The following is a 56,907-nucleotide window of genomic DNA, read 5'->3' on the forward strand; positions in this document are numbered from 1 at the left end:
TTGCGCAGGCTGGTGGCGCGCATCTGGCCGCCCTGCAGGGTCAGCCCGGCGATTTCCTGGGAGACGATGCTGGCGCCACTGTAGGTCGGCGGCAGCAGGCGGATGTCGGAGAAGGTCAGCACCGGCAGGTTGGGCTGCAGCTCGCCGATCTTCAGCTCGGTCTTGGAGACCCTGACCTTGAGCGCCGCCCCGGCACGGCTGTAGTCGTCGGGCGCCTCGTCACCGAATGCCCCCGGCAGCAGGCCGGTACCGGCGCGATCCGCGCTGCTGTCCAGCTTGATGCCGAGCAGGCCGATGGCGTCGACGCCGAAGCCGACCGGGCCCGGGGTGTAGCCGGACTTGAAGTTGAGGATGAAGCCCTGGGCCCACTCTTCCTGCTTGGACTGGGCCGTCGCGGGAACGTCGCGGAAGTCGCGGCTGAAGTAGTAGTTGCGCGCGGTCAGGGTCGCCGTGGCGTCCTGGAAGAAGCCACTGTCGGCGACTTCGGCCTGGGCACAGGTCGCCACCAGTACGGAGCAGGCGACGAGGGAAAGTCCGCTGCGGGCAGCGAGACGACGGGTAATTGTCATTGTTATAACCCTGGTTTTTTCGATGTTCGAAAGCCCCCGGGCGGGCCGCAAACCCAGTCCCGGGGACTCTGCCGGCGGGGTTGCCGAGGGCTCCGCCAGGCCAGCGGAGCCCTCGGCTGCACCGTTACCTAGCTCCGTTCAGGCAGTTGTCGATGTTCCAGCCGTACAGCCACTGCATGGCGTCGTAGAACTGCTCCTGGCTGCGGCCCTGCCAGAGCTGGTTGCGCACCTGCCGCTCGACGCCCTTGGCGTGGTAGAGGCGGCCCATCTCGCGGGCCGACCAGACCACCCGGGCGGTACGCGGGATGCGCACCGACTCGTACAGGCGGAAGGCGGCCTGCAGGTCGTTGCCGCAGGTCTTGATCGCCTGGCCGAGGGTCACCGCATCCTCCAGAGCCATGCAGGCACCCTGGGCCAGGTACTGGGTCATCGGGTGGGCGGCATCGCCGAGGATGGTCGCGCAGCCCTGGCCCCACTGCTCCACCGGCTCGCGGTCGGCGGTGGCCCAGCGCCGCCAGGAGGTCGGACGGTCGAGCATCCGCCGCGGGCGCTCGTGGATGCCCTCGAAGTAGGACAGCACTTCCTCCTTGCTGCCGTCGGTTACCCCCCACTCTTCCTGGTTGCGGCTGTGGAAGGTCACCACCAGGTTGTACTGCTTACCGCCGCGCAGCGGGTAGTGCACCAGGTGGCAGCGCGGGCCGGCCCACAGCACCGGGGCGTTGATGCGCAGGTCCTCGGGCATGTCCTCGACGTCGACCACGGCGCGGTAGACCACGTGGCCGGTGACGCGTGGCGGATCGCCGATCAGCTGCTGACGCACCACCGAGCGCACGCCGTCGGCGCCGATCACCGCATCAGCCTCGTAGGAGTTGCCGTTGCTGTCGGTCAGTACCACGCCGTTGTCGTGCAGCTCCATCTTCTCGATGCGCGTCGAGGTCTTGAAGCTGACTAGCGGGTTCTTTTCCACCGCCTCGAGGATCGACAGGTGGATGTCGGCGCGGTGGATCACACCGTAGGGGTTGCCGAAGCGCTGGCGGAAGGCCTCGCCCACCTCGATGCGGCCGACCTGGCTGCCGTCGACAGCGTCCATCATGGTCAGGTGGTCGGTGAACACCGAGCGGTTGCGCGCAGCCTCGCCGGCGCCGAGGGCGTCAAGCGCCGAGTAGGCATTCGGGCCGAGCTGGATGCCGGCGCCGATCTCGCCGATCTCCGCGGCCTGCTCCAGCAGCAGCACGCGGATGCCCTGCTGGGTCAGCGCCTGGGCAGCGGCCAGACCGCCGATGCCGCCACCGATGATGATCACCGATTGTTGTTTTTGTTGTGCACTCATGACTGCCTGTTCTCCATCGTGGGAAATACGCCGCCCCGAACGGGTACGGGCGTGGCAAGGTCGCTTCACCGGCGCGAAGGCACCGGCGGCTTCAAGCAATGAAGTCGGGTTGCTGCGCCGGGGCGGCGGCCTGGAAGGCCGGCTGCGCCAGGCAGTGGCGGTACACCGCCATGACCCGCGGATAGGGCGCCAGATCGCAGCCCATGCGCTGGGCATTGGCCACCTGCGGCACCAGGCAGCAGTCGGCCAGGCTCGGTTGCGCGCCGAAGCAGTAGGGAGCACTGCCATGGCGTTGCAGCAGTTCCTCGACTGCAGCCAGGCCCTCGGCCACCCAGTGGCCGTACCAGGCGTCCTTCTGCGCGGCGCTCACGTCCAGTTCGCGCTGCAGGTAGTTGAGCACCCGCACGTTGTTGACCGGGTGGATGTCGCAGGCGATCAGGTTGGCGATCTCCAGCACGCGCATCCGCACCAGTGGCTCGGCCGGCAGCAGACGAGGCGCCGGCTGCACGGCGTCGAGGTAGTCGATGATCGCCAGCGACTGGCTGAGCAGCTCGCCGTCGTCGGTCACCAGCACCGGCACGCCGGCTGCCGGATTCAGCTCGCGGTGCGCGGCCGAGCGCTGCTCGCCGCTGCGCAGGTTGACCCCCTGACAGGCGTAATCGAGACCCTTGAGGGCCAGGGCGATGCGCACCCGGTAGGAGGTCGAACTGTTGAAGAAACTGTAGAGCTGCACGAAATGCACTCCTGCTTGCAAAGGCCCACCTCGGCCACCATGGTAAAACCGCCGCGCCAGCCACGCGCTGCCAGCGTTTCGCTGGCGCAGCCTCCCCCTTGGGCGAGCGCAAGGCGGTCGCCCGGAAGAAAAGTGTTGGTCCCGTGGGTGGTGCCTGAACGCTTAGATGACGCGCGCCTGGATCTCGCCCAGCCCGTCGACGCCGCCGACCATCAGGTCGCCCTTGACCACCGGGCCGACGCCTTCGGGGGTGCCGGTCATGATCAGGTCGCCCGGCTGCAGCTCGAAGAAGCGCGACAGGTAGGCGATGGTTTCCGGCACCGACCAGATCAGCTTGTCGATGTCGCTGCGCTGCTTGTCGCTGCCATTGACCTGCAGCCAGATGCCGGCCTGCTGGGGGTGGCCGACGTCGCTCGCCGGATACAGCGGGCCGATCGGCGCCGAGCGGTCGAAGGCCTTGCCCAGCTCCCACGGACGGCCCATCTCGCGCATCTGCATCTGGCGGTCGCGGCGGGTCATGTCCAGACCCACCGCGTAGCCCCAGACGTGCTCGTTGGCCTGCTCCTGGGGGATGTCGCGGCCGCCCTTGCCGATGGCCACCACCAGCTCGATCTCGTAGTGGTAGTTGCTGGTTTCCACCGGATAGTCCAGTTCCAGTACCTGGCCCTTGGCCACCGGCACCACGGCGTCGGCCGGCTTGCAGAAGAAGAACGGCGGCTCGCGGTCCGGATCGAAGCCCATCTCGCGGGCATGGGCGGCATAGTTGCGGCCCACGCAGTAGACGCGGCGTACCGGGAACTGCTGGTCGCTGCCGGCGACCGGCAGGCTGGCCTGTGCCGGCGGTTGGATCACATAGGTCATCGTCGACTCCAAAAGTCAGTGGTTTTCGCGCGATTCGCGCAGGATGCCGAGCGCTTCCTGAACCGGACGGTCGGAGTAGCTGAACAGCACGCAATCCTCGTCCGCCTGGAAGCTCACCGGCGCCCAGGTCGGCACGACAAAGATGTCCTTGGCCTCGAATTCGAAGCGCTGCTCGCCCACCTGCACGCTGCCCTTGCCCTCCACCACGGAGAACACGCTGGCGTCGGTGCTGCGGTAGGTCTGGCCGCGGAAGCCCTTGGGCAGCAGCTGCATGAAGGTGGCGATGGTCGGCATCGGCCAGCCGCCGGTGACCGGGTTGACGTAGCGCAACTTGACGCCGTCCCAGGCATCCACCTCGTCCTGGCGCAGCAGGGTTTCCAGCGCCTCGCGGGTGCGCGCATAGGGGTAGCTGAAGATCGGCGAGGTCAGCCCCTTGGGCTGGTGACGCAGCGGCAGCATGTTGTTGCCGAAGCGGGCGAAGCTGTTGCCCTCCGGGCGGGTCAGCGGCTGCTCGGCCTGCGGGTAGTTCTCGGCGAAGGTGGCGCCGAAGAAACGCACCATCGGGATGTCCAGGCCATCCAGCCAGACCACCGGCTCGCCGCCTTCGGCCTCGACCGGGTTGCCGTGGTCGTGCCAGGTCCAGGACGGGGTGATGATGAAGTCACCCGGCGCCATGGTGGCGCGCTCGCCGTCCACCGCGGTGTAGGCGCCGCGGCCCTCGACCACGAAGCGCAGGGCCGACTGGCTGTGGCGGTGGCTGGGGGCGATCTCGCCCGGCATGATCAGCTGCAGGCCGGCGTACAGGGTGTTGGTAATGGCGGCCTGGCCGCGGATCGCCGGGTTCTCCAGCACCAGCACGCGGCGGATGGCCTCCTCGGCGGTGATCAGCTCGCCAGCTTCCATCAGGCTCGGGCGCAGGGCTTTGTAGGACCAGTGCGCCGGTACGCAGCCGCCGGTCGGCTCCAGCGGAACCAGGTTGTGCAACTGCTCCCACAGCGGGAACAGGTCCTGGGTGTCGATGCGGCGGTAGAAGTCCGCCCGGGCTGCGCTGATATTGTCTTTGTTATGCATTCCCTATCACCTTGGGCAAATCGAAGAACGCGCTTCGGGTCACGCCGCGAAGCAGCACCTGCCGAGAAACCGGGCGACTGTTGTGCCGGCCTCGTCCATGGCCTGATTATTCGCCGCCAAGCCATACTGGAATAATGATATTTTGAGATGCCCCCATACACTTAAAGGTATACGTCAGTGATCGACTGGAGCCGCCGCCTGCGCCTGCGTCACCTGCATCTGCTGGTCAGCCTGGCCGAAACCGGCAGCCTCAGCGACACCGCGCGCATCGCCCACACCACCCAGCCGGGGCTGTCGAAATGGCTCAAGGAGCTGGAGGAGGATGTCGGCGCCGCGCTGTTCGAGCGCCACGCCCGCGGCCTGAAGCCCACCGCCCACGGCCAGCTGCTGCTTGGCCACGCCCGGCGCATCCTCAGCGAGATGGCCCGCGCCCAGCACAACCTGGAGGTGCTGCAGGAGGGCGACTCGCGCAGCGTGGCGCTGGGAACCTCGCCAGCCGCCGCGCCCAGCCTGGTTCCGGATGCCATCACCTACTTCCTGCGCCGCCATCCGCGGGCGCGGGTGCAGCTGCAGGAAAGCACCATGAACCCCCTGCTCGACAAGCTCGAGCAGGGCCAGCTGGACGTGGTGGTCGGCCGCCTGGACAACTACCAGCCACGCGCCAGCCTGTGCAGCGAGCGGCTGCACAGCGAGCCGATGCGCGTGGTGGCCCGCCCCGGCCACCCGCTGAGCGGCCGCCGCGAGCTGGACTGGGAGGACCTGTACGCCCACGACTGGCTGATCTGGCCGGAAGGCACGCCGATCCGTTCGCGCCTGGACACCGCGCTGGCCAATGCCGGCCTCAAACCCCTGCCCTGCCGGGTCGAGTCGTCCTCGCTGATGGCCAACCTGTGGCTGCTGCAGAACAGCGACATGCTCTCGGTCGCCTCCGGACGGGTCGCCGAACACTTCATCGCCCGCGGCCTGCTTGCGCCGCTGAACTTCGAACTGGACGCCGAAGGTTCGATCGGCATGTGCTGGCGCGACGAGCCGCTGCAGGACAGCTCCACCCTGGAACTGCTCGATTGCCTGCGCCTGGCGGCGAGCACACCGATCCGCGAGTTGCAGGCGGTGCGGCCTCTAGACTGAGGGCACGGCGGGGAGTACGCGCCAGCCCGGCAGCAGCCACAGAAAGACCGAACAAGGCATTCCGCTCGTCCAGCCAGTCGAAGGCGCTTGGCGATACTCCGTACGGACAAACCGGACCGACTGCAACAATCCGACGAACAGCGGCCGGCATGATATCGCTGTGTGGCGCGGCTCGCAGGCAGCCGCTGACGAATAAGGCTAAGCTGTTGCCTGTACACGATAAAAACCTATTTCATGGACAGAACCGCCATGGGTGCCCCCGAGCAGTCTTCATCCGTCGTCGAAGCGGTGGTTTCTCCCGAGCGATACAAGTCTACGACGGCAAGCAAACGCCGCATCTGGTGGGTCCGTGGGGGCTTTTCCCTGGCGCTGCTGGCCGCGGCGGTGGCTGTCGGCATGCTGGCCGCCCGCGAGGCGCAGACCTCCGAATGGCAGTCGCGTCTGCTCAGCGACTGGTCGGCCAAGCTGAAATTTCGCATCGAGCCCGGCCCCAGCGATGCCATCCGCTATCCGCAGCACGGACCGTTCGACCAGCGCCTGGGCTATGTCGGCCTCCCGGAGTTCATCGACAAGCTCAAGGCCCAGGGCTTCGAGGTCGAACGCCAGGTACGCTTTTCCCCGCCGTTGCTCGAGTACACCGGTTACGGCCTGAATCCGCCCTACCGGGAAAAAACCCTCGCCGGCCTGGATATCAGCGACTGCCGTGGCACCTCGATGTTCAACTTCCGCCACCCGCAGCGCCATTACGGCACCTTCGCCGAGATTCCACCGCTGATGGTGGCGAGCCTGCTGTTCATTGAGAACCGTCATCTGCTCGACACCGAGCAGGTGACGCAGAACCCGGCCGTGGACTGGCCGCGCTTCCTCGTAGCCGCCTGGACCCAGTTGGCCAGCAAGCTGAACGCCGATACCGACTCGGCCGGTGGCAGCACCCTGGCCACCCAGATCGAGAAGTTCCGCCACTCGCTGGAGGGGCGCACGATCAACGCGCCTGAGAAGCTGCGGCAAATGCTCTCGGCCAGCATCCGCGCCTACCACGAGGGCCGCGCGACCCTGCCCCTGCGCCAGAAGATCGTCCACGACTACATCAACAGCGTGCCGCTGTCCGCCGCCCCCGGCTACGGCGAGGTGCATGGCGTCGGTGACGGCCTGTGGGTATGGTTCGGCGCCGATTTCGCGCGGAGCAACCGGGCGCTGGCCGGCGGAGAGGGAATCAGCCTGGCCGAGCAGGGCCTGGCCTTGCGCCAGGTGCTGGCGCTGATGATCGCCCAGCGCCGCCCCTCCTGGTACCTGACCGGTGGCCGCGCCGAGCTGGCCGAACTGACCGACAGCCACCTGCGCGTGCTGGCCAGCGCCGGAGTGATCAGCGAGCCGCTGCGCGATGCCGCGCTGGCCCAGCAGCTGGCGTTCCGCAATCCGGCCACAGACCCGGCGCTGCCGCCGGTGGCCAGCGACAAGGGCATCAATGCCATCCGCACGCGCCTGGTGCGGCATCTGGGCATGCCGCTATACGACCTCGACCGCCTGGATCTGTCGGTCGATGCCACCCTCAACCAGCCCCTGCAGCAGGCGGTCAGCGACTATCTGGCCAAGCTGGCCGACCCGGCGTTCGCCGAGCAGGTCGGCCTGTTCGGCGAGCGCCTGCTCAGCCCGCAACTGACCGGCGACGTGCGCTACAGCTTCACCCTGTTCGAGCGCGGCGCCAACGGCAACCGCGTGCGCGTGCAGACCGACACCACCGGCCAGCCGTTCGACATCAACGAGGGCAGCAAGCTGGAGCTGGGCTCCACCGCCAAGCTGCGGGTGCTGGCCACCTATCTGGAGATGGTCGCCGAGCTGCACCAGCGCCATGCCGGCAAGACCGTGGCCGAACTGCGCGCGCTGTATCACGCCACCAACGAGCGCGACAACCTCAGTCGCTGGGCGCTCGACTACCTGCGGGTGATACCGCAGGCCAGTCTGGAGCAGATGCTCGACGCGGCCCTGGAGCGCAAGTATTCGGCCAGTCCCGGCGAGACCTTCTTCACCGGCGGCGGCGCACACACCTTCAACAACTTCCGCAAGGAAGACAACGGCCGCCGGGCGACCGTGCGCGAGTCGCTGCGCGAATCTCTCAACCTGCCGTTCGTGCGCATCCTGCGCGACGTGGTGCGCTACAGCACCTACCAGATGCCCAACAGCGTGCAGATGCTCACCGACGACAAGGACCCGCGCCGTCTCGAGTACCTGACCCGCTTCGCCGACAAGGAAGGCACGGTGTTCCTCCAGCGCTTCTGGCGCAAGTACCGCGACAAGGCTCCGCAGGAGATGTTCGACAGCCTGCTCGAAGGCCTGCGCCTGAGTCAGTCGCGCCTGGCCGCCATCCATCGCTACCTCTACCCGGAGGCCAGCCTGGAGGAGTTCCGTCAGGTCATGGAAGCGCGCCTGGGCAAGAAACTGTTGCCGACGCCGAAGAAGCTCGAGGACTACTACTACCGTTACGGCCCGAACGCCTTCAACCTGCCGGACCAGGGCTACATCGCCCGCGTGCACCCGCTGGAGCTGTGGCTGATCAGCTACCGCATGCAGAACCCGCAGGCCAAGTTCAGCGAGATGGTCGAGGCCAGCCGCGACGAGCGCCAGGAGGTCTACGGCTGGCTGTTCAAGAGCCGTCACCGCAGCGCCCGCGACAGCCGCATGCGCACCATGATCGAGGTCGAGGCCTTCACCGACCTGCACCAGCGCTGGGCGCGCCTGGGCTTCCCCTTCGAGCACATGGTGCCGTCGCTGGCCAGCGCACTGGGCAGTTCGGGCGATCGCCCGGCGGCGCTGGCCGAACTGATGGGGATCATCATCAACAACGGCGTGCGCCTGCCCACCGTGCGCATCGACAACCTGCACTTCGCCCTCGGCACCCCCTACGAAACCCGCCTGCAGCGCGAGCGGACCCGCGGAGAGCGAGTGATGTTGCCCGAGGTCGCCACCGCCCTGCGCAGTGCGGTCGCCGACGTGGTGGAAAACGGCACCGCACGCCGGCTCAAGGGCGTACTGAAGCAGGCCGACGGTCAGCCACTGGTGGTCGGCGGCAAGACCGGCACCGGCGACAACCGCATCGAAACGGTGACCCGCAGCGGCTGGGTGTCCAGCTCGACGGCACGCAACCGTACCGCCACCTTCGTGTTCTTCCTCGGCCCACGGCATTTCGGCACCCTCACCGCCTATGTCGCCGGCGAGCAGTCGGAGCGCTTCAGCTTCACCTCGGCGTTGCCGGTGCAGACGCTCAAGGGCATGATGCCGCTGCTGCAGCCCTACCTGCTGGCCGAGGCCACCGCCTGCCAGCCGCCCGCGAAAGGAGCCCAGGCAGAGGCGCAGATGCATGCCTCGCTGAATCCGCACAAGGAATAAGCCGTGATCCCGCGCCACCCCCGGCTGCTGCGCTGTGCGCTCGGCCTGAGCGTCACCCTGCTGCTCACTGCCTGCACCCGCGACCGTGAACCGACCCTGGAGATCCGCCCGATCCAGCCGGAAGCCGCCAGCGGCTACCAGGCCAAGCCCGGCTGGCAGTTGCAGCGCTACGCAGTGGCCGCCGCCAACCCGCTGGCCGCCGAGGCAGGCCGGCAGATCCTGCAGGCCGGCGGCAGCGCCGTGGATGCGGCGATTGCCGTGCAGATGGTGCTCGGTCTGGTCGAACCGCAGTCCAGCGGGATCGGCGGCGGCGCCTTCCTGCTGCACTGGGACGGCCGACAGCTGGATGCCTGGGACGGCCGCGAAACCGCGCCCGCCGATGCCGACGAGGCGATGTTCCTCAACAGCGACGGCCAGCCGATGGCGTTCATGGACGCGGTGGCCGGTGGCCGCGCGGTGGGCGTACCCGGCGTGGTGAAGATGCTCGAGGCCGCGCACCGCCGCCACGGCAGGCTGCCGTGGGCGGTGCTGTTCGTGCCGGCCATCGAGCTGGCCGAGCAGGGCTTTGCGGTCAGTCCGCGCCTGCACCAGCTGCTCGCCGCCGACGCACCGCTGCGCCGCGACCCGGCAGCGGCCAGCTTCTACTACCGCGCCGACGGCTCGGCTCTGCCGATCGGCCATCGGCTGCGCAACCCGGCACTGGCCCAGGTGCTGCGGGGCATCGCCCGCCACGGCAGCGCCGCCTTCTACGCCGGCCCGGTGGCGCAGGCCATGGTCAGCAAGGTGCGCCAGCATCCGGACAATCCCGGCCGCCTGCAGCTGGCCGACCTGCAGCGCTACCAGCCGCTTCGCCGCGAGGCGCTGTGCCAGCTGTGGCTGGCCCAGTACCGGGTGTGCGGCTTCCCGCCACCCTCCTCCGGGCAGCTGACGCAGATGCAGATCCTCGGCCTGCTGGAGCAACTGCCGGCGCTGGAGCAGCCGCTGCAGGACGGTCGTCCCTCGAGCGAATTCCTCCACCGCTACAGCGAGGCCGCCAAGCTGGCGTTCGCCGATCGCGCCCAGTACATCGCCGACCCCGCCTTCGTCGCGCCGCCAGCCGGCGACTGGCGCAGCCTGCTCGCCCCCGCCTACCTCAAGCAGCGCGCCACGCTGATCGGCGAGCAAAGCATGGGTACGGCCCGCCACGGCGTGCCCGGCGGCACGCCGCTGGCGTGGGCGCCGCAGGCGGATCAGGAGGAGTACGGCACCAGCCACATCAGCATCGTCGACGCCGAGGGCAATGCGCTGGCGATGACCAGCAGCGTCGAGCAGGCCTTTGGCGCACGCCTGCTGACCGACGGCGGCAGCGGCCTGCCCGGTGGCTTCCTGCTCAACAACCAGCTCACCGACTTCGCCCTGGCGCCACGCGATGGCGAAGGCCGGCCGGTGGCCAACCGCGTCGAGCCGGGCAAGCGCCCGCGCTCGAGCATGAGCCCGACCCTGGTGTTCGCTGCCGGCAACGGCGGCCTGCTGGCCAGCCTGGGCTCGCCGGGCGGCGCGGGGATCATCCACTTCAACGCCAAGACCCTGCTCGGTCTCTACCAGTGGCAGCTCGACGCCCAGCGCGCCATCGACCTGCCCAACTTCACCAACTTCAACGGCCCGACCGTACTGGAAAAGGACCGCTTCCCCGCCAGCACGCTCGAGGCCCTGCGCCAGCGCGGCCACGAAGTCGGCGAAGGCGAGCTGCCCAGCGGCCTGCAAGCCATCCAGCGCACGTCCGAAGGACTGCTGGGCGGCTCCGACCCACGGCGCGAAGGGGTGGTGCTGGGCGAGTAGCGGCTGCCGGTCTGCCGCAGGTTAGCCATGCGCCACTCCAGCTCTGGTGTGTGGCCGCTTGCGGGTCAAAAAAGCGTGGCCAACAACACAGCGCCTTGCACAAGGTCAGGGCCCGAAACCGGGTCACAAGCACTTTTCGCTGCAATAATTTCCGCAGCCCGAATTACCGAGTCAGCGCTTTCAAATTCAAAGACTTGCGCGTTCTCGATGAAAACAAACCCGTCAAATAACCGCATTATTCAAGCCCTTGAAAAGAGCGCCGAACAAATAAAGCTATACATTCCCGAGAAACCGCGTACATTGATCCCACTGCTTTGCAATTGTCACTTCGATACTTGGCTTGATGCTTCTTCGCTTCATCTCCTTGGTTCGTTCTGCTTTTAGCTTCTCAGTCTCGGCCTGAATATTTCAGCGTCGCAGTCTTATTACACCCTGGAGATACATCATGTCTGGTCGTCAAAACGGCACCGTAAAATGGTTCAACGATGAAAAAGGTTTCGGCTTCATTACCCCGACCGACGGCAGTGCCGACCTTTTCGTCCACTACCGCTCAATCGAGAGCGCAGGCTTCAAAAGCCTGAGCGAAGGCCAAGCTGTCTCCTTCCTGCCCGCCAAAGGCCAGAAAGGAATGCAGGCTGATCAGGTTCAAGTCATCTAAGACGCCTGATCCAAAAAAGCCCCGCTTTGCGGGGCTTTTTTTCGTCTGCAACAATTCAAATAATCCATCCGCCATTCATCCCAAAACTGCCTGCCCTGAAGTTGTTCAACAATACTCGTTAATTATCCAGCAATACCCATGAGCACTGTCGAAACCCAGGCGCTTGGATATCGAAAGGCCGCCCCCCCAACAACTCGAATCGCCCCAATCGAAACCAACTACTCGCCCCTCTGCGTCAGAACAGCATCAGCACGGCCGCGCCCGCCAGCAACAGGGCTCCGCCGGCGATCAGGCCGATATGCAGCGGGCTCAGGCTGCCGGCGGGCGCAACTGCAGCCGGCTGGGCCGCAGCCCGCAGCGGATTGGCGGTAGCTCGGGAGCTGCCGGCCTTCGGCTTGTCCAGTTTGGGTAGGTCGAGGGCGCGGACGAACTGGGTGGCGTCGGCGTCATCCTCCGTCTCGGCCTCGACAGCGGTGTCGATCCGCGGACCGATCACCAGCAGGCTGACCGAGCCCATGCGCACCTCGTCGCCGGGCTTGAGCGCCGCGGTGCCGACCTTGCGCTGGTTGACGTAAACGCCGTTGGCCGAAGCCAGGTCCTTGACCTCCAGCACATCGTCCTTGAGGAAGAACTCGCAGTGGCGACGCGACAGTTCCGGGTCGCTGAAGCACAGCTCGCTCTTCGGCGAACGGCCGAAACTCATGCTCCCCGGCTGGACGTGAAACTTCTTGCCGATCTGCTCGCCGCTGGCCACCTGCAGGAACCAGCGCACCGTGGCATCGGGGCGGATCGGCGCCTTGTTCGGCTCGAGCAGCAGCAGCTCGACGCTGCCGAAGCGCACCCGGTCATCGGCACGCAACTGGAAGGCCGTGGTGATGCGGGCGTCATTGACGAAGGTACCGGTCGCGCTGTCGCAATCACTGAGGAAGTAGTGGCCGTCCTGCTGGCGGATCTCGGCGTGGAAGTCGCTGACTCCGGGATCGCCGAGTACCAACTGGTTGCGCCGATCCTGGCCGATGGTGAAGCGCTCCTCGACCAGCCAGACGGGCGCCTGGCGGCCGTCCTTGAAGTGCAGTTTGAGCATATGTGCCTTGAAACCTGTCCTGTGTGCGCCGCAGTGATACCCGCGGCTCCCTGTCAGTTGCCGAATAGATTGTTCCACACCCGCTTGATCGGGTTGGCGGTATTGTCCGCCGTGCTGGGCGCGGCGACCGGCGCCTCCTGGCGGGGCGCCGGGCGGCTGACTGCAGTACGCCGGGACGCGCGGGCCGACGCCACCAGGGCCTGATGCTCCGCATGCATCGCCTGCAGCTGTGCATCGTCCGGCTGGACCTGCAGGCCGCGCTCGATCATCGCTAGGGCAGTGGGGAAGTCGCCGCGCCGATAGGCCGTACTGGCCATCTCGCGGTACAACCCGGCGATCCGCTGCAGCCCGGCCAGCGCCTGCTCGTTGTCCGGCGCCCAGTCGAGGATCTGCCGGTAGTAGTGCACCGCGCTGTCGTTCTCGGGGAGCAGCAGGCGCTGCCCGGCAATGCTCTGCTCGGCACGCTCCAGCTGTTCGGCAATCCGCGCAGCCAGCACCCGGCGCAGGCCATCGAGTGCGCCAGCATGCCCGCTGTCCAGGCCCAGGGCCTGGTGGAAGTAGTGCTCGGCACTGTCATCGGCCGGCTCCACCAGCTGCCCCGCCGCCAGGCGTTGCTCGGCCAGTTCGAGGAAGCCCGCGATACGCCGAACCTTGACCTGCTGGAGGCCGACCTGGGCCTCTTGGCTGCGCGGGTCGAGCTCCAGCACCCGGCGGAAGTAGTGTTCGGCGCTGTCCTGCGCCGGCTCGACCAGTTGCCCGGCCGCCAGACGCTGCTCGGCCTGGGTCAGCAGATCGGTGATCTGCAGTTGCTGGCGCCAGTAGAGGCCACCAGCGGTCAGGCTCACCACCAGGGCCACGGCGGTGAACAGCAGCGGCAGCCACGCCTTGCGCGGTTTGGCTGGCTTGCCCGCCGGAGCAGGTTTGGCCAGCGCCGACTGCGGCGCAGCGCTCACCGCCACGGCCGGGCCGATGCGGGTGGCATCCGGATCGCTGAGATCGACTTCATCCAGCGCCGCCAGCAGCTCGCGGCAGTCGTAGAAACGCTGCGTCGGTTGCTTGGCCAGCATGCGGTCCAGCAGACCCTGGCAGCCGGCCAGGGCCGGCGGCAGCGGCGGCGGCACCAGCTGCACGTGGTTCATCACCGTCTGCGTGTAGTTGCCGGCGCGGAACGGATTGCTGCCGGTGAGCATCTCCAGGAGGATCACGCCGAGGCTGTAGATGTCGCTGCGTGCATCCAGCGGCTGGCACTGCGCCTGCTCCGGACTGCTGTAGGCGGGACTGCCGACGGCGATGCCGAACTGGGTCAGTTCGCTGTCGAGGTCGAGATCCTTGGCTACGCCGAAGTCGGTAAGCACCGCCGTGCCGTCGTCACGGAACAGGATGTTGGCCGGCTTGACGTCGCGGTGCACCAGGCCCTGGTCATGCACCACGGTCAGGCCGCTGGCGATCTGGCGGACGATGGCCAGGGCACGCTGCGGCGCAAACAACTCGCCCTTGTGGCGAGCCAGGTCGCCGCCGGGCAGGAACTCCATGGCCAGATAGTGACGGCCATCGGCCAGCTGATCGATGTCGTAGATGGTGATGATCGAGGGGTGATGCAGAGAGGCAACCAGGTGGCCTTCCTTGATGAAGCGCTGGATGTACTCCTGATTCTCGGACTTGCCGAGGATCTTGATCGCCACCTTGCGCTGCAGCGACTGCTGGGTAGCCAGGTGGACCTCGGCCATGCCGCCCTTGCCCAACGGGCCATGCAGGGTGTAGCCGGGAATGTGCAGTGCGCTGTCGCTCATGGGATGGCAGCCAGATCAGGATTTTGCGGGTTTCAACAGTTTTTCGAAGAAGCCGCGCGGCCGCTCTTCGACGGGCGCAGCTGCCGGCCCGCTCAGGCCGAGCACGATGCAGCTGATGTTGTCCTTGCCGCCCTCGCGGTTGGCCGCCTCGACCAGCTCGCTGACCATGACCTCGAGGGTGCCGGCGCTGGCGCAGATCTGCTGGATCTGCGCATCGCTGAGTTCGCCGGTCAGGCCGTCGCTGCACAGCAGCAGCAGCTCGCCATTGCCCAGGCGCCCCTGCAGCTGATCGACCTGGAGTTCCTGATCGGCCTGACCGAGACACTGGGTGACGATATTGCGCCGCGCATGGCTGCGGGCCTGCTCGGGCGTCATCTGCCCGGCATCGACCATCGCCTGCACCCAGCTGTGGTCTCGGCTCAGCTGCTCGATGCCTGTGGCACCGAGCCGATAGGCCCGGCTGTCGCCGACCCAGGCCAGCTGGAAGTCGGCGCCATTGAAGCGCACCGCCACCAGGGTGGTGCCCATGCCACGGCTACCCTGATCCTGCTCGGCCTCGGCGAGAATCGCGGCATGCGCGCCCCGGATGGCCGCAGGCAGATCCTCCCCGCGCTGAGTCAGGCTGCGCAGTGTCTTCAGCGCCAAGGTACTGGCGACCTCGCCGCGCTCATGACCGCCCATGCCGTCGGCCACCGCCCACAGGCTCAGCGGCGGGCAACACAGCAGGGCATCCTCGTTGTGCTCGCGCACGCGGCCTACAGCCGTCAGCGCCGCGTATTCCGGCCGTGAGTCAGCAAGCGTCATGAACATGCTCGGGAGAGTATCTCGTCGAAAGCGGGGGTGGGCCAAAAGCGGAAATGGGCTGGATGGCCAGTAGCCACAGGATACTCGGGAGGTCACCCGTCAAGTTGTCGATTGCTTGGCACAACGCATGTGAAGTGCCCCGCCTGCCCTCAGCCTCGCCCCTGACGCAGGCGCACGTAGAGCGCCTCGACCTTCTCCCGCGCCCAGGGCGTCTTGCGCAGGAAGGTCAGGCTCGACTTGATGCTGGGATCGCTCTTGAAGCAGCGAATGTCGACGCGCTGGGCCAGGCCGTCCCAGCCGTAATGCGCTACCAGCTCGGTGAGCAGGGCTTCGAGGGTGACACCGTGCAGCGGATTCTTCGGGGATTCGGTCATGGGCGGCCTGCGCAGGGGAGAAAACAGCCACGCAGCATAGCGCAGGCGCCTGGCAGTCGATAAAAAAACGGCCCGCGTTTGCCATAACGTGGGCCGTAAAACACGGACTGCTCCGTGCCTGGTTGACAGTGCCGGTCGCGCGGTTGAACCCGCGACCGGGTTGATCGGTAAAGATCAGAGGTGAGCGTCGCGGTATTCCTTCTCGGCCTCGTCGAAGCGCTTGAGCATAGCCAGCGACGGCGCGTTACCGATGCGGCTGAAGATCAGGATGCCCAGGGTGCAGAGAATGAAGCCCGGAATGATCTCGTAGAGGCCGGTCCAGCCGAAGAAGTTCTTCCACAGGATCACGGTGACCGCGCCGAGCAGCATGCCGGCCAGGGCGCCGTTGCGGGTCATGCCCTTCCACAGCAGGGAGAAGATCACCACCGGGCCGAAGGCGGCGCCGAAGCCGGCCCAGGCGTAGGACACCAGGCCGAGCACCTTGCTGTCCGGGTTGGAGGCGATGGCGATGGCGATCACGGCCACCAGCAGCACCATGGCGCGGCCGACCCACACCAGCTCGACCTGGGAGGCCCCCTTGCGGAAGAAGGCCTTGTAGAAGTCTTCGGTCAGGGCGCTGGAGCACACCAGCAGCTGGCAGCTCAGGGTGCTCATCACCGCGGCGAGGATGGCGGACAGCAGCACGCCGGCGACCCACGGGTTGAACAGGATCTTGGCCAGTTCGATGAACACGCGCTCGGGATTGGCCTCGACCGCCACGCCCAGCTCAGGGTGAGCGGAGAAGTAGGCGATGCCGAAGAAGCCCACGGCGACCGCGCCGGCCAGGCAGAAGATCATCCAGGCCATGGAGATGCGGCGGGCGTTGGGAATCGACTTCACCGAATCGGCAGCCATGAAGCGGGCGAGGATGTGCGGCTGCCCAAAGTAGCCCAGGCCCCAGGCCATCAGCGAGATCACGCCGACGAAGCTGGCGCCCTTGAGCATGTCGAAATTGCTGGCGTCCTTCAGCTCGATGGCGGCGAAGGTCGGGTCCATGCCGCCGGTGGCGACCATCACTATGATCGGGGTGAGGATCAGGGCGAAGATCATCAGGCTGGCCTGCACGGTGTCGGTCCAGCTCACCGCGAGGAAGCCGCCGACGAAGGTGTAGGCGATGGTGGCGGCAGCGCCGGCCCACAGCGCGGTCTCGTAGGAGATGCCGAAGGTGCTCTCGAACAGGCGCGCACCGGCGACCACGCCGGAAGCGCAGTAGATGGTGAAGAACACCAGGATCACCAGCGCGGAGAAGATGCGCAGGACGCGGCTGTTGTCCTCGAAGCGGTTGGTGAAGTAGTCCGGCAGGGTCAGGGCGTTGCCGTTGTGCTCGGTCTGCACGCGCAGGCGGCCGGCGACGAACAGCCAGTTGAGGTAGGCACCGATGATCAGGCCGATGGCGATCCAGCTCTCGGAAAGGCCGGACAGGTAGACCGCGCCGGGCAGGCCCATCAGCAGCCAGCCACTCATGTCGGAGGCACCGGCGGACAGCGCGGTGACGAAGCTGCCCAGGCTGCGTCCGCCGAGGATGTAGTCGGAAAGGTTGTTGGTGGAGCGATAGGCAATGAAGCCGATCAGCACCATGGCCGCAATGTAGATCACGAAGGTGATCAGCGTCGGGTTGGTCATGTTCATGAGGGGGATCCCATGCGGTTGTTATTGATCTGGATCTGTTTCGTCTGTCGCCCCCGGACCACCCGGTTGCACCTTCGACGCCATTAATCTAGGCAAACCCGAACACAAGGTGCAACCAATTTCCGGCAAAAGGTTTCACTTTTTTGCCGTATTCAAGGATAAAAACCCAAAATGCTCCTTTTTGTAGCATTTTTGACCCTTGCCGCACTTTGGCAGTGCAGAAAAGTAACAACATCAATCACGTCACCACCACGTTTGTCGCCTTGCCAAAAATTAATGGTTGCACCTGGTTGCACCATTCGATTGTTCGTGTCTAATCTTCAGGTACGTTGCAGCGCTCCATCCCAATAATAGGACACCCCATGGCCACCACCACTCTCGGCGTGAAACTCGACGACGCCACCCGCGAACGCCTCAAGCAGGCCGCCCAGTCGATCGACCGCACCCCCCATTGGCTGATCAAGCAGGCGATCTTCAACTACCTCGAGCAGATCGAAGGCGGCATGACCCCGGCCGAGCACAACGGCCTGGCCGTGGCCGCCGGCGAGGAGCCGCTGGAGTCGCTGACCGAGCAGGGTCTGCAGGTCTTCCTCGACTTCGCCGAGAGCATCCTTCCGCAGTCCGTGCTGCGTTCCTCGATCACCGCCGCCTACCGCCGCCCGGAGACCGAAGCGGTGCCGATGCTCCTCGAGCAGGCGCGCATGCCCAGGGAGCTGGCTGAGGCCAGCCAGAAACTGGCGCTGGGCATCGCCGAGAAGCTGCGCAACCAGAAGAGCGCCAGCGGCCGCCAGGGCCTGGTGCAGGGTCTGCTGCAGGAATTCTCGCTGTCCTCCCAGGAAGGCGTGGCGCTGATGTGCCTGGCCGAAGCGCTGCTGCGCATTCCCGACAAGGCCACCCGCGACGCGCTGATCCGCGACAAGATCAGCAACGGCAACTGGAGCCAGCACCTCGGCCAGAGTTCGTCGATGTTCGTCAACGCCGCCTCCTGGGGCCTGCTGATCACCGGCAAGCTGGTGTCCACCCACAATGAGAGCGGCCTGAGCTCCTCGCTCAACCGCCTGATCGGCAAGAGCGGCGAGCCGGTGATCCGCAAGGGTGTGGACATGGCCATGCGCCTGATGGGCGAGCAGTTCGTCACCGGCGAAACCATCGCCGAGGCGCTGGCCAACGCCACCCCCCTGGAAAGCAAGGGCTTCCGCTACTCCTACGACATGCTCGGCGAGGCCGCGCTCACCGACGAGGACGCCAAGCGCTACCTGGCGTCCTACGAGCAGGCCATCCACGCCATCGGCAAGGCCTCCCACGGCCGTGGCATCTACGAGGGCCCGGGCATCTCCATCAAGCTGTCCGCCCTGCACCCGCGCTACAGCCGCGCCCAGCACGAGCGGGTGATGGACGAGCTGTACCCGACCCTGCTCGACCTGACCCTGCTGGCCAGGCAGTACGACATCGGCATCAACATCGACGCCGAGGAAGCCGATCGTCTGGAGATCTCCCTCGACCTGCTCGAGCGCCTGTGCTTCGAGCCGAAGCTGGCCGGCTGGAACGGCATCGGCTTCGTCATCCAGGCCTACCAGAAGCGCTGCCCCTACGTGATCGACTACGTGATCGACCTGGCCAAGCGCAGCCGCCACCGCCTGATGATCCGCCTGGTGAAGGGCGCCTACTGGGACAGCGAGATCAAGGCCGCCCAGGTCAACGGCCTGGAAGGCTACCCGGTGTATACCCGCAAGCCGTACACCGACCTCTCCTACATCGCCTGCGCGCGCAAACTGCTGGCCGTGCCGGAGTCGATCTACCCGCAGTTCGCCACCCACAACGCCCACTCGCTGTCGGCTATCTACCAGCTGGCCGGGCAGAACTACTACCCCGGTCAGTACGAGTTCCAGTGCCTGCACGGGATGGGCGAGCCGCTGTACGAGCAGGTGGTCGGCAAGGTCGCCGACGGCAAGCTGAACCGGCCGTGCCGCATCTACGCTCCGGTGGGCAGCCACGAGACCCTGCTCGCCTACCTGGTGCGCCGCCTGCTGGAAAACGGCGCCAACACCTCGTTCGTCAACCGCATCGCCGACCACAGCATCTCGCTGAAGGACCTGGTGGAGGACCCGGTGGTGCAGGTCGAGCAGATGGCCGCCCATGAAGGCACCCTCGGCCTGCCGCACCCGCGCATCCCGCTGCCGCGCGCCCTCTACGGCGAGGCGCGGGTCAACTCCAGCGGCATCGACCTGGCCAACGAGCACCGTCTCGGCTCGCTGTCCTCGGCGCTGCTGTCCAGCACCAACAACGACTACAAGGCAATGCCGCTGCTGGGTTGCGAGACTCCTGCGCTCGGCGAGCCACAGGCACTGAAGAATCCCGCCGACCACCGCGACGTCGTCGGCCAAGTGTTCGAGGCCAGCGTGCAGGACGTGCGCAACGCCACGCTGTGCGCGGTGTCCAGCGGACAGATCTGGCAGTCCACCCTGCCGGCCGAGCGCGCCGCCGTGCTGGAGCGCGCCGCCGACCAGATGGAAGCCGAGATCCAGCAACTGATGGGCCTGCTGGTCCGCGAGTCCGGCAAGACCTTCGCCAACGCCATCGCCGAAGTGCGCGAAGCAGTCGACTTCCTGCGCTACTACGCGGCGCAGGCACGCAACCACTTCGCCAACGACAGCCACCGCCCGCTGGGTCCGGTGGTGTGCATCAGCCCGTGGAACTTCCCGCTGGCGATCTTCAGCGGCCAGGTCGCCGCCGCGCTGGCCGCCGGCAACACCGTGCTGGCCAAGCCCGCCGAGCAGACCCCGTTGATCGCCGCCCAGGCGGTGCGCATCCTCCTCGAGGCCGGCGTGCCGGCCGGCGCGGTGCAACTGCTGCCCGGCCGCGGTGAGACCGTGGGGGCCGCGCTGATCGCCGACGAGCGCATCCGCGGCGTGATGTTCACCGGCTCCACCGAGGTGGCCGGGATCATCCAGCGCAACCTCGCCGGCCGCCTGGACGCCCAGGGCCGCCCGCTGCCACTGATCGCCGAAACCGGCGGCCAGAACGCGATGATCGTCGACTCCTCGGCGCTTACCGAGCAGGTGGTGGTCGATGTGATCGCCTCCGCTTTCGACAGCGCCGGCCAGCGCTGCTCGGCCCTGCGCGTACTGTGCGTGCAGGAAGACGTCGCTGACCGCGTGCTGACCATGCTCAAGGGCGCCATGGCCGAGTACACCCTGGGCAACCCGGAGCGCCTCAGCACCGACATCGGCCCGGTGATCGACGACGAAGCCAAGGGCAACATCGAGCGGCACATCCAGGCCATGCGCGACAAGGGCCGCAAGGTGCACCAGCTGTCCCGCGCCAAGGGCGAGGAGATCAAGCGCGGCACCTTCGTGATGCCGACCCTGATCGAGCTGGACAGCTTCGACGAGCTCAAGCGCGAGATCTTCGGCCCGGTGCTGCACCTGGTGCGCTTCCGCCGCGACGAGCTGGCCACCCTGCTCGAGCAGATCAACGCCAGCGGCTACGGTCTGACCCTCGGCGTGCACACCCGCATCGACGAGACCATCGCCCAGGTGGTCGACAGCGCCAAGGTGGGCAACCTCTACGTCAACCGCAACATGGTCGGCGCGGTGGTCGGCGTGCAGCCGTTCGGTGGCGAGGGCCTGTCCGGCACCGGCCCGAAGGCCGGCGGCCCGCTGTACATGTACCGCCTGCTGGCCACCCGCCCGCAGGATGCGGTGAGCGTGCAGCTGCAGGACGGCGAAGTGCAGCGTCCGGCCACTCCCAAGCCGGCCTTCGAGGCCCTGCTGGAGTGGGCGCGCCAGCAGCAGCCCGAGCTGGCCGCACTGGCCGAGCGCTATGCGGCGCTGTCGGCGAGCGGCCTGACCCAGGTACTGAGCGGCCCGACCGGCGAGCGCAACACCTACAGCCTGCTGCCGCGCGAGCGGGTGCTGTGCCTGGCCGACGACAGCCAGGACCTGCTGACCCAGTTGGCCGCCGTGCTCGCGGTGGGTTGCAAGGTGCTGTGGCCGGACAACGCGGCCAACCGCAAGCTGCTCGCCCAGCTGCCCAGCGCTGTCCAGCAAGGCATCCAGCTGATCGGCGACTGGGCTACCAGCGAGCTGACGTTCGACGCCATCATCCACCACGGCGACTCCGACCAGCTGCGCGAAGTCTGCCAGCTGGCGGCCAAGCGTCCCGGCGCGATCGTCGGCGTCAACGGCCTGAACCGGGGCGACAGCGACATCCCGCTGGAACGCCTGCTGATCGAGCACGCCCTCAGCGTCAACACCGCCGCCGCCGGCGGCAACGCCAGCCTGATGACCATCGGCTGATCCCGCCCTGCCCGAACGACGACCGCCGGCCTTGTGCCGGCGGTCGCGTTTTCGGCCCTCAGAAGGTGACGCGCAGGCCGACGGTGAAGTTGCGCCCCGGCAGCAGCACCTCGTCCTTGATCAATGAGCTGTGCTGGCGCGCCTCGGCGTCGAGCAGGTTGTCGGCCTTGAGGTACAGCTGGTAGTCGGCCTGGCTCAGGCTGCCGTGGTAGCTGAGGCCGGCGCCGAGCATGTTGTAGCCGGCGGTCTCGGTCTCGAAGGCCGCCAGCTCGTCCTGACGCTGCACCCGGTAGAACTCCAGCTGGCCGTCCAGCGCCGCCGTGAAGCGCTGCTCCAGACGCACGCCCAGGCGGTCGGCGGGGATGCGTGGCAGGTCACCACCGTCCTTCAGCTTGCCGCGCACCGAATCGCCGAACAGGCTAGCGGCAAAGCTGTCGGTGAACTGATGGCGCACCTCGCCCTCGGCGCCGGTGAGCACGGCGTCTTCCTGGCGGTACTCGACCTCGCGGTAGTTGCCACCCGGATCGCGGCCCAGATCGGCGGCATAGATGAAGTCGTCCACCTGGTTGCGGAACAGGCTGAAGGTGAAGGTGGTCGGCCCGGCGAACTTGCGCAGGGTGACTTCCGCGTTGTGCGAGGTTTCCTCCTCCAGCCCCGGATTGCCCAGTTCGATGGTGCGGCTGGCGGCGTGCGGACCGTAGGCATACAGCTCCTCGGCACTGGGCAGGCGCTGGGAGCGCGACAGCGACAGGCCCAGCGAGTACTCGGGCCGGAAGGTCCATACCGCGCCGGCGGACAGCGAGGTGCCGGCGTGGTCGGTATCCGGGGCGCCGGAGTCGGCCTCGATATCCTGCCACTCGTGGCGCGCGCCCAGCTCGTAGCGCCAGGCACCGGCCGTGTATTCCTCGAGCAGGAACAGCGCGTGGTTGTGGGTCAGGGTCTGTGGCATCGGGTTTTCTGCGGTCAGCCGGGCGAAGTCGCGGCGAGTGGTCTGCCCGCCGAGCACGCCATGCCAGCCCAGCAGCGGTCGGTGGGTCAGCTCCAGGCGCGCCTCGCTGGCCTGGTTGTCGAAGATCGCCGCGGCCACGCCCTCCTCGATCTCGCTGTGGCGGTAGTCGCTGTGGCCGACGCGCAGGCGCGCCAGCTCGAAGCCCGGCAGCGGGTCGGCGAGCTCGCCGCGCAGGTCCCAGCGGTCCTGCTTCATGCTGATGTAGGGCACCGCGCCGCCATGCTCGTCGTGGTGCTCCTCCTCGCTCTCGTGCTCCTCCTCGTCGTGCTCGTGCTCGCCGCAGTGCCAGTGGTTGCCATGGGGGTCGCAGTCGACGTGCTCGTGGGCCAGCAGGCCGTAGCGGTTTTCCTGGCGGCTGTAGGCCAACCCCAGGTAGCCGCGCTCGCCGATGAAGCTGCCGCCCAGGCTGTAGCTGTCGGTGTCGTTGTAGGAACCGACCTGCTTGCCTGAACGCGGCTCGCCCGCCGCGCCGGGGATCTCGTAATCGTCGGCCTGGCGCTTGACGCCCTCGACGCGCACCGCGAAGTGGCCGGAGCCGGCGGTGATGCCGAACAGCCCGGCGCCCTCGTTGGTCACGCTGTTGGCACGCAGCTCCAGCTCACCCTCGACGCCGTTTTCCGGCACGTCGGTGGGCACGCGCTTGTCGATCGCGTTGACCACCCCGCCGATGGCGCCGCCGCCGTACAGCAGGGTGGCCGGGCCCTTGAGCACCTCGATGCGCTCGGCCAGCAGCGGTTCGACGCTCACCGCGTGGTCCTGGCTGACGGTGGAGGCATCCAGCACGTCGACGCCGTCGCTGAGCACCTTGACCCGGCCGCCGTCCAGGCCGCGGATCACCGGGCGGCTGGCGCCGGCGCCGAAGCTCGCGGCGTGCACGCCGGGCAGGCCGTCGAGGGTCTCGCCGAGCGTCGCACCGCGACGCAGCACCAGCTGGTCGCCTTCCAGCACCGCCGCCGGAGTGGTCATCTCCTGCGTGCTGCTGGCCAGCGCGCTGGCGCTGACCACGCTGTAGCCGAGTTCCAGCGGCGGGGCTTCGGCGGCCAGGACGATGGTCGACGGCGGAGTCAGGGCGATGGCCAGGGCTAGCGGATGGCGAAGCGGTGTCATGCAATACCTCAAAGACAGGCGGGCGCAATCCGTGGCGACCGCGCAGGCGAACAGAATTCGCGCAGCCTCCAGCAGGTCCCTGGCCGCGCGGCGGGCAAGTTAAGATGTAATAACATAACAATCAAGCACTAATCGCGACCGCCTGCAGTCCCGCCAGGCCGGGACGTCGCTTGAAATGACCGCCGCCCCGCCCCATCTAGACTCAAATCACCCGACGGCGCAGGAGCCCCTTCATGAGCGAGCAGGACATTCCTCACGAGATCGTCGACGACGACAGCGCGGCCAACACCGGCGTGGTGCTGCAGGGCCAGGTGCTGCCGAACCAGCTGTACATCATGCCGGTGCACAACCGGCCGTTCTTTCCGGCCCAGGTGTTGCCCATCGTGGTCAACCCGGAGCACTGGGCGCAGACCCTCGCTCGCGTGGCCAAGACCGAGCACCACTGTGTGGCGCTGTTCTACCTGGAGAATCCGCCGGAGAGCGCCGAGGAGTTCGACCCGGAGAGTCTGCCCGAACATGGCACCGTGGTGCGTGTGCACCATGCCAGCAAGCAGGAGGACAGCCTGCAGTTCGTCGCCCAGGGCCTGGCCCGGGTGCGTATCCGCAGCTGGCTGAGCCGCACGCCGCCGTACCTGGTGGAGGTCGACTACCCGCGCACCCCGGCCGATCCCAGCGACGAGGTAAAGGCCTACGGCATGGCGCTGATCAACGCGATCAAGGAGCTGCTGCCGCTCAACCCGCTGTACAGCGAGGAGCTGAAGAACTACCTGAACCGCTTCAGCCCCAACGATCCCTCGCCCCTGACCGACTTCGCCGCGGCACTGACCACCGCGCCAGGCAGCGACCTGCAGGCGGTGCTGGACACCGTGCCGGTGCTCAAGCGCATGGAAAAAGTGCTGCCACTGCTGCGCCGCGAAGTGGAAGTGGCGCATCTACAGAACGAGATCAGCGCCGAGGTCAACAGCACCATCGGCAAGCGCCAGCGCGAGTTCTTCCTGCGCGAGCAGCTCAAGGTGATCCAGAAGGAACTGGGCATCACCAAGGACGACCGCAGCGCCGATGCCGAGGAGTTCAGCAAGCGTCTGGAAGGCAAGACGCTGCCGGCGGCGGCGCAGAAGCGCATCGACGAGGAGCTGCACAAGCTGTCGGTACTGGAGACCGGCTCGCCGGAGTACGCGGTGACCCGCAACTACCTGGACTGGGCCACCAGCGTGCCCTGGGGCGTGCTGGGCAAGGACCGGCTCGACCTCACGCGGGCGCGCAAGGTGCTCGACAAGCACCACGCCGGGATGGACGACATCAAGGAGCGCATCGTCGAGTTCCTCGCCGTCGGCGCCTTCAAGGGCGAGATCGCCGGTTCCATCGTGCTGCTGGTCGGCCCACCGGGAGTGGGCAAGACCAGCATCGGCAAGTCGATCGCCGAATCACTCGACCGACCGTTCTATCGTTTTTCCGTCGGCGGCATGCGCGACGAGGCGGAGATCAAGGGCCACCGCCGTACCTACATCGGCGCCCTGCCCGGCAAGCTGGTGCAGGCGCTCAAGGACGTCGAGGTGATGAACCCGGTGATCATGCTCGACGAGATCGACAAGATGGGCGCCAGCTACCAGGGCGACCCGGCCTCGGCGCTGCTGGAAACCCTCGATCCGGAGCAGAACGTCGAATTCCTCGACCACTACCTCGACCTGCGCCTGGACCTGTCCAAGGTGCTGTTCGTCTGCACCGCCAACACCCTCGACTCGATCCCCGGCCCGCTGCTCGACCGCATGGAGGTGATCCGCCTGTCCGGCTACATCGCCGAGGAAAAGCTGGCCATCGCCAAGCGCCACCTGTGGCCCAAGCAACTGGCCAAGGCGGGCGTGCCCAAGGCGCGTCTGTCGATCAGCGACAGCGCACTGAAGGCGGTGATCGAAGGCTACGCCCGCGAAGCCGGGGTGCGCCAACTGGAGAAGCAGCTGGGCAGGATCGTGCGCAAGGCGGTGGTCCGCCTGCTCGGCGATCCCGAGGCGAAAGTGAAGGTCGGACCGAAGGACCTCGAGGACTACCTGGGCATGCCGCCGTTTCGCAAGGAGCAGCGCCTGGAGGGCATCGGCATCGTCACCGGGCTGGCCTGGACCAGCATGGGCGGCGCCACCCTGCCGATCGAGGCGACGCGCATCCACACCCTCAACCGCGGCTTCAAGCTGACCGGCAAGCTCGGCGAGGTGATGAAGGAGTCGGCGGAGATCGCCTACAGCTACATCAGCTCGCACCTGAAGAAGTACAAGGGTGACCCGACCTTCTTCGACCAGGCCTTCGTCCACCTGCACGTGCCGGAAGGCGCCACCCCCAAGGACGGTCCCAGTGCCGGCATCAGCATGGCCAGCGCCCTGCTCTCGCTGGCCCGCAACCAGGCGCCGAAAAAGGACGTGGCGATGACCGGCGAGCTGACCCTCACCGGCCAGGTGCTGGCCATCGGCGGGGTGCGCGAGAAGGTCATCGCCGCGCGCCGGCAGAAGCTCAATGAGCTGATCATGCCGGAAGCCAACCGCGGCGACTTCGAGGAGCTGCCGGACTACCTCAAGGAGGGGCTGACGGTGCACTTCGCCAGCCACTACGCCGACGTGGCCAAGGTGCTGTTTCGCGCCCAGTGAGAGCCAGCGCGCGGCCGCGGAAGGCTGCCGCGTAGCGGCTCTGGTTGTGCCGGAAATGCCCACCGCTCGTCCCCACGACCGGCAGCGCGCCCCTAAATCGCCTATAGAAGTAGAGAAAGGCTTCGCTATGTGGGGGGTGCGATATGGACCTGTATGGACGACACGCGCTGCTCGGCCTGCTCGTTCTGCTCTCTGGTTGCGGCAGTCTTCTTCCCAGCGAACGCGCCGAAATCCTCTCGCCGTTTCGCGACTACCTGGATGCCGAAGGTCGCTACGCGCAGGCCGTTCCCGGCGCGACCACCCGGCCGGAGCTGTTTTCCCTCGGTTTCGACCCGGTGATCAACGGCAATGGCCGCACGCTGTCGTTCCTCGATGTGCGCATGATGTTCGTCCAGCCGAACATTCCCATCGACTACCTGCCGGACAGCCTGGTGACCTGCCTGGAGGCCAAGGAACGCTGCACCGGCTATGCCTTCGAGTTCAACCAGACCGACACCCAGCGGGTCGGCAGCTTCTGGGCCGACGTGCTCAACTTCCGCAAGAACCGCGAGGTGAAGGGCTGGGCATTCCGCGCGGTGTTCGTGCTGGTGGACGACAAGCTGGTGCACAAGGTCAGCAACGGCGAACCGCAGATCCGCCGCATGCAGGTCGAGCGCAATCCGCTGGGGCCGCTGCAGGGCGCCGGCGAGTACCTTTCCGACCAGCTGAAGTGAGAGAGCTGCGAGGCGGCCCGGCACTCGGCTAGAATGCCGGGTTTTTCCCATGCCGGAAGCGCGCCGTGAAGCAGATCCCCGACCGCATCTATGCCACCCCCCAGGAGCAGGTTGCCGACTTCGTGTTCAACGAAGCGGTGGTGCGGGTATTCCCCGACATGATCAAGCGCTCGGTGCCGGGCTACCCGACCATCGTCGAGAACATCGGGGTGATCGCCAGTCAGTTCGCCCAGCCGCACAGCGCGCTGTATGACCTCGGCTGCTCGCTGGGCGCGGTCAGCCAGGCGCTGCGCCGCCATGTGCAGACCGAGGACTGCCGGGTGGTCGCGGTGGACAACTCCAGCGCGATGGTCGAGCGCTGCCGCGAGTACCTGCACGCCCAGGACTCGATGTTCCAGGAACTGCTGCCGGTCGAGGTGCTCGAGGCCGACATCTGCCAGCTCGACTTCCAGCCGGCGTCGGTGGTGGCCTTGAACTTCACCCTGCAATTCATCCCGCGCGAACAGCGTCGTGATCTGCTGGCACGCATCCGCCAGACGCTGCTGCCGGGCGGCGCGTTGATCCTCTCGGAGAAGCTGCGCTTCGCGGACAGCGAAGAACAGCAATTGCTTACCGACCTGCACATCGCCTTCAAGCGTGCCAATGGCTACAGCGAACTGGAAATCGCCCAGAAGCGCAGCGCCATCGAGAACGTGATGAAGCCGGACAGCCTCGAGGAGCACCGCGAACGCCTGCTCGCCGCCGGCTTCTCGAAAGTCATCCCCTGGTTCCAATGCCTCAACTTCGCCTCGCTGATCGCCCTGCCATGACCGACCTCGCCATCCGCGCTAACCTCCCCGCCCTGCTCGACCGCCTGCGCGGCACACAGCTGGCCACCTGGGCAGCCACCCTGCCCGAGCTGCTCGCCGACAAGCTGGCTCGCGGCCATGGCGACCTGACCCGCTGGCAGGCCGCCGTCGATGCATTGCCGCCGCTGCGCGTCGAGCAGCGTGAACTGGCCGAATGCTTCGCGCTGGCCGGTCCCTGCAGCAGCGAGCAGCGCGCCGCCCTGGAACAGGCGCTCAAGGGCCTGATCCCCTGGCGCAAGGGGCCGTTCGAGCTGTTCGGCGTACACGTCGACACTGAGTGGCATTCGGACTGGAAGTGGGCGCGGGTCGCTCCGCATCTGGATCTTGCCGGCAAGCGGGTGCTGGATGTCGGCTGCGGTAACGGCTACTACCAGTGGCGCATGCTCGGCGCCGGTGCCGACTGCGTGATCGGCGTCGATCCCAACTGGCTGTTCTTCTGCCAGTTCCTCGCCATGCAGAACTATCTGCCGGAGCTGCCCGCCTGGCACCTGCCGCTGGCGCTGGAGGAACTGCCGGAAAAGCTGGAGGGTTTCGACACGGTATTCTCCATGGGCGTGCTCTATCACCGCCGCTCGCCAATCGACCACTTGCTGGCGCTCAAGGACTGCCTGATCAAGGGCGGCGAGCTGGTGCTGGAGACCCTGGTGGTGGACGGCGACGTGAACACCGTGCTGGTGCCCGAGGACCGCTACGCGCAGATGCGCAACGTCTGGTTCCTGCCCTCGGTGGCGGCGCTGGAGCTGTGGCTGCGCCGCGCCGGCTTCGTAGATGTGCGCTGCGTGGACGTCAGCGTCACCAGCATCGAGGAGCAGCGCTCCACCGAGTGGATGAAGTTCCAGTCGCTGCCGGAGTTCCTCGACCCGCAGGACCCAGGCCGCACCGTGGAAGGCCTGCCGGCGCCGATGCGCGCCGTACTGGTGGCGCGCAAGCCGTAGCCGTAACCGTAGCCGTAAGCGCGGAAGGTACCTGCGGAGGAGCGTGGCACGCTCTTGTGGGAGGCCCGCCCTCGGGACGAAGCTCTTGTCCCTGGCGGCCCCGCCGCAAGGGCGCGCCCCCCCCCCCTACAAGTCCGCAGTGGCCCTCCGAATCAGCGTGCCGCCGCCGCGACGATCAGCGCCTTCATCTCCGCCACCGCCTGCTTGAAACCGACGAACAGTGCATGGGCGACGATGGCGTGGCCGATGTTCAGCTCGTTGATGCCGCGGATGGCCGCCACCGCCTCGGCGTTGTGGTAGTGCAGACCGTGGCCGGCGTTGACGATCAGACCATGGCTCAGGCCGCACTCGACGCCGTCGCGGATGCGCGCCAGCTCGCAGGCCATTTCCGCCGGGGTGTGGGCGTCGGCATAGCGGCCGGTGTGCAGCTCGATGGCCGGCGCACCGATGCGTGCAGCCGCCTCGATCTGCCGCGGATCGGCGTCGATGAACAGCGACACCTCGCAGCCGATGGCAGCCAGCCGCTCCACGGCAGCGCGGATGCGCGCTTCCTGGCCGGCCACGTCGAGGCCGCCCTCGGTGGTCAGTTCCTGGCGGGTTTCCGGGACGAAGCAGGCGTGCGCCGGGCGGATCTCCTCGGCGAAGGCGAGCATCTCCTCGGTGACGCCCATCTCGAAGTTCATCCGCGTCTGCAGCACCTCGCGCAGCACGCGCACGTCGCGCTCCTGGATGTGCCGGCGATCCTCGCGCAGGTGCACGGTGATGCCGTCGGCGCCGGCCTCCTCGGCATCCAGCGCGGCCTTCACCGGGTCCGGGTAGCGGGTGCCGCGGGCCTGACGCAGGGTGGCGATATGGTCGATGTTGACACCCAGCAGGATGCGGTTGGCTTCAGTCACGATGGGACTCCTTGCGATTGATGAACAGCTCGCGGCTGACCAGGGGCCGGCCACCCAGGTGCGGCGCCAGCGCCTGACGCATCAGCCGCTTGGCGGCAGCCAGTGCCCCGGGCACCGTCCAGTCCGCCTCAGCCAGCGCCAGCAACTCGCGACCGTGAAACAGTCCGGGCTGCAGCTGGCAGACCGGCTCAAAGCCGAGATCGGGCAGCCAGCGGTACAGCCCCAGCGGGTCGACCGGCTGCCCATGGCAGTCGCGGTCGAGGGCAAAACCATAGCCCAGATCGCTCAGCAGACGCCATTCGAAGGCGCGCAGCAACGGCTCCAGCGCGCGGCCGGCAGCCAGCGCGGCCAGGGTCGCGGCATAGTGGTCGAACAGCTGGGGATGCGGGTCCTGCGCTGGCAGCAGGCGGATCAGCAGCTCGTTGAGGTAGAGACCGCTGAACAGGGCCAGGCCGCCGAGCAGAGGGGGGATGCCGGCACTCTCCAGGCGGGTGACGTTCTTCAGCTCGCTGCGCCCGCGCAGTTCCAGCTCCAGCGGCACGAACGGCCGCGCCAGGGTCCCGGCCTTGCCGCGCGCGCCGCGCAGGACGGCACACAACCGCCCTTCCCGAGTCAGGAAATCCACCAGAGCGCTGGTTTCCTTGTACGGGCGGGAATGCAGGACGAAGGCGGGATGGGGGGCTGCGATCATGTCAACCGTAGGGTGCGCCATGCGCAGCGGCGAAAGCCAGGAGGCGGCACAGGTGCGCAACGCGCACCCTGCCGCAGCGGTTGCAGTCGCCGGTCAGATGTCGCCGTAACCCAGCGAGCGCAGGGCACGCTCGTCGTCGGACCAGCCGCCCTTCACCTTGACCCACAGATTGAGCATGACCTTGCTGCCGAACAGCTCTTCCATGTCGCGGCGCGCTTCCTGGCCGATGCGCTTGATGCGCTCGCCCTTGTCGCCGATGATGATCTTCTTCTGGCCGTCGCGCTCGACCAGGATCAGCGCATGGATGTGCAACACGCGGCCTTGCTGCTGGAACTGCTCGATCTCCACCGCGACCTGGTAGGGCACCTCGGCACCCAGCTGGCGCATGACCTTCTCGCGCACCAGTTCGGCGGCCAAGAAGCGCGAGCTGCGGTCGGTCAGCTGGTCTTCCTCGAAGAAGTGATCGCCTTCGGGCAGGTGCTTGGCCACCTGGGCCTCGAGGGTATCGAGGTTCTGCCCGTGCTGCGCGGAGATCGGCACGATCTCGGCATTGGGCAGCTGTTCGGCCAGCCACTTCAGGTGCGGCAGCAGTTCGGCCTTGTCCTCGAGGCGGTCGATCTTGTTGACCACCACCAGCAGCGGGCCTTCGACGAACTTGACCCGGTCGAGGACCATCTGGTCCTCCTCGGTCCAGCGCGTGCGGTCGACGACGAAGATCACCACGTCGACGTCCTTCAGGGCCGCGCTGGCGCTGCGGTTCATGTAACGGTTGAGCGCCTTGTCGTTGTCCTTGTGCATCCCGGGGGTGTCGACGTAGATCGCCTGCACCGAACCCTCGGTCTTGATGCCGAGCAGGGTATGCCGGGTGGTTTGCGGCTTGCGTGAAGTGATCGCCAGCTTCTGGCCGAGAATATGGTTGAGCAGGGTCGACTTGCCGACGTTCGGCCGGCCGACGATAGCCACGTAGCCACAGCGGCTCGGCAGGGATTCAGTCATTGCCATTCTCCACGCCCAAGGCCACCAGTGCTGCAGCCGCCGCCACCTGTTCGGCGATACGACGGCTGGCACCCTGGCCACGGGTCTTTTCATTGTGCAGGGCAATTTCGCATTCGACGAAGAAGGTCCGGCAATGCGGCTCACCCTGGATATCCACCACATCGTAGCGCGGCAGTTCGCAGCCACGCGATTGCAGGAATTCCTGCAGGCGGGTTTTCGGATCCTTGTTGGTATCGACCAGGGTCAGCTCGTCGAAGTACGGCTCCAGCCAGGCCAGCACGCGATCGCGCGCCGCCTCCATGCCAGTATCTAGGTAGATGGCGCCGATCAGTGCTTCGGTGGCGTCGGCGAGGATCGATTCGCGACGGAAACCGCCGCTCTTCAGCTCGCCGGAGCCCAGACGCAGGTATTCGCCGAGGTCGAAGACCCGCGCCAGGCGGGCCAGGGTTTCGCCCTTCACCAGCCGTGCGCGCAGGCGCGACAGCTGACCTTCGCGGGCCTGCGGGAAGCGTTTGAACAGCGCCTCGCCGACCACGAAGTTGAGGATGGCATCGCCGAGGAACTCCAGCCGCTCGTTGTTACGACCGGCGAAGCTGCGGTGGGTCAGGGCCAGGATCATCAGATCCGGGTCCTGGAACTTGTAGCCGAGCTGACGCTCGAGACGTTGCAGAGGATTACTCACGGGGCACGGACACGATATTCACGGTCAAAATGGACAACCAGGTCGAGGTTTTCGATCAGCGGCTCGCGCTTCTCGTATTTGAGATGGACATAGAACTCGTTGTTTTCCATGCGCACGTCCATCACCTTGCGCATGTCGAGATCACGGATATTGTTGACCTGCATGCCGCGACTTACGTGTTCGAAGAATTCGCCGGGAGAGCGGATCTCGAGGGCCTTCTCGGTCTCGACCCCGGTGACGATCTTCTGCAGCGAGAAGAAGTCGAGGTAGTGCGGCAGGACCTTGAACGCCGTGCTGGCGAGAAACGCCACCACGATCAGCACCACCAGCCAGCTCAACATCGACAAGCCTTTCTGCGAACGCGCAAACTTCATGATCAACCTCGTATCCGTAAACTGTTCAGTGCATCAATGGATCAGCCCGACGCGCTCGAAGGTCGGCATATGGCTGAGCTTGGGCGCAGGCCAGCTCAGCCAAACGGCAAATGCCTTGCCGACGATGTTGCGGTCGGGAACCATGCCCTGCAGCTCGGGAGCGATGGCCGGATCATCCCAATAACGGCTGTCGTTGGAATTGTCGCGGTTGTCGCCCACCATGAAATAGTGCCCGGCGGGCACCTTCCACTCGCGGTCCGGTTCGATACGGTAGCGGCGCATTTCCTTGCGGATCAGGTGCTCCGCCTCGCCCAGCTGTTCGCTGAACAGGCGGGCACTGCCGAGGCTGCCCGGCTCGTCGCCGATCAGCTGCTCGGCCACCGGCTGGCCGTTGACGAACAGACGCTTGTCGCTGCTGTAGCGCACATGGTCGCCCGGCAGGCCGACGACGCGCTTGATGTAGTTCACGGTGGGCTCACTGGGAAAGCGGAACACCATCACATCGCCGCGTTGCGGTTCGCCGACCTCGATCACCTTGGTGTCCACCACCGGCAGACGGATGCCGTAGGAGAACTTGTTGACCAGGATGAAGTCGCCGACCTCGAGGGTCGGCTTCATCGAGCCGGAGGGGATCTGGAACGGCTCGACGAGGAACGAGCGCAGCACCAGCACCAGCGCCAGGACGGGGAAGAACGACTTGCCGTACTCCACCATCACCGGCTCGCGCGCCAGCTTCTGCAGCACCTGCGGATCGACCTGGCTCACGCTGCCCTGGTAGGCGGCGATGGCGCTGCGCCGCCGCGGGGCGAGGAACAGCAGGTCGATCAGCGCCAGCACGCCGCACACGGCAACGGCGATCACCAGCAACAACGGAAAGTTCAGAGTCATGGGTCTTAGCTATCCACCTTGAGCACAGCAAGGAAGGCTTCCTGCGGAATTTCCACACTGCCCACCTGCTTCATCCTTTTCTTGCCGGCCTTCTGCTTTTCCAGCAGCTTGCGCTTGCGGCTGACGTCGCCGCCGTAGCACTTGGCCAGCACGTTCTTCCTGAGTGCCTTGACCGTCGAGCGGGCCACCACCTGGCCGCCAATGGCCGCCTGGATCGCCACGTCGAACATCTGCCGCGGGATCAGTTCCTTCATCTTTTCCACCAGCTGACGCCCCTTGTAGGCAGCGTTGTCGCGGTGGACGATCAGCGCCAGAGCATCGACCCGCTCGCCGTTGATCAGCACGTCCAGGCGCACCAGGTTGGCGGCCTGGAAACGGTCGAAACCGTAGTCCAGCGAGGCATAGCCGCGGCTGGCCGACTTCAGGCGGTCGAAGAAGTCGAGCACCACCTCGTTCATCGGCAGATCATAACTGACCTGCACCTGGCTGCCGAGGAAGTGCATGTCGCGCTGCACGCCGCGCTTCTCGATGCACAGGGTGATCACGCTGCCCAGGTGGGTTTGCGGCACCAGGATGTTGGCGCGGCAGATCGGCTCGCGCATCTCTTCGATCGATGACAGGTCGGGCAGCTTCGACGGGTTGTCTACATACACGGTGTCGCCGTTTTTCAGCACCACCTCGAACACCACGGTCGGTGCGGTAGTGATCAGGTCCAGGTCGTACTCGCGCTCGAGGCGCTCCTGGATGATCTCCATGTGCAGCATGCCGAGGAAGCCGATACGGAAGCCGAAGCCCAGCGCATCCGAGCTTTCCGGCTCGTACTGCAGCGCGGCGTCGTTGAGGGTGAGCTTTTCCAGGGCGTCGCGGAAGTTCTCGAAGTCGTCCGAGCTGACCGGGAACAGGCCGGCGTAGACCTGCGGCTTGACCCGCTTGAAGCCGGGCAGCACGTCGACGTCCGGGGTATTGGACAAGGTCAGGGTATCGCCGACCGGCGCGCCCTGGATCTCCTTGATGCCGGCGATGATGAAGCCCACTTCGCCGGCCTTGAGGTCGGCGGTGGTGGTGTGCTTGGGCGTGTAGACGCCGACGCTGTCGACCTGGTGGACCTTGCCGGTCGACTTGACGAGGATCTTGTCGCCCTTCTTCACCCGGCCGTGACGCACGCGCACCAGCGAGACCACACCCAGATAGTTGTCGAACCAGGAGTCGATGATCAGCGCCTGCAGCGGCGCCTCGATCTCGCCGGTCGGCGGCGGAATGACCTCGACCAAGCGCTCGAGCACGTCGATCACGCCCATGCCGCTCTTGGCACTGCAGGCCACGGCGTCGGTGGCGTCGATGCCGATGATGTGCTCGATCTCTTCCTTGACCCGCTCCGGCTCGGCCTGGGGCAGGTCCATCTTGTTGAGCACCGGCATCACCTCGAGACCCTGCTCGATGGCGGTGTAGCAGTTTGCGACCGACTGCGCCTCGACGCCCTGGCCGGCGTCCACCACCAGCAGCGCGCCTTCGCAGGCGGCCAGCGAGCGGCTGACTTCATAGGTGAAGTCGACATGACCGGGGGTGTCGATGAAGTTGAGCTGGTAGGTTTTGCCGTCCTGCGCGTTGTAGTGCAGGGTCACGCTGTGCGCCTTGATGGTGATGCCGCGCTCGCGCTCGAGATCCATGGAGTCCAGCACCTGGGCCTCCATCTCGCGATCGGCCAGGCCGCCGCAGATCTGGATGAAACGGTCGGCCAGGGTCGACTTGCCATGGTCGATGTGGGCAATGATGGAGAAGTTGCGGATATGACTCAGATCACTCACGGGCTCAACACTCAAAAGGAGAGCGCGGGCTGGGCCCGCCGAAAATAGCCGTGAATTCTAGCCTATCGCCCGGGCGGACGTAACCCACGGCTTGACACCCGGCAGCGAATAAGTAAAGGGGGGGCGCCGAAGCGCCCCCCTTTACTACGGACCTGCCGATCACTCGGCCAGCTTGAAGGTGATGAAGCTGGCGCGTCCCTGGCGCAGCACGCGCATCGACACGCTGCGGTTCTTCGGCAGCGCCTCGGCGACCTTGCCGAAGGTCTTGGCCGAGTCGATCGACTGGTTGTTCAGGTGGGTGATCACATCGCCGGGACGCAGGCCGATCAGCGCCGCCGGGCCGTCCTGCACCTCGCGAATCAGCGCGCCGCCCTCCACTTCCAGGGCCTTCTTCTGCTCCGCGGTGAGGTCGACCACGGTCACTCCCAGACGATTGCTGCTGCGCTCCGCGCCGCCCTTGGCGCCAGCCGCGGCGATGGCCTCACCGTCGTCCGGCAGTGCGCCGATGGCCATAGTCAGCTGCTGGCGGGCGCCGTCGCGCACCACATCCAAGGTCACCTTGGTGCCCGGCTTGAGGCCGCCGACCAGATGCGGCAGATCGGCCGACGCCACGATCGGCTTGCCGTCGAGGGCGAGGATCACATCGCCCACACGCAGGCCGCCCTTGGCGCCTGGGCTGTCTTCCAGCACTTGGGCCACCAGCGCGCCGGCCGGCTTGTCCAGACCGAAGGTTTCCGCCAGATCCTTGCTGACCTCCTGGATCACCACACCCAGCCAGCCGCGGTTGACCTTGCCCTCCGCCTTGAGCTGCTCGGCCACGTTCATCGCCACGTCGATCGGAATCGCGAACGACAGGCCCATGAAGCCGCCCGAGCGGGTAAAGATCTGCGAATTGATGCCGACCACCTCACCGTCCAGGTTGAACAGCGGACCGCCGGAGTTGCCGGGGTTGATCGCCACGTCGGTCTGGATGAACGGCACGTAGTTCTCGTCGGGCAGGCTGCGCCCCTTGGCACTGACGATGCCGGCGGTGACCGAGTGGTCGAAGCCGAACGGCGAACCGATGGCCACCACCCATTCGCCGACCTTGAGGGCTTCCGACTTGCCCAGCTTGACGCTCGGCAGCCCCTTGCCCTCGACCTTGAGCAGCGCCACGTCGGTGCGCGGATCGGCGCCGACCAGCTTGGCCTCCAGCTCGCTACGGTCGGACAGGCGCACGATGATCTCGTCGGCGTCGGCCACCACATGATTGTTGGTCAGCACGTAGCCGTCCGCGGAAATGATGAAGCCCGAACCCAGCGACTGCGCCTCGCGTTTGCGCTGCTGTCCCGGCGGCAGCTGCGGGATGCTGCGCTCGAAGAAGTCACGGAACATCGGCGGCAGGCCCTCGAGGTCGGGCATCATCTGCGGCGGCATGCCGGCAGGCTGCGCTGGCAGGGTCTGCCGGGTGCTGATGTTGACCACAGCCGGCGAAGCCTGCTCGACCAGTTCGGTGAATTCCGGCAACTGGGCGTGGGCCACCAGTACCTGAGCCATCGCCAGCACGGCGGCCAGCGACAGCAGGGCGCGTTTCAGGGTACGCATGAATCTTCGACTCCCTTTGAGAACAACCTTCAGGATCAACGACTTTCCGTGGGCATGGCTCGCACGGCCAACTCCGCCCGCAGCACCACTGGCTGCAGGGCCGGATCGGCCTCGCTGCGCCGGCTGTGCCAGCGCACCAGCCACCACACCGCGAGGAATCCGCCGAGGCTACTCAGAATGACAAAAGACTCGGCCAGCGCCAACCATTGTGCCAGCATTGCACCGGCAAACAGGCCCAGCAACGGTAGTAGGTAGACCCGCAGGGAACTGCTCACCAGCAGATCCTCGCGGATGCCGATGACCACGCCATCGCCCACCGCCAACTGCAGATCGGTCAGCGCCCGCACATAGCCGCGCTTCTGACCGACGCCCAGCTTCTCCATCAAGCCCTGACCACAGCCGGCATTCGCCGAGCAGGCCGAGCAGGTGCTGCGGCGCAGGGTCTCCACCCACACCGCTCCCTCTTCGAGCGCGACGACCCGCCCCGGCTCTTCAATCATGCCGCGGTCACCTGCATGTCGCTATCACTCCGCCTGGCCGCCTGCCGCTTCCACGGCCGACTTGGCGGCGTCGACCGGCAGCTCGCGCAGCAGCTCGCCCGCCTCCGCGGGAGCAGCCGACTGCGCCTCGACCGGGGCGGTCGGGAAGCTGGCCAATACCGCCGCCCCCTGCGGAGCGACGACCGGACGCAGCTCCTGCTGCGGCAGCGTCGGCTGCTGGGCCAGCTGCGGCGCGAGGGCGGCATCGTCCTGGCCGTTGTAGAAGCGCACGCCGACCAGCACTGCCAAGGTCACCGAGGCGGCAACCGCCACACGACCGAAACGTGCCCAGCCGGAACGCGCCGCAGGGACAGCCGGCGCGACCACCGGAGACTCCTCGGCGGCGATCGCCGCGGACACTGCGGAGGCCAGATCCAGTCCAGGAACCACGGTCTGCTTGTGCATCACCGCCCGGGCCAGCTGGTAACGCGACCAGCGCTCGCGAACCGCGGCGTCCTCTCCGGCAGCCGCCAGCACGCGCCGCAGCTCCAGTTCATCAGCTTCGCCGTCCATGACGGCGGACACCGACTGATCCAGGACTTCACGACTCATGGTATTCCTCTCTTGGCTTTCGCCGGGTTTTCAGCCTTCGTGCAGCAGCGGCTGCAGGGCCTTGTCGATCGCTTCACGCGCCCGGAAGATCCGCGAGCGCACCGTACCTACCGGACACTGCATGGCAGTGGCAATTTCCTCGTAACTCAAACCCTCGAACTCGCGCAGGGTCAGGGCAGTGCGCAGATCCTCGGGCAGCTGCTGGATGGTTCGATGCACCGTGGCCTCGATCTCATCGCGCAGCAGGGCGCGCTCCGGCGTTTCGAGGTCCTTGAGGGCATGATCGCCTTCGAAGAACTCGGCATCCTCGGCGCTGACATCGCTGTCCGGCGGCCGCCGACCGCGCGCCACCAGGTGATTCTTCGCCGTGTTCACGGCAATCCGGTACAGCCACGTGTAGAAGGCGCTGTCACCGCGGAAGTTGGCCAAGGCACGGTAGGCCTTGATGAACGCCTCCTGCGCCACATCCTGAGCTTCCTGGGGATCGTGCACGAAACGCACGATCAGCCCGAGAATCTTGTGCTGATACTTGAGGACCAGCAGATCGAACGCGCGCTTGTCGCCACGCTGGACCCGCTCGACCAGCAGCTGATCCGGTTCCTGGGTTTGCATTCATGCTCCTTCAAACGCCCGGAGAGAACTGCGCAGCCCAGTTGATTCGGTCTGGTTGAATAGACCCGGGCCCTGCGCAAAAGTTCGTCTCTGCGGACACCTTCTCCCGCGGCCACACGGGCCGGGGTACGAAAAATCAGACGAGGCCGCGCCAGGCACCTCGCATTGTTGAGTCTGCAGCGCAACAGTCGCGCAACACCGGCCAAGTCGCCGGGCGGCCGCCTGCAGGACAACCTCGCTAAGAACGCAGACACCTGCTCAAGTTCATTTATATTGTGCCGACTGGCCCTTCTATATACTAGGGCGCGACCTACAGCGGAACGGCGCACATGAGCCAACACTATCAGCACGACGTACTGATCATCGGCAGCGGCGGCGCCGGCCTGTCCCTCGCCCTCAACCTGCCGGCGCACCTGCGCGTGGCCGTGCTGAGCAAGGGCGACCTCGCCGGCGGCTCGACCTACTGGGCCCAGGGCGGCGTGGCGGCGGTACTCGACGACAGCGACAACATCGAATCGCACGTGCAGGACACCCTCACCGCCGGCGCCGGCCTGTGCCGCGAGGATGCGGTGCGTTTCACCGTCGAGCACAGCCGCGAAGCCATCCAGTGGCTGATCGACCAAGGTGTGCCCTTCACCCGCGACGACGAGCACCACGACGGCGAGCACGGCTTCGCCTTCCACCTGACCCGCGAGGGCGGCCACAGCCATCGGCGCATCATCCATGCCGCCGACGCCACCGGCACGGCGATCTTCAATACCCTGCTGGCGCGCGCCCGGCAATGCCCGAACATCGAACTGCTCGAACAGCGCGTGGCGGTCGACCTGATCACCGAGCGCAAGCTCGGCGGCAAGGGCCGCCGCTGTCTGGGCGCCTACGTGCTCAACCGCGCCAGCGGCGAGGTCGACACCTTCCGCGCGCGCTTCGTGGTCCTGGCCACCGGCGGCGCGGCCAAGGTCTACCTGTACACCAGCAACCCGGACGGCACCTGCGGCGACGGCATCGCCATGGCCTGGCGGGCCGGCTGCCGGGTCGGCAACCTGGAGTTCAACCAGTTCCACCCGACCTGCCTGTACCACCCGCAGGCGAAGAACTTCCTGATCACCGAGGCGGTGCGCGGCGAGGGCGGCCTGCTCAAGCTGCCCAACGGCGAGCGCTTCATGGAGCGCTTCGACCCGCGTGCCGAACTGGCCCCGCGCGACATCGTCGCCCGCGCCATCGACCACGAGATGAAGCGACTGGGTATCGACTGCGTGTACCTGGACATCAGCCACAAGCCGGCCGAATTCATCAAGAACCACTTCCCCACCGTCTACGAGCGCTGCCTGCAGTACGGCATCGACATCACCCGCCAGCCGATCCCGGTGGTGCCGGCGGCGCACTACACCTGCGGCGGCGTGGTGGTCGACAGCCGCGGCCACAGCGACGTGCCGGGCCTGTACGCCATCGGCGAGACCAGCTTCACCGGCCTGCACGGCGCCAACCGCCTGGCCAGCAACTCGCTTCTGGAGTGCTTCGTCTACGCCCGCTCGGCGGCCGCCGACATCGTCAGCCAGCTGGAGCGGGTCGCCATGCCGCAGCAGCTGCCGACCTGGGACGCCAGTCAGGTGACCGACTCCGACGAGGACGTGATCATCGCGCACAACTGGGACGAGTTGCGGCGCTTCATGTGGGACTACGTCGGCATCGTGCGCACCAACAAGCGCCTGCAGCGCGCCCAGCACCGCGTGCGCCTGCTGCTCAGCGAAATCGACGAGTTCTACAGCAACTACAAGGTCAGTCGCGACCTGATCGAGCTGCGCAACCTGGCCCAGGTCGCCGACCTGATGATCCAGTCGGCGATGCTGCGCAAGGAGAGCCGCGGCCTGCACTTCACCCTGGACTATCCCGGCCAGCTGCCGAAGGCCGGCGATACCATCCTGGTGCCGCCGGGCTATCAGCCCGACTGAGACGGCGGCAGCGCTTGCGGGCTCGCGTCCGCCACTGGCGCCCAGCGCCGGCGGCTGAACTTCAGGCGCACGCGCAGGCGTCGATGCAGACTCTGGCTCAGGCTGTCGGCGGGAATGCACAGGCCGCGGGCGAACCACTGTCCCGGGCGACGAAACTGCAGGATGACCGCCGGCGGCAGGGCCAGGCTGCCGGGGCGCAACTGCACCGCGACCCAGCCCTCGGCGGCATTGCGCAGCTGCCAGCCTTGCGCGTCATGGCGCAGGCCGGTGAAGGCGTGGGGATGGGTCAGCAGGATCGCCCGCGGCAGCGTCCATGTGGCATGGATCAGACAGAGCAGGAGGCCGGCAGCCTGCGCCCAGCCTGGCAATGCGGCGAGCAGCAGGGCCAGCAGCGCCAGCCCCAGCGCGCCCAGATAGAGTGCCAGCAGGCGCCGCGACGGCCGCCAGTGGCACTCGAACGGTTCACTTCGGCTGGACACGGTCCAGGATCATGCGCACCAGGCGCATGTGATCGGCATTGTCGGATACGCTGTAGCCCATGAACCAGCTGAACAGGTCCGGGTCCTCGCACTTGAGCAGGTTGCGAAAGCGCTCCTGATCGGTGGCTTCCAACTGCCCATAGGCCTCGTCCAGAAACGGCTTGAACAGCACGTCCAGCTCCAGCATGCCGCGCCGGCATTCCCACTGCAGTCGCTTCAGTTCGATGTTTTCTTCGGTCATCTCGGCCTCCTCGGCAATGCCGCGCATTATAACCATGCCCCCTGCCACCGCCAGTGCGGCTGACAAGCATCGGCGGGGCGCTCTATTATGGCCACCCCGATTCCCGTTCCGGCGACCGACATGCCCGCATCCGCTTTCTTCTGCCAACTCGACCACGAAGGCGTCATCGCCGTCCGCGGCGTGGACGCCGCCAAGTTCCTCCAGGGCCAGCTGACCTGCAACCTCAACTACCTGAACCTCGACACCAGCAGCCTCGGTGCCCGCTGCACGCCCAAGGGCCGCATGCTGTCGAGCTTTCGCATCGTGCCGCTGGGCGACGGCTTCGCCCTGGCCATGGCCCGCGAACTGCTGGAAGCGCAGCTGGCCGACCTGAAGAAATACGCGGTGTTCTTCAAGGCCCAGCTGAGCGACGAAAGCGCGGCGTGGGTGCGTTTCGGCCTCAGCGAGGGTGACGGCGTGCTGCTCACCCTCGGTCTCGACCTGCCGGCGCAGGCCGGCAGCGTGGCCCGCAGCGGCGCGCTGCTGGCCGTGCGTCTGCACGAGGGGGGCTGCGAACTGTGGGCGCCGGCCAACGAGGCCGACAGCCTGCGTCCACGCCTGGCCGCCCAGCTGCGCGAGGGCAGCCTCAACGACTGGCTGCTGGCCCAGGTGCGTGCCGGCGTCGGCCAGGTGTTCGGCGCCACCCGCGAGCTGTTCATCCCGCAGATGCTCAACCTGCAGAGCCTCGGCGGAGTGAGCTTCAAGAAGGGCTGCTACACCGGCCAGGAGATCGTCGCGCGCATGCAGTACCTCGGCCGCCTCAAGCGCCGCCTGTACCGCCTGCATATGGATGGCGGCGAACTGCCGGCACCCGGCGCCGAGCTGTTCTCCCCGGTGCACGGCTCCTCCGTGGGCGAAGTGGCGCTGGCCGCGCGCAGCCAGGACGGCATCGAACTGCTCGCCGTGCTGCAGGACAACGCCGTCGAGGACGGCCGCCTGCACCTGGCCAGTATCGAAGGCCCGGCGCTGCAGTTGCTGGAGCTGCCCTATACGATCGACAGCGACCGCGACATCCAGCATTGAGCCACTCACGATCTGCTGCGCGTCGGCCATGCTGCATTGAAATCGGTTTCGGAATGCTCATTTGCAACCAGCAAACTCCGCTTCCTCAACCGATTTCGCGGGGCCGCCGAGGTCTTGCCTGACCTTAGCTCGCAAGATCGTGAGCAGGCTCAGGGGCCCTATGTAGTGGTCAAGCCATCCCGGACATTGGGTTAAGTTTTTTCTCGGCCACGGCGGGCGGCAGCCCATCATTGGCCTGATGCGGTCTGAGCCAGTTGTATCGATGCATCAGGTAATGGCTGATATCCCGCTGTGCCTCTCGGGCCGTCATGTAACCCGTGGAGGGTATCCACTCGGTCTTCAGGCTGCGAAACAGCCGCTCCATCGGAGCATTGTCCCAGCAGTTTCCGCGTCTGCTCATGCTCTGCCGCATGCGGTAACGCCATAGCCGTTGCCGGAACAGGCGACTGGCATATTGGCTGCCCTGATCGGAATGGAACATCACCTGTTGCGGCCTGCCACGCTGTTCGTACGCCATGTCGAGGGCTCGAACCGCCAGCTCGGCATCCGGCCTGTTGGAAAACGCCCAGCCCACCACGCGGCGTACATGCAGATCCAGAACGACCGCCAGGTAATGCCAGCGGCCATGAGCCCAGACGTAGGTAATGTCACCACACCAGACCTGGTTGGGGCGCTCGACAGTGAACTCGCGGTTCAGCAGGTTCTGGATATCGGGCCGCTCGAGAGTGGCCTGTTTGTAGGCGTGAGAGCCAGGCTGCTTGCTGACGAGGCCCAGCTCACGCATCAGACGTCGAACCCGAAAACGGCCAATCACCACACCCTGCTCACGCATCATGCCCATGATGCTGCGGCTGCCCGCAGATCCTCGGCTGTCACTGAAAAGCTGGTTGACCTGGCTACGCAAGGCTACACGACGAGCATCGGTTCGATGGCGGCGGACGCGATAGTCGTAGTAGCAAGAGCGGGGTACATCGAAAGCTGAACAGACCATTTCCACGGGCTCCTGCTCACTCAACTGGTCTATCAGCGCGTACGTTCGAGTTCGTCCGCCATCAAGAGAGCGGTAGCCTTTTTTAGGATCGCTTTCTCCCGCTCCAGCCGGTTGATCCTGGCTTCCAGCTCCTGGATCTTCTGCTGCTCGGGAGTCAGCGCCTTGCCCTGCGGGGTGATGCCGTTGCGCTCATCCTGAAGCTGTTTGATCCATCGACGCAGCGCCGATTCCACCACCCCCAAGGACTGGCAGGCCTCCACCACGGTGTACCCCTGATCCATAACCAGAGTCGCGGCTTCGCGCTTGAACTCGGTTGAGAATGTACGTCGCTGTCTACTCATCGAACACCTCTCTAATGGCGATGATTTTCGCCTAAATCGGTGTCCGGGATCAGTAGATCCACTACACTACCCCGCTGGCGGAAACTCCACCCTTACGCGCAATCCGCCCGCCGCGCCGTCCTCAAGGCTGATCCGCGCGCGGTGGGCGCGGCAGATCTCGCCGACGATGGCCAGGCCAAGACCGGCCCCCGTGCCACCGGCGCTACGCCGGTAGAAGCGCTCGAACACCTTCTCGCGCTCCTCGGCCGGAATCCCCGGGCCGTCGTCCTCCACTTCGAGAATCGCCGGCGCCAGCACGCGCAGGATCACGTTGCCGCCGACCGGCGTGTGCGCCAGGGCGTTGTCCAGCAGATTGCACAGCAGCTCGCTGAGCAGGGTCGGCTCGCCGTCGACCCACACCGCCTCCTCCGCTTCCAGCGCCAGGGCCACGCCGCGCCCATGGGCCAGCGGCGCCAGCGCCAGGCCCAGCTCGCGGGCCACGGCACCCAGTTCCAGACGCTGCGCGCCGCCCTCGGCGATGGCCCGCGCGCCGCTCTCGATCCGCGCCAGCGACAGCAGCTGGTTGGCCAGCTGGGTTAGCCGCTCGGTGCTGCCGGCGGCTTCGTCGAGGGCAAGCCGCCACTCCCCGGCATCCTCCGCGCGACGGCCCAGTTCCAGGCGCGCCTTGAGCGCGGCCAGCGGCGTGCGCAGCTCGTGGGCGGCCTCGGCGATGAACTGCGCCTGGCGCTCGAACAGGCCGCGCAGACGGGCGTTGAACTGGTTGAGGGCGTCCACCAGCGGCCCCAGCTCGCGCGGCAGGTCGGCCTCCGGCAGCGGCTGCAGGTCGTCGCTGGCGCGCGCCGCCACCGCCTGGCGCAGCTGCTCCAGCGGGCGCAGCGCCAGACTCACCGCCAGCCACACCAAGCCCAGCGCGGTGAGCGCCAGCAGGCCCATGCGCCACAGGGTGCCGACCAGCAGCTCGCGGGCCATGCGCTCGCGGGCGCCACGGGTCTCGGCCACGCGGATCTCGGCAATGCCCTCCAGGTCCGCTTCGCTGACCGGCTGCAGCAGGCTGACCACGCGCACCTCCTGCTCGCGGTAGACGCCATCGTAGAAGCGCGCCAGCGCCGGATAGTCGTCGGTGCGCTTGACCTTCGGCGCCGGCGCCGGCAGCGCCTCGTAGCCGGAAACCAGCGCGCCGAGCGGATCGAGCACCTGGTAGTAGATGCGCCCGGCGCTGTCGTAGGCGAAGGTGTCCAGCGCCACGTAGGGCACGTTGGCCTTGAGCTGGCCGTCGCTGCTGTACAGGCCGTCGGCCACCGCGCGCGCCGAGGCCAGCAGGGTGCGGTCGTAGGCGGTATCGGCCGCGCGCCGCGCGCTCCAGTAGCCGCTCAGGCCGCCGAGCAGCAGGATCAGTGCCAGCAGCAGGGCCAGCCGGCGCAGCAGACGCCCGCGCAAGCTGCTGCCGCGCAGCTCAGCCATCGCAGGCCTCCAGCAGGTAGCCGAGACCACGGAAGGTGACGATACGCACCCCTCGCCCTTCCAGCTTCTTGCGCAGGCGATGGATGTAGATCTCAATGGCGTCGGGACTGGCCTCCTCGTCGAGGCCGAACACCTGGGCGGCCAATTGCTCCTTGCTCATCACCCGGCCGGGGCGGGCAATCAGCGCCTGCAGCACCGCCTGCTCGCGCGAGGTCAGTGCGAGCACCTCCGCGCCGAGCGTGAAGCGCCGGGTGCCGAGGTCGTAGACCAGCGCGCCGCAGCGCTGCTGCTGCTCGCCGCCCTGCACGCTGCGACGCAGCAGGGCCTTGACCCGCGCCTCCAGCTCGGACAGCTCGAAGGGCTTGGCCAGGTAGTCGTCGGCACCGAGATTGAGTCCATGCACGCGGTCGGCCACCTCGCCACGCGCTGTGAGCATCAGCACCGGCAGGGTCTTGCCGCGATCGCGCAGGCGGGCGAGCACCTGGAAGCCGTCGAGGCGCGGCAGGCCGACGTCAAGGATGGCCAGCGCGTAGTCCTCGCTGGCCAGAGCATGATCGGCGGCCACGCCGTCGGTCAGCAGGTCCACGCTCCAGCCGGCGCCGCGCAGGGCCTGGGCCACGCTGGCGGCCAGGGAGGGATGGTCTTCGACCAGCAGGATTCGCACGAAAAAGTCTCCGAAGTCTTGTCGTTATGCGTCGAGTGTAACGGTAGCCACACCGCGGCGAGCGCATCTGCGACTTTCTTTCAGCCTGAAAGCCAGGCGAAAGCTTCGCTCCCTAGCATCCTTCATGGGCGCTCCCAGCCCACGCGGCAGCCCGGCTGCCGACGACAACAACAATGACTGGAGATACCGCGATGCCGACTGCCGCCTGGCAGGCCCTGCCGCCTGTCCGCCGCCTGGCCCTGGCCATCACCGCCTGCACCCTCGCCCCGCTGGCCCACGCCGGCTTCGTCGAGGACAGCAGCGCCACGCTGACCACCACCAACATCTACTTGAACCGTGACTTCCGCGAAGGCTCCGGGCAGAACAAGCGCGAGGAATGGGGCCAGGGTTTCCTTCTCGATATCCAGTCCGGCTACACCGATGGCAGCGTCGGCTTCGGCCTCGACGCCCTGGGCATGCTCGGCGTCAAGCTCGACTCGGGTGGCGGGCGCACCGGCACCGACTTGCTGCCGGTGCAGGACGACGGCGGCACCCCGGACCAGTTCGGCCGCCTGGGCCTGACCGCCAAGGTCAAGGTCTCCGCCACCGAGCTGCGCTACGGCTCGCACGTCCCCGAGCTGCCGGTGGTCAAGGCCAGCGACAGCCGCCTGCTGCCGCAGGTGTTCGAGGGCGGCCTGCTCTCCTCGAAGGAAATCGACGGCCTGACCTTCATCGGCGGGCGCCTGAACCAGGTGATCGACCGCGCCTCGACCAACTCCGAGGACCTGCTCCTCAACAGCAAGAACAGGCGCTTCGTCAGCGGTGTGAGCAGCGACCACCTCGATCTCGCCGGTCTCGACTACCAGTTCAGCAAGGCGCTGACCGGCCGCTACTACTTCGCCGATCTGGATGACGTCTACCGCCAGCACTACTTCGGTCTGCTCGCCAAGCAGCCGCTGGGCGCCGGCACTCTGAGCGCCGACCTGCGCGTGATGCTCAGCGACGACAGCGGCGCCGCCAACGCCGGCGAGATCGACAACCGCGCGCTCAACGGCATGCTCGGCTACGGCCTGGGCGCCCACAAGTTCAGCCTCGGCTACCAGCAGATGAGCGGCGACACCGGCTATGCCTACATCGACGGCAGCGACCCGTTCCTGGTCAACTTCGTGCAGATCAACGACTTCGCCAACGCCGACGAACGCTCCTGGCAGGCCCGCTACGACTTCAACTTCGCCAGCCTGGGCGTACCCGGCCTGAGCTTCCTGACCCGCTACGTCAAGGGCGACAACGCCGAGGTCGCCGGCAGCAGCCTGGAGGGCAGCGAGTGGGAACGCGACATCGAACTCAAGTACGCGGTGCAGAGCGGCCCGCTCAAGGACCTCTACGTGCGCCTGCGCAACGCCAGCTTCCGCTCCAGCTTCGCCCGCGATGCGGACGAGAACCGGGTAATCGTCGGCTACAGCCTGCCGATCTGGTAAGCCCTGCCCCACAATAAGAATCTGTCGGAGAAACTGCCATGAACACCACCTTCACCCGCCTCGCCCTCGCCGCCGCCGGTCTCGTCTTCGCCGGCCAACTGCTAGCCGCCGAGCCCAAGCGCCCCGAATGCATCGCCGCGGCCAAGCCTGGCGGCGGCTTCGACCTGACCTGCAAGCTGGCGCAGAGCGGCCTAAGGGATGCAGGCTTACTCAAGGCACCGATGCGCGTCACCTACATGCCCGGCGGGATCGGCGCAGTGGCCTACAACGCAGTGGTCGCCCAGCGGCCGAAGGAGGCTGGCACCATCATCGCCTTCTCCAGCGGCTCGCTGCTCAATCTGGCCCAAGGCAAGTTCGGCCGCTATGACGAAACTGCGGTCAAGTGGCTGGCCGCCATCGGCACCGATTACGGTGCCGTCATCGTGCGTGACGACTCCCCCTATAAAACCCTCAATGACTTGCTGGACGTCTTGAAGCAGGACCCGAGCAATCTGGTGATTGGTGCCGGGGGTACCATTGGTAGCCAGGACTGGATGCAGACCGCGCTGATCGCCCGTTCTGTCGGCGTCGACCCGCAGAAACTGCGCTATGTAGCCTTCGAGGGTGGTGGTGAGCCGATGACTGCCTTGCTTGGCAGCCATGTGCAGGCGGTTATCAGCGGTCTCAGCGAAGGCACCGCACAATTGGAGGCAGGAAAAGTACGAGTTCTCGCCGTACTGTCCGAGGAGCGCATGCCGGGCAAGCTGGCCGGCATCCCCACCGCGAAGGAACAGGGCTACAACATCACCTGGCCAATCGTTCGCGGCTTCTACATGGGACCAGAAGTCAAGGATGAGGATTACTCCTGGTGGAAAGGCCAGTTCGAGCAGATGCTGGCCAGCGACGACTTCGCCCAGCTGCGCCAGCAACGCGACCTGTTCCCCATGGCCATGACCGGCGACGAACTACGCGACTTCGTGTTCAAGCAGGTCGAGCAGTACAAGCAGTTGGCCGCCGAGTTCGGTCTGGTCCAGTAAGACGCCTGGCCGGAGAGGAGCCCCCTCCTCACCGGCCAGACCTCTCTCCCTGAGAGACCAGTCTTCCCATCCTTCCCAGGTACTTCGCCATGTATGACCGCCTGTTTGGCTCGGTCTGGTTGCTCCTGTGCGCCGGCCTCGCCCTGATCGCCTGGGGCTTCCAGGCTCCCTTCTCCTACGACCCGGTAGGGCCGCGAGCCTATCCGCTGCTGCTGCTCGCCCTGATCGCTGCCGGCTCACTCTGGATGCTGTGCAAACCCTCCGTGCTCCAGCATCTGCTTAGTGGCCGCCAGACCCTGCGCGCCCTGCTCTGCGTGGGCAGCATGCTGATCTACGCCTTCCTCTTTGAGCCGCTCGGCTTCATCCCCAGCACCGCCCTGGCAACGGCCGGCCTCGGCCTGCTGTTCGGCGGCCGCCCGCTGCCCTGCGCCATTTCCGGGGTGCTGATGGGGGGGCTGCTCTACGCCCTGTTCGATCTGCTGCTGGACGTGCCCCTGCCGCTGGGCGTGTTCGAATTCCTCGTGGAGTGACACCATGGAAACCTTGAACTTCCTGGCACAGGGCTTCGATGTCGCCCTGCGCCCGATCAACCTGTTGATGGCCCTGTTCGGTGCCTTCACCGGCACCATCGTCGGCATGCTCCCCGGCCTCGGCCCGATCAACGGCGTGGCGCTGCTGCTGCCGCTGGCCTTCGCCCTCGGCCTGCCGCCGGAAACCGCACTGATCCTGCTCGCCGCCGTCTACCTGGGCTGCGAGTACGGCGGGCGTATCTCCGCAATCCTGCTCAACGTGCCGGGCGACGCTGCGGCGATCATGACCACCATGGACGGCTACCCGCTGGCCAAGCAGGGCAAGGCCGGCATCGCCCTGTCGCTGTCGGCGATGAGCTCGTTCATCGGCAGTACCATCGCCACCCTCGGCGTGGTGCTGTTCGCCCCGCTGCTGGCCAAGTGGGCGGTGGCCTTCGGCCCGGCCGAGTACTTCGTACTGATGGTGTTCGCCATCACCTGCCTGGGCGGTCTGGTCGGCGACAAACCGGTGAAGACCCTGATGGCCGCGCTGATGGGCCTGGCCCTGGCCACCGTCGGCGTCGACTCCACCACCGGCGTGTACCGTTTCACCTTCGACAGCCTGGGCCTGTCTGATGGCATTCAATTCGTCATCGTGGTGATCGGCCTGTTCAGCGTCAGCGAGATCCTGCTGATGCTCGAGCAGACCCACAGCGGCCAGCAGGCGGTCAAGACCAGCGGCCGGCTCCTGTTCAACTTCCGCGAGTTCTGCCAGGTCGGCTGGACTGCGGTGCGCAGCGCCCTGAGCGGTTTCGTCATCGGCACCCTGCCCGGCGCCGGGGCGACCATCGCCAGCGCTATGGCCTATATCAACGAGAAGCGCATCGCCGGCTCATCCGGTCGTTTCGGCCAGGGCGATCTGCGCGGCCTGGCTGCACCCGAGGCGGCCAACAACGCCTCGGCCTGTGGCTCGCTGATCCCCATGCTGACCCTTGGCGTACCCGGTTCGGGCACCACCGCGGTGATGCTCGGCGCACTGACCCTGTACAACATCACTCCCGGCCCGCTGCTGTTCGAACAACAGCCAGACATCGTCTGGGGCCTGATTGCCTCGCTGTTCATCGGCAACGTTATCCTGCTGGTGATGAACATCCCGCTGGTAGGCCTGTTCTCGCGCATGCTCAGCGTGCCCAACTGGGTGCTGGTGCCGGCGATCATCATCGTCAGCATGGTCGGCGTCTATGCCGTGCACAGCACCGCCTTCGATCTGGTACTGATGATTGCCCTCGGCGTGTTCGGCTACCTGTTGCGCAAGATGGACTTCCCGTTGTCGGCGCTGATCCTCGGCTTCGTCCTCGGCGACTTGATGGAAGACAACCTGCGCCGCGCCCTGTCGATCTCCAGTGGTGAGCTGGGCATTCTCTGGGGCAGCCCGATCACCCTGGCCCTCTGGACACTGGTGGCGCTGATGCTGGTCATGCCCGGAATCCGCTGGTGGCGTGCACGCGGTAAGGCCCGGATCACCGATGCCGCTGCGCTTTGAGATCCTCGCCACGCCCCTGATCGGAGCCTGCGGCGGATATTTGGCCAGCCTCGCCGGCTGGCCACTGCCGTGGCTGGTCGGGGCCCTGCTGGCGGTGATCATCGTGCGTTGTTGCGGCTGGCGGCTGGCCGAACTGCCAGGCGGCCGCCAAACCGGCCAGTTGCTGATAGCCAGCGGTCTCGGCCTGCACTTCACTACCGAGGTACTGGCGCAGATAAGCGAGCATCTCAGCATGATCATGCTGGGGGCGCTGGCGACACTGCTGCTCAGCCTCATCGGGATTGCGTTGCTACGGCAGGCAGGCCTAGACCGGGCAACCGCCTTCTTCGCCAGCATGCCTGGCGGGGCCAGTGAAATGGTCAATCTCGCCCGACGCAATCAGGCCCATGCGGCACAAGTGGCCGCGGCCCACAGCCTGCGCCTGTTGCTGGTGGTCTTACTGATTCCGGCCCTTTTCAACTGGGGCCTGCCGACGACCACTGCCCCGCAGCCACAGCCAGTGGACTGGTATTGGCTTTCGGTACTGCTGCCAACAGGCGCACTGCTGGCCTTGCTATGGAAGCATCTGCGCCAACCGAACCCCTGGATGCTAGGCCCTCTGCTGGTCTGCGCAACGGCCAGCAGCAGTTTTGATCTGCACATGGGTCTGCCTCCGGTTGCCGGTCCACTCGGCCAGTGGCTGATCGGCTGTGCGCTGGGTTGCCATTTCGATCGTCAGTTCTTCCGTACGGCACCTGCATTTCTTGCGCGCATCCTGCTGTTCACCCTGCTGGCCATGCTGTCTGCCGCAGCTCTGGCGAGAATACTGGGCTGGCTGGCTGACGAGGATCACCTCTCACTGATGCTGGGCATGATGCCCGGCGGCATAACCGAACTGTGCCTGACCGCCGAGGCCTTACAACTGTCGGTGGCCCTAGTCACAGCGCTGCAGGTGTTGCGCTTGTTCCTAGTAATGTTTCTCGCCGAACCGCTGTTCCGCCTGTGGCAGCGATGGAGCTGAACCAGCAGCAATGACCAGGACTTGGCCCGCATTCGTGCGGGTCTTTTTGGGGGACTATTGACAGCGCCTGGTAGGCCACCAGCAACTCCTGCAGTCTAACTGCATGATCCTCTACAGCTTCCCCCGGTTGCAGAGCAGCTAGCGGCTCTGCTTGACCAGCAGACGGCGCTCACCGCAACCCGGCGAGCCGACCGCACATGACTGATTGGCTGCAGTGGCGGCACCTGCGGGTCAGGCGCGAGGCCGGTGCCAGCCAAGGAGTCTGCTCTATGACACGCCCCCACTTTAGTCAACCCACATAGCGGACAGGCAGTCGCCCCGCTCATACCGATCTCGGTCACGCATGAGGCGAATGCGTCGGTCATGAATCAGGAGTTCGGCTGCTGACAGCGATCAGAACGCGGCAGGTACGCGTGAGGGTGTGTTCGGCGGATTGGCTGCTGGCTACGACGGCGTCGCCGCCTGACATAAAGCGACAAAATCAATAGGGCACGGTGACAGAAGGGAACGGCAAAGCCTGGGAGGCTACATACGAAAAGCCCCCTGCCGACGGGGCGATTGCCACGTCGGCAGGGGGCTTCTCTGGAGCTAGAAAGAAAAGACTGGCGCCCTTCTTTCAGTCGTCGCCAAGCTTGAGCGTATTGGGCTGACGCTTTTCAATGGCCGACTTGAGCAATGCAGCGCTGCGGAAGATGCCGTGAGCGAACTTGCTATAGGGCATGGTCAGGAAGAAGGCCATCACCAACCCCAAATGGGTCGCCAGCAGCAAGGCCAGTGCGCTGGTTTCACGTCCGGCCAGCAGTGCCAGGCCACTCAAGCTCACCAGAAACAGCAGGGCGATGAACCCTCGATCCATCGGTCGCTGGTTGACGTCACCATGCTCAGGATGACGACGATAGTTCAGCCACAGCAGACCGGCGGGACCGATCAGCAGGCCGATGCCGCCGAAGATGCCCAGCAGTACCGGCAAACTGGTAACCGGGTAAGGCGCCGCCCAACCTAAGAGATAGTGGTAGAGCGTGGCCACGCTGGTAGCGGCAAAGCACAGCAGGAAGCCGTAGAAGGTCAGGTGATGGAAGCGCCGGCGCCAAAGGGTGAACTTGTCGTCAGCGTTATTGCAGCCCTGCCCATGACCGCCGTCCAGGTACTTCAGCTCGAGTACCGCCTGGGTTGCTTCCAGCGCCGCCGCGTTGACATTCACCTCGGGAGCTCCGGGCGGCGAGACATTGCGCCAGAATCGGCGCACACCGAGGGCCAGGGCCAGCATGGCAAAGCCAAACACTGAGCCGAACATCAGCACGAGAGTGTTGTGCGGGAAGATCGCATAGAAATCGCCGCCTGTCACCGGGGCAAACAGGTTGCCACTGGCGGCCATGGTCAGGATCAGGAACAGCACCAAGGCGGCCGCACTGGCCAGCGCCAAGGTCAGGCCATTGCGCTTGTACAGCCTGCCGAACGCCGCCGGCCAGGCATATTCGGCATAGGTTTCCAAACGTACCTTGGCCATGGCCTGCGGCACATTGACTGCAAACTCGTGAGGGGCCGTGTACTGGCAGGCATGCAGACAGGCGCCGCAGTTGTGGCAGAGATTGGCCAGATAATGGATGTCCGCCTGACCGAACTCCAGGCGCCGAGTCATCGCCGGGAACACGGCACAGAAGCCTTCGCAGTAGCGGCAGGAGTTGCAGATGGTCATCTGCCGCTCTACTTCTGTCTCGGCCAGATTAAGCACGGGGATGAGGTTGCTGGTCTCGCCCACCGGGTCTTGGCCCTGTTGGGCACGGGGATCAAACATTTGCATGGTCGTGTCCTGCTGTCACTGCGTGGGTACGGTAACCGGCTGCCATAGCTGCCTGGGTGCCGGCTATGCGCCCGAAGGCGGTGCCAATGGCCATACCGATGCCTGCCGTATAGCCCTTGCCGAGCACATTGCCGGCCATCATCTCGCCGGCCACGAACAGGTTGGGACTGGGCTTGCCGGTAAAATGCACCACCGCATGCTCATTGGTCTTCAACCCGAGGTAGGTGAAGGTGACTCCGGGCCGCAAGGGATAGCCGTAGAACGGCGGCGTATCGATCGGTCGCGCCCAGTGGGTCTTGGCTGGGCTGAGTCCCTCGGTATGGCAGTCGTCGAGCGCCGTATGGTCAAAGGTGCCAACCCGGCAGGCCCGGTTGTAGTCCTCGACAGTTTTCACGAACTCGGCCTCAGGAAGCTCGAGCTGACGTGCCAGCTCGCCAAGACTGTTGGCCTTGGTGCCCGGGAACACCGGCGGCATGAAGCTGCCGACGGACTTGCGGTCAATGATGGAAAAACCGATCTGGCCGGGCTGCTGGGCCACCAAACGGCCCCAGATGGCGTAGCGCTTGGGCCAGAAATCCTCGCCTTCGTCGTAGAAGCGCCGGCCTTCACGATTGACTACCACCCCCAACGATACGCAGTCGATACGCGTGCAGATACCACCGTCATACAACGGTGCGCGCGCGTCGATGGCCACCATATGCGCCTGGGTCGGGTCCCCGATGGCGTCGGCGCCCAGCTCGATCATGCGCCGCAGCAGGACACCCGTATTGAAGCGCGTACCGCGGATCAGGAAGTTGTCCGATGGCCACTCGCCGCGCTCGTTCTGCCCCCAAGCCTCGCGCAGCCATTCGCGGTTGGACTCGAAACCGCCCGCCGCCAGAACGCAGCTCCGCGCCTCGATGCGCTCGGCGGGCAGGCGCTGGCCATCGACCACGCGCTCGGCGATATGTGCTGCGATGAAGCGCCCATCCTGCAACTCGATGTCGGCCACCGGGACATCGTAACGGACCTGCACACCGAGACTTTCAGCACTGCGGTAATAGGCATTAACCAGCGCCTTGCCGCCGCCCATGAAAAAGGCATTGGTGCGCGCCACATGCAGTGCCCCCGATAGCGGCGGCTGAAAATGCACGCCGTGAGAACGCATCCAGTCGCGGCAGGACGACGAGGCGCGTATGGCAATGCGCGCCAGCCTCTCATTAGTGATGCCGCCGGTGACCTTCAGCAGGTCCTGCCAGTACTCCTCCTCCGGATAGGCATCGATCAGCACATCCTGCGGCGCCTCGTGCATGCAACGCAGGTTGCGGGTGTGCTGGGAATTGCCGCCGCGCCATTCACGCGGCGAACTCTCCAGCACGAGTACTCGGGCCCCCGCTTCCCGGGCCATGAGGGCAGCACAAAGCGCGGCATTGCCACCGCCCACTACCAGTACATCGATCATGTTGTCTCCTCGTCGGTGAGGAGACAAGTTGGAAGGGACTCCTCACGCTTGGCGCGACTCTAGGGCGCCAGACGCACTGCCGACAGGCGACATCCTGCATGAGGTGTTTAGTTTTACTAAAGACTTTCTGCTCGGCAGCCTACCCTTCGATCCAACTCGCACCCGGCCACTGCCCGGTGCGGACCAGATCGCGAGCCACATCGACGATGACCACCCTCGCGGCCAGGGCAGCCGGCGACAGCTCGTCGTCAGACAGACTCGCCAGCAGGTTACGCCGTCCAACATGAGAGTCAGCAATCGGCACCACGATCAAACCGCTTTCCGCGGAATGCGCTGCCGCCGCTCCCGGCTGGATGGTGGCAGCATGGCCGGCACGCACTGCATCCATAAGCACGGCCAGACCATCGATATCCATGACCACGTTGGGTCTGACTCCCGAACTTTCGAAAGCAGCCGCCAGGCTGGCACGCAGGCCGTGCTGGGCACTTGGCAGGATCAATGGCAACTCCGCCAGCTCGGCCAGCTGGACACACTCGCCCCCCGGAACACCGGGCAAGCCAGGAGCGGCGATGACGAACAATTGCTCGTCCAGCAGCGGCCGGACACTCCAGCGCCGCCCGGTATCGATCTGGAATAGCACAGCAAGATCCAGCTGGCGGGCATTGAGCTGGCTGACCAGATAGCCGGAGAGCATCTCCACCAGATGCAACTGAATATCTGGATAGCGCGCACGCATCGCCTCGATCAACGGCAGCGCCAGCACCTTGGCTGTGGTCGGTGCCAGACCGACACTCACATGACCGCTCATGCGCCCCCGTTGTGCGGCACTGATCGCCAGCTCGGCCTGGCGCAGCGTCAGTTGGGCATGATGCAGGAAGGCAATACCTGCATTGGTCGGTACCACGCCAGTACTGGTGCGATTCAACAGACGGGTACTGAGCTCGTTCTCCAGTTTGCTGATCTGCTGGCTTAGCGCCGAAGTACCCACCTCGAGCTCCAGAGCGGCCCGCCCGAGGCTTTTGCACTCAACCACTTTGAGAAAATAACGTAACTGCCTCAGCTCCATAGCCCCTAAGCCTCAAGACCACGTGAAAAAATCGTATCGCCTCTCAGCCTGTTCAAGATCTTTTGCACTATGCATAAACGCCCGATGCGAAAGACCCTTTACCCAAGCTACATCAGTCGCGAACAGCTTGAGCGGATCAAGTCGCTACTAGAAAGCGTGCGCAAGAAGACCACCCCGGTACAGACGATCCGTACTAGGCCTGCTGGGCGGTACTGTACCTCTAAGCACCGGCCGCGCGGCAGGGTCCGTCCCCCTGGCTTATCCTCAAGCCAGTCTGGACTGCCGCTGGAGTCCCCATGCCCCGCCTCGCCCTCTCCACCCGCTCGCTCGGTCTGCTGCTCTCCCTGCTGGTGCTGGCAGCCTGCAGCCGGATCGAGCTGGTCTACCGCAACCTCGACTGGCTGATCCCCTGGAGGCTGGACAACTACCTGAGCCTCGACAGCGGACAGAGCGCCTGGCTGGATGCCCGACTGGACGAGCACCTGCGCTGGCACTGCAGAAGCGAGTTGCCCCGCTATATCGACTGGCTCGAACGCCACCGCGTCCTGCTCGCCGGCAACCCCGACGCCGGGCAGCTGGTGGGACCGATGGGCGAGGCCCGCGCACTGCTGCAAGCGAGCCTGCGCCACGTGGCCGCGGACGGCGCCGAGCTGCTGACCGGGCTCAGCGCCGCGCAGATCGCCGAACTGGACCAGCGCCTGAGCGCGGAGCGGACCAGGCTGAGCGAGCAGCACCTGGTCGGCCGCCTGGAGCAACGCCTGCAGCGTCGGGCCACCCGCATGGAGCGGCGCCTGGAGGACTGGCTCGGCCCGCTGCACCCGCTGCAGCGCGCCTATCTGCGCCTGTGGGCAACGCGCCAGGAGGCCAACGTGCAGCCCTGGCTGGCCTGGCGCGAGCGCTGGCAGGCGCAGTTGCTGGACAGCCTGCGTCAACCCCGCAGCGATCAACTGGCTGCCCGTCTCGAACCCCTGCTGGGCAACCCCGAGCGTTACTGGGACGACGACTACCGGCGCGCGGTGAACCGCGCCCAGCGGGGCCTGGCCGAGCTGTTCAGCGAACTGTGGGCCAGCGCCACGCCGGCCCAGCGCGCGCACCTGCAACACCGTCTGGATGCCGTGCGCACGGATCTCGACGGCCTGGTGTGCGGCAGCTGAACTCAGATTGCCGGCAGGCGCCAGTCGATGGCCGTCAGCCCATGCTGTTCGAGGAACTTGTTGGTGCGGGCGAAGTGGCCGTTGCCGATAAAGCCGCGGTGCGCCGACAGCGGCGAGGGGTGCGGCGAGCGCAGGATCAGGTGCTTGGTCGGGTCGATCAGGCGCTCCTTGCTCTGCGCATGGGCGCCCCACAGCAGGAACACCAGGTGCGGCCGCTCGCGGCTGACCACCTCGATCACCTTGTCGGTGAACGGCTGCCAGCCGGCGCTGGCGTGGGAACCGGCCTTGCCCTGCTCGA

48 protein-coding genes (1 of these 48 only partly in view) are annotated in these 56,907 nt (G+C 66.3%); 17 read left to right on the top strand and 31 right to left on the bottom strand.

Annotated elements, in window-relative coordinates; all coding sequences use genetic code 11:
• The 5 genes from BMZ19_RS19630 to gtdA all read right to left on the bottom strand — a co-directional run.
• A partial coding sequence (locus BMZ19_RS19630) for an OprD family outer membrane porin (protein ID WP_139214716.1) occupies window positions 1–569 on the bottom strand: 569 nt, incomplete at its 3' end.
• Between the two features lie 124 nt (window positions 570–693).
• Window positions 694–1,899 carry a 3-hydroxybenzoate 6-monooxygenase gene (locus BMZ19_RS19635; protein ID WP_090313277.1) on the bottom strand — a complete coding sequence of 402 codons (1,206 nt, stop codon included), beginning with the start codon at window positions 1,897–1,899 and terminating at the stop codon, window positions 694–696.
• Between the two features lie 91 nt (window positions 1,900–1,990).
• Window positions 1,991–2,632, bottom strand: a complete 642-nt coding sequence (maiA, locus tag BMZ19_RS19640) for a maleylacetoacetate isomerase (protein WP_090313278.1) — start codon at window positions 2,630–2,632, stop codon at window positions 1,991–1,993.
• A 162-nt stretch (window positions 2,633–2,794) separates the two neighbouring features.
• The gene (locus tag BMZ19_RS22545) at window positions 2,795–3,493 is read right to left on the bottom strand and encodes a fumarylacetoacetate hydrolase family protein (RefSeq protein ID WP_212633256.1); all 699 of its coding nucleotides are present in this window, start codon (window positions 3,491–3,493) and stop codon (window positions 2,795–2,797) included.
• 15 nt (window positions 3,494–3,508) lie between these two features.
• Window positions 3,509–4,564 carry a gentisate 1,2-dioxygenase gene (gene gtdA, locus BMZ19_RS22550; RefSeq protein ID WP_212633257.1) on the bottom strand — a complete coding sequence of 352 codons (1,056 nt, stop codon included), beginning with the start codon at window positions 4,562–4,564 and terminating at the stop codon, window positions 3,509–3,511.
• 180 nt (window positions 4,565–4,744) lie between these two features.
• Between gtdA and BMZ19_RS19650 the strand changes: the two genes are divergently transcribed.
• The 4 genes from BMZ19_RS19650 to BMZ19_RS19665 all read left to right on the top strand — a co-directional run bounded on the left by BMZ19_RS19650 (window position 4,745) and on the right by BMZ19_RS19665 (window position 11,552).
• On the top strand, window positions 4,745–5,692 hold the full coding sequence (locus BMZ19_RS19650) for a LysR substrate-binding domain-containing protein (protein WP_090313321.1): 948 nt from the start codon (window positions 4,745–4,747) through the stop codon (window positions 5,690–5,692).
• 249 nt (window positions 5,693–5,941) lie between these two features.
• On the top strand, window positions 5,942–9,076 hold the full coding sequence (locus BMZ19_RS19655; RefSeq protein WP_090313279.1) for a transglycosylase domain-containing protein: 3,135 nt from the start codon (window positions 5,942–5,944) through the stop codon (window positions 9,074–9,076).
• 3 nt (window positions 9,077–9,079) lie between these two features.
• Complete coding sequence (locus BMZ19_RS19660; RefSeq protein WP_244517287.1) at window positions 9,080–10,894, top strand: gamma-glutamyltransferase family protein; 1,815 nt, start codon at window positions 9,080–9,082, stop codon at window positions 10,892–10,894.
• 445 nt (window positions 10,895–11,339) lie between these two features.
• Entirely contained in the window at window positions 11,340–11,552 is a 213-nt protein-coding gene (locus BMZ19_RS19665; RefSeq protein WP_090313280.1) for a cold-shock protein, read from the top strand.
• Window positions 11,553–11,787: 235 nt separating this feature from the next.
• Here BMZ19_RS19665 and BMZ19_RS19670 read toward each other — a convergent pair whose 3' ends face one another.
• From BMZ19_RS19670 to putP, 5 genes are all read right to left on the bottom strand, one after another.
• Window positions 11,788–12,636, bottom strand: coding sequence for an FHA domain-containing protein (locus BMZ19_RS19670; RefSeq protein ID WP_090313281.1), 849 nt, complete (start codon window positions 12,634–12,636; stop codon window positions 11,788–11,790).
• A gap of 53 nt (window positions 12,637–12,689) precedes the next feature.
• Entirely contained in the window at window positions 12,690–14,426 is a 1,737-nt protein-coding gene (locus BMZ19_RS19675; protein ID WP_090313282.1) for a serine/threonine-protein kinase, read from the bottom strand.
• Window positions 14,427–14,441: 15 nt separating this feature from the next.
• Complete coding sequence (locus BMZ19_RS19680; RefSeq protein ID WP_425287189.1) at window positions 14,442–15,230, bottom strand: PP2C family protein-serine/threonine phosphatase; 789 nt, start codon at window positions 15,228–15,230, stop codon at window positions 14,442–14,444.
• Window positions 15,231–15,379: 149 nt separating this feature from the next.
• Window positions 15,380–15,604 (bottom strand): VF530 family protein, encoded by a 225-nt coding sequence (locus BMZ19_RS19685; RefSeq protein ID WP_090313284.1) that lies wholly within the window; start codon window positions 15,602–15,604, stop codon window positions 15,380–15,382.
• A gap of 174 nt (window positions 15,605–15,778) precedes the next feature.
• On the bottom strand, window positions 15,779–17,272 hold the full coding sequence (gene putP / locus BMZ19_RS19690; protein WP_090313285.1) for a sodium/proline symporter PutP: 1,494 nt from the start codon (window positions 17,270–17,272) through the stop codon (window positions 15,779–15,781).
• Window positions 17,273–17,634: 362 nt separating this feature from the next.
• Between putP and putA the strand changes: the two genes are divergently transcribed.
• The gene (putA, locus tag BMZ19_RS19695) at window positions 17,635–21,570 is read left to right on the top strand and encodes a trifunctional transcriptional regulator/proline dehydrogenase/L-glutamate gamma-semialdehyde dehydrogenase (protein ID WP_090313286.1); all 3,936 of its coding nucleotides are present in this window, start codon (window positions 17,635–17,637) and stop codon (window positions 21,568–21,570) included.
• A 58-nt stretch (window positions 21,571–21,628) separates the two neighbouring features.
• Here putA and BMZ19_RS19700 read toward each other — a convergent pair whose 3' ends face one another.
• Window positions 21,629–23,686, bottom strand: a complete 2,058-nt coding sequence (locus BMZ19_RS19700) for a TonB-dependent receptor (RefSeq protein ID WP_090313287.1) — start codon at window positions 23,684–23,686, stop codon at window positions 21,629–21,631.
• Between the two features lie 233 nt (window positions 23,687–23,919).
• On the opposite strand from BMZ19_RS19700, the gene lon reads away from it, so the two are divergent.
• The 4 genes from lon to cmoB all read left to right on the top strand — a co-directional run bounded on the left by lon (window position 23,920) and on the right by cmoB (window position 28,815).
• Entirely contained in the window at window positions 23,920–26,319 is a 2,400-nt protein-coding gene (gene lon / locus BMZ19_RS19705; protein ID WP_090313288.1) for an endopeptidase La, read from the top strand.
• A gap of 143 nt (window positions 26,320–26,462) precedes the next feature.
• A complete protein-coding gene (locus tag BMZ19_RS19710) occupies window positions 26,463–27,032 on the top strand; it encodes a hypothetical protein (RefSeq protein WP_090313289.1) in 570 nt (189 codons plus the stop codon).
• A gap of 65 nt (window positions 27,033–27,097) precedes the next feature.
• Complete coding sequence (gene cmoA / locus BMZ19_RS19715; RefSeq protein ID WP_090313290.1) at window positions 27,098–27,841, top strand: carboxy-S-adenosyl-L-methionine synthase CmoA; 744 nt, start codon at window positions 27,098–27,100, stop codon at window positions 27,839–27,841.
• Entirely contained in the window at window positions 27,838–28,815 is a 978-nt protein-coding gene (cmoB, locus tag BMZ19_RS19720; RefSeq protein ID WP_244517288.1) for a tRNA 5-methoxyuridine(34)/uridine 5-oxyacetic acid(34) synthase CmoB, read from the top strand. Before cmoA ends, cmoB begins: the two co-directional genes overlap by 4 nt.
• Window positions 28,816–28,967: 152 nt before the next feature.
• Here cmoB and pdxJ read toward each other — a convergent pair whose 3' ends face one another.
• The 11 genes from pdxJ to rpoE all read right to left on the bottom strand — a co-directional run bounded on the left by pdxJ (window position 28,968) and on the right by rpoE (window position 38,434).
• Window positions 28,968–29,711 (bottom strand): pyridoxine 5'-phosphate synthase, encoded by a 744-nt coding sequence (gene pdxJ, locus BMZ19_RS19725; RefSeq protein ID WP_090313292.1) that lies wholly within the window; start codon window positions 29,709–29,711, stop codon window positions 28,968–28,970.
• On the bottom strand, window positions 29,704–30,402 hold the full coding sequence (recO, locus tag BMZ19_RS19730; RefSeq protein WP_090313293.1) for a DNA repair protein RecO: 699 nt from the start codon (window positions 30,400–30,402) through the stop codon (window positions 29,704–29,706). The genes pdxJ and recO overlap by 8 nt, the downstream gene beginning before the upstream one ends.
• 93 nt (window positions 30,403–30,495) lie before the next feature.
• Window positions 30,496–31,398 carry a GTPase Era gene (gene era / locus BMZ19_RS19735; protein ID WP_090313294.1) on the bottom strand — a complete coding sequence of 301 codons (903 nt, stop codon included), beginning with the start codon at window positions 31,396–31,398 and terminating at the stop codon, window positions 30,496–30,498.
• Complete coding sequence (rnc, locus tag BMZ19_RS19740) at window positions 31,391–32,080, bottom strand: ribonuclease III (protein WP_090313295.1); 690 nt, start codon at window positions 32,078–32,080, stop codon at window positions 31,391–31,393. Before rnc ends, era begins: the two co-directional genes overlap by 8 nt.
• Window positions 32,077–32,454, bottom strand: a complete 378-nt coding sequence (locus tag BMZ19_RS19745; protein WP_090313323.1) for a DUF4845 domain-containing protein — start codon at window positions 32,452–32,454, stop codon at window positions 32,077–32,079. Before BMZ19_RS19745 ends, rnc begins: the two co-directional genes overlap by 4 nt.
• 33 nt (window positions 32,455–32,487) lie before the next feature.
• The gene (lepB, locus tag BMZ19_RS19750) at window positions 32,488–33,342 is read right to left on the bottom strand and encodes a signal peptidase I (RefSeq protein WP_090313296.1); all 855 of its coding nucleotides are present in this window, start codon (window positions 33,340–33,342) and stop codon (window positions 32,488–32,490) included.
• A 5-nt stretch (window positions 33,343–33,347) separates the two neighbouring features.
• On the bottom strand, window positions 33,348–35,147 hold the full coding sequence (gene lepA / locus BMZ19_RS19755) for a translation elongation factor 4 (RefSeq protein ID WP_090313297.1): 1,800 nt from the start codon (window positions 35,145–35,147) through the stop codon (window positions 33,348–33,350).
• A 159-nt stretch (window positions 35,148–35,306) separates the two neighbouring features.
• Window positions 35,307–36,731 carry a DegQ family serine endoprotease gene (locus tag BMZ19_RS19760; protein ID WP_090313298.1) on the bottom strand — a complete coding sequence of 475 codons (1,425 nt, stop codon included), beginning with the start codon at window positions 36,729–36,731 and terminating at the stop codon, window positions 35,307–35,309.
• Between the two features lie 35 nt (window positions 36,732–36,766).
• Window positions 36,767–37,231 (bottom strand): SoxR reducing system RseC family protein, encoded by a 465-nt coding sequence (locus BMZ19_RS19765; RefSeq protein WP_090313299.1) that lies wholly within the window; start codon window positions 37,229–37,231, stop codon window positions 36,767–36,769.
• Between the two features lie 24 nt (window positions 37,232–37,255).
• On the bottom strand, window positions 37,256–37,822 hold the full coding sequence (locus BMZ19_RS19770; RefSeq protein WP_090313300.1) for a sigma-E factor negative regulatory protein: 567 nt from the start codon (window positions 37,820–37,822) through the stop codon (window positions 37,256–37,258).
• 30 nt (window positions 37,823–37,852) lie between these two features.
• Entirely contained in the window at window positions 37,853–38,434 is a 582-nt protein-coding gene (gene rpoE / locus BMZ19_RS19775) for an RNA polymerase sigma factor RpoE/AlgU (protein WP_090313301.1), read from the bottom strand.
• 329 nt (window positions 38,435–38,763) lie between these two features.
• Between rpoE and nadB the strand changes: the two genes are divergently transcribed.
• Window positions 38,764–40,383, top strand: coding sequence for an L-aspartate oxidase (gene nadB, locus BMZ19_RS19780; RefSeq protein ID WP_090313302.1), 1,620 nt, complete (start codon window positions 38,764–38,766; stop codon window positions 40,381–40,383).
• On the opposite strand, the gene BMZ19_RS19785 is transcribed toward nadB, so the two are convergent.
• Complete coding sequence (locus BMZ19_RS19785) at window positions 40,371–40,862, bottom strand: protein YgfX (protein ID WP_090313303.1); 492 nt, start codon at window positions 40,860–40,862, stop codon at window positions 40,371–40,373. The two genes, nadB and BMZ19_RS19785, sit on opposite strands and share 13 nt — an antisense overlap.
• The gene (locus BMZ19_RS19790; RefSeq protein ID WP_090313324.1) at window positions 40,846–41,103 is read right to left on the bottom strand and encodes an FAD assembly factor SdhE; all 258 of its coding nucleotides are present in this window, start codon (window positions 41,101–41,103) and stop codon (window positions 40,846–40,848) included. Before BMZ19_RS19790 ends, BMZ19_RS19785 begins: the two co-directional genes overlap by 17 nt.
• Window positions 41,104–41,223: 120 nt before the next feature.
• Here BMZ19_RS19790 and ygfZ point away from each other — a divergent pair, with 120 nt between their 5' ends.
• The gene (gene ygfZ / locus BMZ19_RS19795; RefSeq protein ID WP_090313325.1) at window positions 41,224–42,165 is read left to right on the top strand and encodes a CAF17-like 4Fe-4S cluster assembly/insertion protein YgfZ; all 942 of its coding nucleotides are present in this window, start codon (window positions 41,224–41,226) and stop codon (window positions 42,163–42,165) included.
• Between the two features lie 169 nt (window positions 42,166–42,334).
• Here the strand turns inward: ygfZ and BMZ19_RS19800 are convergent.
• From BMZ19_RS19800 to BMZ19_RS19810, 3 genes are all read right to left on the bottom strand, one after another.
• A protein-coding gene (locus tag BMZ19_RS19800) for an IS3 family transposase (RefSeq protein WP_090313304.1) occupies window positions 42,335–43,497 on the bottom strand; the annotation gives its coding sequence in 2 pieces (ribosomal slippage) (window positions 42,335–43,242 and window positions 43,242–43,497; 1,164 coding nt in all).
• 66 nt (window positions 43,498–43,563) lie between these two features.
• Window positions 43,564–44,958, bottom strand: a complete 1,395-nt coding sequence (locus tag BMZ19_RS19805) for a sensor histidine kinase (RefSeq protein ID WP_090313305.1) — start codon at window positions 44,956–44,958, stop codon at window positions 43,564–43,566.
• The gene (locus tag BMZ19_RS19810; RefSeq protein ID WP_090313306.1) at window positions 44,951–45,622 is read right to left on the bottom strand and encodes a response regulator; all 672 of its coding nucleotides are present in this window, start codon (window positions 45,620–45,622) and stop codon (window positions 44,951–44,953) included. The genes BMZ19_RS19805 and BMZ19_RS19810 overlap by 8 nt, the downstream gene beginning before the upstream one ends.
• A 191-nt stretch (window positions 45,623–45,813) precedes the next feature.
• Here BMZ19_RS19810 and BMZ19_RS19815 point away from each other — a divergent pair, with 191 nt between their 5' ends.
• The 5 genes from BMZ19_RS19815 (at window position 45,814) to BMZ19_RS19835 (ending at window position 51,147) form a co-directional block, all read left to right on the top strand.
• Window positions 45,814–47,079, top strand: a complete 1,266-nt coding sequence (locus BMZ19_RS19815; RefSeq protein WP_090313307.1) for an OprD family porin — start codon at window positions 45,814–45,816, stop codon at window positions 47,077–47,079.
• A 38-nt stretch (window positions 47,080–47,117) separates the two neighbouring features.
• On the top strand, window positions 47,118–48,095 hold the full coding sequence (locus tag BMZ19_RS19820) for a Bug family tripartite tricarboxylate transporter substrate binding protein (RefSeq protein WP_090313308.1): 978 nt from the start codon (window positions 47,118–47,120) through the stop codon (window positions 48,093–48,095).
• A gap of 89 nt (window positions 48,096–48,184) precedes the next feature.
• Window positions 48,185–48,625: a tripartite tricarboxylate transporter TctB family protein gene (locus BMZ19_RS19825; RefSeq protein ID WP_090313309.1), complete on the top strand. Its 441-nt coding sequence runs from the start codon at window positions 48,185–48,187 to the stop codon at window positions 48,623–48,625.
• A 4-nt stretch (window positions 48,626–48,629) separates the two neighbouring features.
• On the top strand, window positions 48,630–50,147 hold the full coding sequence (locus tag BMZ19_RS19830) for a tripartite tricarboxylate transporter permease (RefSeq protein WP_090313310.1): 1,518 nt from the start codon (window positions 48,630–48,632) through the stop codon (window positions 50,145–50,147).
• Window positions 50,131–51,147, top strand: a complete 1,017-nt coding sequence (locus tag BMZ19_RS19835) for an AbrB family transcriptional regulator (protein ID WP_090313311.1) — start codon at window positions 50,131–50,133, stop codon at window positions 51,145–51,147. Before BMZ19_RS19830 ends, BMZ19_RS19835 begins: the two co-directional genes overlap by 17 nt.
• A gap of 616 nt (window positions 51,148–51,763) precedes the next feature.
• On the opposite strand, the gene tcuB is transcribed toward BMZ19_RS19835, so the two are convergent.
• From tcuB to BMZ19_RS19850, 3 genes are all read right to left on the bottom strand, one after another.
• The gene (gene tcuB, locus BMZ19_RS19840) at window positions 51,764–52,948 is read right to left on the bottom strand and encodes a tricarballylate utilization 4Fe-4S protein TcuB (RefSeq protein WP_090313312.1); all 1,185 of its coding nucleotides are present in this window, start codon (window positions 52,946–52,948) and stop codon (window positions 51,764–51,766) included.
• Window positions 52,935–54,389: an FAD-dependent tricarballylate dehydrogenase TcuA gene (tcuA, locus tag BMZ19_RS19845; protein ID WP_090313313.1), complete on the bottom strand. Its 1,455-nt coding sequence runs from the start codon at window positions 54,387–54,389 to the stop codon at window positions 52,935–52,937. The genes tcuB and tcuA overlap by 14 nt, the downstream gene beginning before the upstream one ends.
• 139 nt (window positions 54,390–54,528) lie before the next feature.
• Window positions 54,529–55,455, bottom strand: coding sequence for a LysR substrate-binding domain-containing protein (locus BMZ19_RS19850; protein WP_090313314.1), 927 nt, complete (start codon window positions 55,453–55,455; stop codon window positions 54,529–54,531).
• A 296-nt stretch (window positions 55,456–55,751) separates the two neighbouring features.
• Between BMZ19_RS19850 and BMZ19_RS19855 the strand changes: the two genes are divergently transcribed.
• Window positions 55,752–56,609 (top strand): DUF6279 family lipoprotein, encoded by an 858-nt coding sequence (locus BMZ19_RS19855; RefSeq protein WP_090313315.1) that lies wholly within the window; start codon window positions 55,752–55,754, stop codon window positions 56,607–56,609.
• Window positions 56,610–56,611: 2 nt separating this feature from the next.
• On the opposite strand, the gene ung is transcribed toward BMZ19_RS19855, so the two are convergent.
• Window positions 56,612–56,907 carry the final stretch of a uracil-DNA glycosylase gene (gene ung / locus BMZ19_RS19860; RefSeq protein ID WP_090313316.1) on the bottom strand. The gene runs 400 nt beyond the window's last position, so 296 of the gene's 696 nt are visible here — the last part of the coding sequence; its start codon lies beyond the right edge, outside the window; it ends in the stop codon at window positions 56,612–56,614.

The sequence above is a fragment of the Pseudomonas linyingensis genome (assembly GCF_900109175.1).
Lineage (GTDB): Bacteria > Pseudomonadota > Gammaproteobacteria > Pseudomonadales > Pseudomonadaceae > Geopseudomonas > Geopseudomonas linyingensis.

What these genes read in the sequence shown, in the direction of transcription:
- BMZ19_RS19635 (WP_090313277.1), bottom strand. Translation starts at nt 1,899, where the DNA reads ATGAGTGCACAACAAAAACAACAATCGGTGATCATCATCGGTGGCGGC.
- BMZ19_RS22545 (WP_212633256.1), bottom strand. Translation starts at nt 3,493, where the DNA reads ATGACCTATGTGATCCAACCGCCGGCACAGGCCAGCCTGCCGGTCGCC.
- gtdA (WP_212633257.1), bottom strand. Translation starts at nt 4,564, where the DNA reads ATGCATAACAAAGACAATATCAGCGCAGCCCGGGCGGACTTCTACCGC.
- BMZ19_RS19655 (WP_090313279.1), top strand. Translation starts at nt 5,942, where the DNA reads ATGGGTGCCCCCGAGCAGTCTTCATCCGTCGTCGAAGCGGTGGTTTCT.
- BMZ19_RS19665 (WP_090313280.1), top strand. Translation starts at nt 11,340, where the DNA reads ATGTCTGGTCGTCAAAACGGCACCGTAAAATGGTTCAACGATGAAAAA.
- BMZ19_RS19670 (WP_090313281.1), bottom strand. Translation starts at nt 12,636, where the DNA reads ATGCTCAAACTGCACTTCAAGGACGGCCGCCAGGCGCCCGTCTGGCTG.
- BMZ19_RS19675 (WP_090313282.1), bottom strand. Translation starts at nt 14,426, where the DNA reads ATGAGCGACAGCGCACTGCACATTCCCGGCTACACCCTGCATGGCCCG.
- BMZ19_RS19680 (WP_425287189.1), bottom strand. Translation starts at nt 15,230, where the DNA reads ATGACGCTTGCTGACTCACGGCCGGAATACGCGGCGCTGACGGCTGTA.
- BMZ19_RS19685 (WP_090313284.1), bottom strand. Translation starts at nt 15,604, where the DNA reads ATGACCGAATCCCCGAAGAATCCGCTGCACGGTGTCACCCTCGAAGCC.
- putP (WP_090313285.1), bottom strand. Translation starts at nt 17,272, where the DNA reads ATGAACATGACCAACCCGACGCTGATCACCTTCGTGATCTACATTGCG.
- putA (WP_090313286.1), top strand. Translation starts at nt 17,635, where the DNA reads ATGGCCACCACCACTCTCGGCGTGAAACTCGACGACGCCACCCGCGAA.
- BMZ19_RS19700 (WP_090313287.1), bottom strand. Translation starts at nt 23,686, where the DNA reads ATGACACCGCTTCGCCATCCGCTAGCCCTGGCCATCGCCCTGACTCCG.
- lon (WP_090313288.1), top strand. Translation starts at nt 23,920, where the DNA reads ATGAGCGAGCAGGACATTCCTCACGAGATCGTCGACGACGACAGCGCG.
- BMZ19_RS19710 (WP_090313289.1), top strand. Translation starts at nt 26,463, where the DNA reads ATGGACCTGTATGGACGACACGCGCTGCTCGGCCTGCTCGTTCTGCTC.
- cmoB (WP_244517288.1), top strand. Translation starts at nt 27,838, where the DNA reads ATGACCGACCTCGCCATCCGCGCTAACCTCCCCGCCCTGCTCGACCGC.
- recO (WP_090313293.1), bottom strand. Translation starts at nt 30,402, where the DNA reads ATGATCGCAGCCCCCCATCCCGCCTTCGTCCTGCATTCCCGCCCGTAC.
- era (WP_090313294.1), bottom strand. Translation starts at nt 31,398, where the DNA reads ATGACTGAATCCCTGCCGAGCCGCTGTGGCTACGTGGCTATCGTCGGC.
- BMZ19_RS19745 (WP_090313323.1), bottom strand. Translation starts at nt 32,454, where the DNA reads ATGAAGTTTGCGCGTTCGCAGAAAGGCTTGTCGATGTTGAGCTGGCTG.
- lepB (WP_090313296.1), bottom strand. Translation starts at nt 33,342, where the DNA reads ATGACTCTGAACTTTCCGTTGTTGCTGGTGATCGCCGTTGCCGTGTGC.
- BMZ19_RS19760 (WP_090313298.1), bottom strand. Translation starts at nt 36,731, where the DNA reads ATGCGTACCCTGAAACGCGCCCTGCTGTCGCTGGCCGCCGTGCTGGCG.
- BMZ19_RS19765 (WP_090313299.1), bottom strand. Translation starts at nt 37,231, where the DNA reads ATGATTGAAGAGCCGGGGCGGGTCGTCGCGCTCGAAGAGGGAGCGGTG.
- BMZ19_RS19770 (WP_090313300.1), bottom strand. Translation starts at nt 37,822, where the DNA reads ATGAGTCGTGAAGTCCTGGATCAGTCGGTGTCCGCCGTCATGGACGGC.
- rpoE (WP_090313301.1), bottom strand. Translation starts at nt 38,434, where the DNA reads ATGCAAACCCAGGAACCGGATCAGCTGCTGGTCGAGCGGGTCCAGCGT.
- nadB (WP_090313302.1), top strand. Translation starts at nt 38,764, where the DNA reads ATGAGCCAACACTATCAGCACGACGTACTGATCATCGGCAGCGGCGGC.
- BMZ19_RS19790 (WP_090313324.1), bottom strand. Translation starts at nt 41,103, where the DNA reads ATGACCGAAGAAAACATCGAACTGAAGCGACTGCAGTGGGAATGCCGG.
- ygfZ (WP_090313325.1), top strand. Translation starts at nt 41,224, where the DNA reads ATGCCCGCATCCGCTTTCTTCTGCCAACTCGACCACGAAGGCGTCATC.
- BMZ19_RS19805 (WP_090313305.1), bottom strand. Translation starts at nt 44,958, where the DNA reads ATGGCTGAGCTGCGCGGCAGCAGCTTGCGCGGGCGTCTGCTGCGCCGG.
- BMZ19_RS19815 (WP_090313307.1), top strand. Translation starts at nt 45,814, where the DNA reads ATGCCGACTGCCGCCTGGCAGGCCCTGCCGCCTGTCCGCCGCCTGGCC.
- BMZ19_RS19820 (WP_090313308.1), top strand. Translation starts at nt 47,118, where the DNA reads ATGAACACCACCTTCACCCGCCTCGCCCTCGCCGCCGCCGGTCTCGTC.
- BMZ19_RS19825 (WP_090313309.1), top strand. Translation starts at nt 48,185, where the DNA reads ATGTATGACCGCCTGTTTGGCTCGGTCTGGTTGCTCCTGTGCGCCGGC.
- BMZ19_RS19830 (WP_090313310.1), top strand. Translation starts at nt 48,630, where the DNA reads ATGGAAACCTTGAACTTCCTGGCACAGGGCTTCGATGTCGCCCTGCGC.
- BMZ19_RS19835 (WP_090313311.1), top strand. Translation starts at nt 50,131, where the DNA reads ATGCCGCTGCGCTTTGAGATCCTCGCCACGCCCCTGATCGGAGCCTGC.
- tcuB (WP_090313312.1), bottom strand. Translation starts at nt 52,948, where the DNA reads ATGCAAATGTTTGATCCCCGTGCCCAACAGGGCCAAGACCCGGTGGGC.
- tcuA (WP_090313313.1), bottom strand. Translation starts at nt 54,389, where the DNA reads ATGATCGATGTACTGGTAGTGGGCGGTGGCAATGCCGCGCTTTGTGCT.
- BMZ19_RS19850 (WP_090313314.1), bottom strand. Translation starts at nt 55,455, where the DNA reads ATGGAGCTGAGGCAGTTACGTTATTTTCTCAAAGTGGTTGAGTGCAAA.
- BMZ19_RS19855 (WP_090313315.1), top strand. Translation starts at nt 55,752, where the DNA reads ATGCCCCGCCTCGCCCTCTCCACCCGCTCGCTCGGTCTGCTGCTCTCC.